Genomic DNA, 56,052 nt, shown 5'->3' with positions numbered 1-56,052 from the left:
CCGCGGACGAACTCGCTGCCCTTCCGGAGCGCCATCCGGGCCCCGATCAGCCCGCCCGCCAGGTTGAACACCGCCATCAGCGCGGCCAGCTGCCACATCACGTTGCCCTGGTGGGCGAACATCGCCAGCGCCCCGCCGTTGGTGCAGACGTTGACGATCTTGGCGGTGGCCGACGCCGTCACCAGGTCGAGATGGAGCACCGCGGTCAGCGCCAGCACCAGGAACGTTCCGGTCCCGGGGCCGAACAACCCGTCGTAGAAGCCGATGCCGCCGCCGACCAGCACGATCGCGGTGACGGTGCGGGCCCGGGTGACCTTCTGCCGCGTACCGTCGTCCACCGTCCTGCCGAACGAGGGCCGCAGCATCACGAACGCCGCGACCGCCAGCAGGACGATCATGATGACCGGGCGCAGCACCTCGCTGCTGATCCCGGCGGCGAAGAACGCCCCGGCCATCGATCCGGCCAGGGCCGCAAGACCGATCCGCAGGGCCGTCCCGACCTTCACCGGCGCCTTGCGTACATACGTCACGGCGGCACCCGACGTGCCGACGATCGCGACCGCCTTGTTCGTGCCGAGGATGTGCGCGGCGGGAACCTGCGGCAGTCCGAGCAGAAGGGCGGGCAGCAGGAGCAGTCCGCCGCCGCCGACCACCGCGTCGATCCAGCCGGCCGCGGCTGCGGCGAGGCAGAGGAGAACCAGGGTGGTGAGTGCTGTGTCGGGCATGGTCGCGACCCTAGGGAGCCGATACGTGCCCCGTCCAACCGCTTTGGCCGGATCGCGGGAAAGTTGAGCCACCCCTGAGGTTCCCGGCGCAGGGCGAAGCGAGGTTGCGGCCCCCGGCTTCGACCGGGGCGGGTAGCTCAGGTTGTTCGTGGGGCCCCGAAGCGCAGGCCGTCGAAGAGGATGGTGGTGATCTGTCGGGCTTCGGCCTGCCAGCCTTCCGTGGCGTGCAGTGCGCAGATGCCGCCCAGGGCGCGCAGCAGGGTGGGTCCGGTGACGCCGTCGCGGATGGTGCCGGCCGCGGTGCCCGCATCGAGCAGCCGGGTGAGGGCGTCGGCCATCTGGGTGCGGGCGTTGTCGAAGACGGGTGAGTCCGTTGCCATGATGCTCTCCAGGGCGGCGGCCATTCCCTTGCCCACGGCCGCGTGGTCCACGAGCAGCAGCAGGAAGCGTCGCAGGGCCTCGTGCGGGACGTGTCGGTCCAGGAGCTGGGCGGGAGCGGCGCACAGTTCGTCGACTTCCTTGCGGTAGACCTCCTCGACGAGAGCTTCGCGTGTCTCGAAGTGGCGGTAGAGCGTTCCGACGGCCACCCCGGCCCTGCGGGCGATCTCCTCGACGTGCGCGTCGGTGTCGCCGCCGAGGAACGCGTCCCGCGCTGCGGTAAGGAGTGCTTCGCGGTTGCGGCGCGCGTCGGCGCGCAGCGGACGTGATGACGGCAACAGAGCTCCATAAGGTGAGTCGGACTCCGGTTGTGTAGTGTTTTCCGGAGTCGGGTTCATGTTACCGAGGAGGGCTCGTACGACGGTCCCTGGAGAAGGGCTGGACGGACTACGTGTGCTGGTCACCGGTGGCAGCCGCAGCCTGGGCGAAGCGACTGCCCGCCGCTGCGGGCACGACCGTGCTGACCGCCTCGCGGAGGAAGCCGGCTCATGGGAGCGCAGTTCCGTGTCGACGGCGGCATCATCCCGACGGTCCGAGCGGCAACCAGCTGGAAGAACAGGAAGAAGAGGACACCACCGTGAACATCGCCCTGAGTTCCGTGATCATCGACACTGCCGACCTGGAGCCGGAGGGCGCGTTCTGGCACCGGCTGCTCGGCGGCTCGATCACCCGGACGCCGACCCACCACTTCGTCCAGGCCCCCGGCATGCCGGTGCTCGTGATCCAGTCGGCCCCAGGACATGTCGCCCCGGAGTGGCCGGACGGCATCTCCCAGCAGATGCACCTCGACTTCGCCGTAGACGATCTCCCGGTCGCCGACCGGACGGCGATGGAAGCAGGCGCCAGGCGGCTGCGGCCCACCGGCGACGTCCATCCGGATTCCCGGACGGGCAGCCGGGTCTACGCCAGCCCGGCCGGACACCCCTTCTGCCTGCGCTCGGCCTGAACGACCGACGCCGTGCCGGGCCAACGACCAACGCCGTGCCGGGCCATGGACCGACGCCGTGCCGGGCCATGGACCCGTGAGACGTCCGGACGCGTAGACAGCGGGACCGTGTGCGTGGCTGAACCGCGCGGCGCTGTCGGAACTGGCGGACGTTTGCTGCGCATCTCGGGTTCTGGCTCAACAACTGTGGCCAGAACCGCATTTCGCATCTCGCATCTCGCATCTCGTGAACAGGGCCAATGAACAGGGCCAAGCGGCCGGTCCGTGACGAGTGGGGTGGTCAGGCTGCGTCGTCGTGGGCGGTGGCGGTGGACTTCGCCTGCCATGCGGTGAGCTCGCCCTGGAGCTGGCTGATCTTGACCTGCCGGCGCTCGATGGCGTCACGGCCGAGCGCCAGGTGGGTGGGCAGCTTGTCCTGGCAGGTGACTTCGTAGATCAGCGCGGCCCCCTTGACGGGATCGCCGAGCTGGGCGTGGTTGGCCTGGCCGATCCATGCGAGGGTGTCGTGGGCCGGGGTTCCGTCGTAGGCGGGAATACGGTGGGCGGCAGTGGACAGCGAGCTGCCGTCGAGGAAGTCGGTGCGGAATACGCCGGGTTCGACGACCATGCTCTGGATGCCGAACGGCGCGAGTTCCACGGAGAGGGCTTCGCTGATCCCGGCGACGGCGAACTTCGAGGCGCTGTACATGCTGACGCCGGGCTCGCCCTCGAATCCGGACCGGGATCCGATGTGGACGATCTTGCCGTGGCCCGCCTCACGCATCACAGGAAGAACAGCGCGGGTGACATTGATGAGGCCGAAGACGTTGAGGTCGAACAGGGAGCGCGCTTCGGCGTCCGTGATCTCCTCCAGCGCGCCGAGCAGTCCGCGCCCGGCGTTGTTGACGAGCACGTCGATACCGCCGAACCGGCCGACGGCCGCTTCGACGGTCCGCGTGATGTCCTCGCTGCGGGTGACGTCCAGCGCGAGGCCGAGCACACGGTCGGACCGCTTCAGGTCATCCGGCAGGCCGTCCAGGTTACGGGCCGTGACCACGACCGCGTCACCGCCCGCCAGCGCGGCTCGGGCGATCTGCAGGCCGAACCCGCGGGATGCTCCGGTGATGAACCAAGTGGACATGAACGACTCCTTCTTTCGTCAGTGACGGGACGGAAACGGGGAACGGGACCGTGTCCCCGTCCTCTGCCCCGTTCCTCCACTGAACCAGCCCTGAGCAGGGAAAAGAGGGACGAAGAGGGCCCCGTCGGTCGGGGGACGAACTGGGCCACCCTCTCTTGCCTCATGCCGGGTGCGAACGCGCGAGACTGGGTGGCATGACCCGTGAGGAGACAAGCTCCCGACTGGCGGAGTTCCTGCGCTCGGCTCGCGCCCGCCTCAGCCCGCAGGAGGCCGGACTGAAGGAGGAAGGCGTCGGCCGCCGCCGTGTGCCTGGACTACGGCGGGAAGAGCTCGCCCGCCTGGCCGGCGTGAGCGTGGACTACTACACCCGCCTGGAACAAGGCCGCAGCCCCAGCGCCTCGGCAGAGGTCCTTGACGCGCTCGCCACGGCCCTGCGCCTCGACGACGCCGAACGCGCCCACCTGCACACCGTCGCCCGCCCCACCTCGGCCCAGCGCAGGCGTCGATCCCGGCCGCAGCGTGTCCATCCCGGCACCTGGGATCTGCTGGACACCCTGGAGGCCGCCTGCCGCCCGGGCTTCGTCCTCGGCAGGCGCCTCGACGTCCTTGCCCACAACCGCCTCGCGGGACGGCTCATCACCGACTTCCGTGCCCTGCCCGCCGCGCAGCGCAACCAGGCACGCTTCGTCTTTCTCGACCCCCATGCCCGCGAGCTGTACACCCACTGGGACACCGTCGCCGCCGACACGGCCGCCATGCTCCGCCTCGACGCCGGCCGTCACCCCGACGACCCCGCCCTCAGCGCTCTCGTCGGTGACCTGTCCATACACAGCCATGAATTCCGCCGCTACTGGTCCGACAACAAGGTCCACCGGCGCACCACCGGCACCAAGGACTACCACCACCCCCTCGTCGGTGACCTCACCATCTCCTACCAGGCCCTCACCCCCGGCGACGACCCCGACCAGACCCTGTTCATCTACCGCACCGAACACGACAGTCCCTCGGAAACTTCACTGCGGCTGCTGGCCTCCTGGAACGAGCCCACGGCACCGGAGACAGCGCCGGAGCACGACCCCACCGCCCTGCGTAGCACCGGGAACCGCAGGCGCTGACATGGAAGTGGGGTCGCAGGCACGGCCTCCTACGGAGCGGGCTTCACCCGCGCCGTGTCAGCCCTGCTGTGCCTCGACGGCGGAGGGGTCCATCCACACGACCTCCCAGATGTGGTGGTTCGGGTCCTGGAAGGAACGGTTGTACATGTGACCGAAGTCCATGGGCGGGTTGGCGGCCGATCCGCCGGAGGCGAGCGCGGCATCGACCAGCTCGTCCACCTTCTCCCGGCTGTCGGCGCTCAGAGCGAGGATCACCTCGGTGGACGTCGACGCATCGGCGATCCCCTTCTTCGTGAACTCTCTGAAACGGTCCTCGGTGAGGAGCATGACGAAGATGGTGTCGCTGACGACGAGACACGCGGTGTTCTCGTCGCTGAACTGCGGGTTGCACGAGAAGCCGAGCTTGCCGAAGAAGTCCTTGGTTGCTTCAAGGTCCTTGACCGGCAGGTTCACAAAGATCATCTGAGTCATGGCCGTTCCGCTTTCTCTGCTGTTGAGAGCCCTGGTGTCGAGAGCCCTGGTGTGGGGAGCTCTGCTGTTTCGAACTCTGCTGTTTCGAACTCTGGTGCTTCGAACTCCGGTAATCCGGTGTTCGAACGCGTGACGACAGGTAGACAGTCGGGCAGCACAGAACTCATCGGTACCGGTGAGGTGATTGTCCGCTTCCCCGCATCAGCGCACGGCGAGCGGCGCGCCGCCCCGGAGCAGCGATCCGCCCAGCGGGGTCAGCGTGTGGAGGACGGAGTTGCCGTGCCGCAGGGTGTGGATCAGGCCCGCCTCGCGCAGCACACCCGCGTGTTCGCTCGCCGAGGCGAGGGAGACGCCGGCCCGGAGGGCGAGCTCGCTGGTCGTGCAGCCGTTGCCGATGGCTCTCAGGATCGCCGATCGGGTGTTGCCGAGGAGCCGGCCGAGCCAGGGCCCCGGTTCGGCGAAGACCGGGGCGCGGGAGTGGGTGACCGGGTAGACGAGCACCGGCGGGAGCCGCGGATCGCGGTGGACGACCGGGGTGACACGGCAGAAGTAGGACGGTTGGAGCAGTAACCCCCGCCCGTTCAGCTGGAGTTCACGATCGACGGGGTAGTCCGCCTCCAGCACGGGGGGCCGCCAGCGGATCATGGGCGGGAGGGAGGCCAGCAGCTCGTCCGCTCCGCCGTCCAGGAGGGCTCGGCCGCGGAAGGCGCGGTCGGCTTCGACGCTGGCCCGGATGTGCGGCCAGTACGGTTCGATCGCGGCGCGGTGGTAGGCGCGCAGGGCGCCGTCGAGCCGGGTGAGCAGTTCGGCGGGGTCGTCCGGTATGCGGCCCGCCTCGCGGCGTTCGGCGCCCAGCAGGGCGAGTTCGGCGTCGACCCGCCGGAGCGGGGTGGCGCGCAGCGCTTCGATACCGGCGTCGATGCCATAGGGCTCACCGCCTTCCCGAGAAGGTGTCAGGAAGTCCGGGAAATAGCCGCGCGGCGGAATCAGGGCGGCCAGCAGACGCACTTCGCCGGGTAAGCGGAGCCGGGTTTCCGTCCGCCACTTCCCGAACACCGTGGAGCCGCGCCGGTCCCTCAGCCGATGGAAACTCAGAACGGTTTCCCACAGCGCGTCCGGCCGGGTGGCCATCCGCACCTTGGAGAGGTCCACTCCGGTCATATGGATACGCAGCACCGAGCCCCCACCTGTTGCACCTGCAATGACCCCCCGCCCGAGGGTAGGTGATCCGTAACAGCCCGTCACCACGGGGTTTCGGCCAGAGGTGAAACGTCTCGCCCTCGCATGCCGTCTCCCGAAAAGCTGTACGGCGTCGGGTGCGGGTCCGGAGCCACCGGAAGAGCGAGTGAAGGCCGTGGGGGGTTTTGCTCGTTCGGCGGCGGTCGGCGTCGGGTACTGCTCCGCATCCGACGGGGGTAAGCCGGGTGCGGTCCGTGGATGGGGATCCAAGGACCGCACCCCGGTCCGTTCACGGCCCATTTCTTTGCGCGTCGCGTTGAAGAAACTTTGCGTAGTGAACGAAGAAAAGGCACCACTCCGAACATCTCTTCCCACCAGAACAGAACAAGGCGGCGACACCCCCGCACAGGGTGCCGCCGCCTCTGGGGATTCCGGAGCTGCCGTCGGGCCGGTGAGGGTACGGGTGAACCGACAAAGGCTCCGGAGTCAGGGGTGGTACCGGGTCAGCGGCTGTCGCTGCCCCTCGATTCCGCCGCCGCGCGGCCCGCTTCCAGGCGGGCGACGGGGATGCGGAACGGCGAGCAGGACACGTAGTCCAGGCCCACGTCGTGGAAGAAGTGCACCGACTCCGGGTCGCCGCCGTGCTCGCCGCAGACACCGAGTTTCAGGTCCGGACGTGTGGCACGGCCCGCCGCGACGGCGCTGCGCACCAGCGAGCCGACCCCGTCCTGGTCGATCGTCTCGAACGGCGACACCCCGAAGATGCCCTTCTCCAGGTACGCGGTGAAGAACGAGGCCTCCACGTCGTCCCGGGAGAAGCCCCACACCGTCTGGGTCAGGTCGTTCGTGCCGAAGGAGAAGAACTGTGCGGCCTCGGCGATCTGGCCCGCGGTCAGCGCGGCGCGCGGCAGCTCGATCATCGTGCCGATGCTGAGCTTCAGGTGGGTACCGGTGGCGGCCTCGACCTCGGCGATGACCTGGTCGGCCTCGTCGCGGACGATCTCCAGCTCCTGGACCGTGCCGACGAGCGGGATCATGATCTCGGCACGCGGGTCGCCCTTGGCGTTCTTGCGCGCCGCCGCGGCCTCGGCGATCGCCCGTACCTGCATGGCGAACAGGCCGGGGATGACGAGACCGAGACGGACCCCGCGCAGACCCAGCATCGGGTTCTGCTCGTGCAGCTTGTGCACGGCCTGGAGCAGACGCAGGTCGTTCTCGTTGGCGTCCTTGCGGGACTCGGCGAGTGCGACCCGCACCGAGAGCTCGGTGATGTCGGGCAGGAACTCATGCAGCGGAGGGTCGAGCAGCCGTACGGTGACGGGCAGTCCGTCCATCGCCTCGAACAGCTCGACGAAGTCGGTCCGCTGGAGCGGAAGCAGCTCCTCCAGCGCGGTCTCGCGCTCGGCGTCGGTGTCCGCGAGGATCAGCTTCTCGACCATCTCGCGGCGCTCACCGAGGAACATGTGCTCGGTACGGCACAGGCCGATGCCCTGGGCGCCGAAGCGGCGGGCGCGCAGCGCGTCCTCGGCGTTGTCTGCGTTGGCCCGCACCCGCAGCCGGCGCACCCGGTCCGCGTACGCCATGATCCGGTGCACGGCGGCGACCAGCTCGTCGGCGTCGTCGGCGCCCGCGTGCATCCGGCCCTCGAAGTACTCGACGACCGGGGACGGCACGACGGGGACCTCACCGAGGTACACCTTGCCGGTGGAGCCGTCGATGGAGACGACGTCGCCCTCCTCGATGACCCGGCCGCCCACCGTCATCCGGCGGCGCTTGGTGTCGACTTCGAGGTCCTCGGCGCCGCAGACACAGGTCTTGCCCATGCCGCGTGCGACGACGGCGGCGTGCGAGGTCTTGCCGCCGCGCGAGGTCAGGATGCCCTCGGCCGCGATCATGCCGTTGAGGTCGTCGGGGTTGGTCTCGCGGCGGATGAGGATGACCTTCTCGCCGGACCGGGACCACTTCACCGCGGTGTACGAGTCGAAGACGGCCTTGCCGACCGCGGCACCCGGCGACGCGGCGATGCCGCGACCGAGCAGCTCCGGCCGCTTCCCGTCGGCGACTCCCGTGTCGTCGAAGCGCGGGAACATCAGCTGCGCGAGCTGTGCCCCGTTGACCCGCTGGAGCGCCTCGGCCTCGTCGATCAGACCCTGGTCGACGAGCTGTGTCGCGATCCGGAACGCGGCACCCGCGGTGCGCTTGCCGACCCGGGTCTGGAGCATCCACAACTGGCCGCGCTCGATGGTGAACTCGATGTCGCACAGGTCCTTGTAGTGCGTTTCGAGGGTTCCCATGATCTCCATCAGCTGGTCGTACGACGTCTTGTCGATCGACTCCAGCTCGGCGAGCGGCACCGTGTTGCGGATGCCGGCGACGACGTCCTCGCCCTGCGCGTTCTGCAGGTAGTCGCCGTACACGCCCTGGTGGCCGCTGGCCGGGTCGCGGGTGAACGCGACGCCCGTACCGGAGTCGGGGCCGAGATTGCCGAAGACCATCGAGCAGACGTTGACGGCCGTCCCGAGATCGCCGGGGATGCGCTCCTGGCGGCGGTAGAGCTTGGCCCGGTCGGTGTTCCACGAATCGAAGACGGCCTTTATGGCCAGGTCCATCTGCTCGCGCGGGTCCTGTGGGAAGTCACGCCCGGCATCCCGCGAGACGATCCCCTTGAACTGCTCGACCAGCTTCTTCAGATCGGCCGCGTCCAGGTCCACGTCGACCGTGACGCCCTTGGCCTGCTTCGCCGCTTCCAGCGCCTCCTCGAAAAGATCGCCGTCGACGCCGAGGACGGTCTTGCCGAACATCTGGATGAGTCGGCGGTAGGAGTCCCACGCGAACCGGTCGTCGCCGGCCTGGGTGGCGAGACCGACCACGGACTCGTCGGAGAGGCCGATGTTGAGGACCGTGTCCATCATGCCGGGCATCGAGAACTTCGCACCGGAGCGGACCGAGACGAGCAGCGGGTCGTCCGCCTGGCCGAGCTTCTTGCCCATCCGCGCCTCAAGGGCTTCGAGGTGTGCACTGACCTCGTCGCGCAGCTCCGCCGGCTCCTCGCCACTGCCGAGGTAGACCTTGCACGCCTCGGTGGTGATGGTGAAGCCCGGAGGGACGGGAAGCCCGAGATTGGTCATCTCGGCGAGATTGGCACCCTTCCCGCCGAGCAGATCCTTCAGATCCTTGTTGCCCTCGGTGAAGTCGTAGACGAACTTCTGGCCCTGCGTGTCCCGGGATTCCGGGCTGGATACGTGGGGATCTTTGATTTCCGACACGGGCCTCGACTCCTCGAAGACGCGGTGGCTGCCCTGACGGCGAGGAACATACCCAGATCGAAGGTGCCCGGGTACGTCCACTTGCGCGTCATGAGGCTTCAACCACCCGTCCGCCAGCAGATCGAAAGTGAGACGGCCTGCCCCTCGATCGAGGGGTGCGTTCACTTCTTGAACGAATAAACGCGCTGCGCCACCAAGTCGCCCCCGGTCGACCACGCAACGCAGCGGAAGCGTCGATCGATCAAAACGAAGGACCTTGGCACCCAGTGCCACCCTTTGAGAAGTGCAGCCCCTAATTTTGCGCTCATCTGAGCACGCAAACTCTCAAGGTGGCGAGAATCACTCTACGGTCGCCGCTCAGATGTCACCATCCGGACGGCCGAGAGGCGCTTCCTGGTCACCGACAGGTCGTCGCCCCCTAGCCAAGCGTGAGAAAAGGCGGGGCACGGCGCCCGGTGCGGGCACATCAGAACTCCTCGCTGGCCGAATTCAGCCAAATGTGTCGCGATCCGCTGCTCAGATGAGCGAGGCAAAGAATGAGGCACGCGGTGCCTGTGGTGCCGCGTGCCTCACTCATGCCTACTTGCCTACTCATGCCTCACTCATGCCTCACGAAGGGCCGAGCCCTCGGAGAGCCGCGGCAGCCGACGCTGCTGGTCGGCCTGCCATGGCGGCCGACGCCGCTGGTCGGTCACGAAAGCCGTGGCGGGTCGCGTCGGCCCCTGGGAGCGGGCGCGGGGCGTTCTCAGCCGCCCGAGGTGTCCAGCTCCGCGTCCGCGCTCACGCCCGCGCAGTCGTACGGGTCCTTCAGCCAGCCGTCCGGCAGCACCACCCGGTTGTTGCCCGAGGTGCGTCCGCGCGGCCCGTCCGCCCCGTCCGGCCACGGCTGGTCCAGGTCCAGCTCCTGCAACTGGCTGCCCAGCTCGTCCAGCGACGACGTGATCGCCAGCCTCTTGCGCATCTCGGATCCCACCGAGAAGCCCTTGAGGTACCAGGCGACGTGCTTGCGGAAGTCGATCACGCCACGGGTCTCGTCACCGATCCACTCCCCCAGCAGCGTCGCGTGCCGCAGCATGACGTCGGCGACCTCGCGCAGGCCGGGCGCCCGCCTCGTCTCCGTACCCTCGAACGCGCTGACCAGGTCACCGAAGAGCCAGGGGCGGCCGAGGCAGCCGCGGCCGACGACCACGCCGTCGCAGCCGGTCTCGCGCATCATCCGGCGGGCGTCGTCCGCGGACCAGATGTCGCCGTTGCCGAGGACCGGGATCTCCGGGACGTGCTCCTTGAGGCGGGCGATGGCGTCCCAGTCGGCGGTGCCGCCGTAGTGCTGGGCGGCCGTCCTGCCGTGCAGGGCGACAGCCGTGACGCCCTCCTCGACCGCGATGCGGCCCGCGTCGAGGTAGGTGGTGTGGTCGTCGTCGATGCCCTTGCGCATCTTGATGGTGACCGGCAGATCGCCCGCCTGGGAGACCGCCTGGTTGAGGATCGCGCGCAGCAGCGGGCGCTTGTACGGGAGCGCGGAACCGCCGCCCTTGCGGGTCACCTTGGGGACCGGGCAGCCGAAGTTCAGGTCGATGTGGTCGGCGAGGTTCTCGTCGACGATCATGCGGACGGCCTTGCCGACCGTGACCGGGTCCACTCCGTACAACTGGATCGAGCGCGGGGTCTCGCTCGCGTCGAAGTGGATGAGCTGCATCGTCTTCTCATTGCGCTCGACCAGCGCCCGCGTCGTGATCATCTCACTGACGAACAGCCCCTTACCGCCGGAGAACTCCCGGCACAGGGTGCGGAACGGGGCATTGGTGATGCCGGCCATGGGGGCGAGCACCACCGGCGGCTCCACCGTGTGGGGGCCGATCCGGAGCAGCGGGAGCGAGGGGGCGAGCGTGGTCATTGCTCCATTGTCGCGTACGGCTCGGTGCGGCTCGAAGGCGGAGTTCATTAGTTAGCCGTACTATCCATGTATGCCCGAGCTGAGCCCCCACCGACGGCACCTTGTCCTGGCGATCTGCTGCATGAGCCTGCTGATCGTCAGCCTCGACAACACCGTCCTCAATGTCGCGCTGCCCTCCATGCAGAAGGAACTGCACGCCACCGTCGCGGGCATGCAGTGGACCATCGACGCGTACACCCTCGTCCTCGCCTCACTGCTGATGCTCGCCGGCTCCACCGCCGACCGGATCGGGCGCCGGAAGATCTTCCAGACCGGACTCGTCCTCTTCACCCTCGGCTCGCTGCTCTGCTCCCTGGCGCCGAACCTGGAGTCGCTGGTGGCGTTCCGGATGGTGCAGGCGGTGGGCGGCTCGATGCTCAACCCCGTCGCGATGTCGATCATCACGAACACCTTCACCGATCCGCGTGAGCGGGCCCGCGCCATCGGGGTGTGGGGTGGTGTCGTCGGCATCTCCATGGCGGCGGGCCCCCTGGTCGGCGGGCTGTTGGTGGACTCGGTCGGCTGGCGGTCGATCTTCTGGATCAATCTGCCGGTCGGTCTCGCCGCGCTGCTGCTCACCTGGCGGTACGTCCCCGAGTCCCGCGCCCCGAGACCACGCCGCCCCGACCCCGTGGGCCAGCTGCTGGTGATCGGGCTGCTCGGTTCGCTGACGTACGCGATCATCGAGGCGCCCTCGTCGGGCTGGACCTCGCCGCGGATCCTGGTGTTCGCCGTGCTCGCCGCGTGCTCGCTCATCGGGCTGTTGCTGTACGAGCCGCGGCGCGCCGAACCCCTCATCGATCTGCGGTTCTTCCGCAGCGCCCCGTTCAGCGGCGCCACCGCCATCGCGGTCTGCGCGTTCGCCGCGCTGAGCGGTTTCCTCTTCCTCAACACGTTGTACCTGCAGAACGTGCGCGGTCTGAGCGCGCTGCACGCCGGGCTGTACATGCTGCCGATGGCGGCCCTGACCTTCGTCTGCGCACCGCTGTCGGGGCGGCTCGTCGGCAGCCGGGGGCCGCGGCTGCCGCTGCTGGTGGCGGGCGTGGCCATGACGGCATGCGGGGTGCTGTTCGCCGCGTACGACGCGGAGACGGACAACGTCCTGCTGTTCACCGGCTTCGTGCTGTTCGGCATCGGCTTCGGCATGGTGAACGCGCCGATCACCAACACGGCGGTCTCCGGGATGCCGCGCGCGCAGGCGGGTGTGGCGGCGGCGGTCGCCTCGACCAGTCGGCAGATCGGCGGAACGCTCGGCGTCGCCGTGATCGGTGCGGTGCTGGCGGCGGGCGTCGCCGGTACCGGGGCACCGCGCAGCGCCCCGTACGCGGCCGGGTTCGTGGACGCGACCACACCGGCCTGGTGGATCCTCGCCGGGTGCGGGCTCTGTGTCCTGCTGGTGGGGGCGCTGACCAGCGGGCCCTGGGCGCGCGAGACAGCGCGTCGGACCGCGGAGCGGCTGGAGGCGCCGACGGACGTCCCTGCGCAGGACCGGGCTTCGGCCTCCAGGGCCTGAAGCCGCCCGCCGCCTGAGGCCGCCCGCCGCCCGCCGCCGCGCAGGACTGTACTCATCGGTGCTCGCGAGGCGGCGGGCGAAGCCCCAGGTACTGGCGGCTCCGCCGTAGCGCGGACGCATCTGTTCGCCGTCGTTCCATCGCGGCGTTCTGACAGCGAACCCAGTCGTTCACGCTTCCCTGTCAGCGAACCTGGTCGCTCTTCGGCCCGATGCCTTTGATCCTGGCCGGAGTTCCGTCCGGGGCGAACGAGTGGTGGAAGGTGAAGGCGTGCGGCGCGGAGCCGTGGTCGTGGAGGTGTTCCAGCCTGGAAACCCCGTCCTGCCAGGTGGGTATCACGCCGTCGGAGACCCACCAGAAGACGTAATTCGGGTGTGCTGTCCTCTCGAACCAGTCGTAACGCCTGTTGAGTGCCTCGCGGTGCAGACCGGTGTAGATGGCGTCGAAGGCGGGGCGGAGGTCGGTCCAGAGGGAGAGGGTCGTGGCCAGGGCGATGGTTTCCACCGTATGGCCCTTGCCGTACCAGGTCGGTACGGCAAACTCGCCCCATGCACCCCAGTCCAAGTCGAAGAACGTGCCCCGGCCGCCGTCCGCCGCTTCAGCACGAGCGAGGTACCCGGGGTGCCGGCTGATCTTCCGGTAGACGGCCTCGCCGCTGTCCTGGAATGCGCGCGTGAGAGGTGCGGGATCGGCGAGAGGTGACTTCAGGACGCCGAATGTGTACAGAGCAAGATGGGGCATGCGTCTCTCCCTGGTCGGGGGTGCCTGGTGCGGACCCGCGGGTGGCTCAGCCTGGAGTAACTCCCGTGCGACCGTGGGCGATCGCCGAGGACCAGGTGAAGGTAGCTGCCTCTGCTGGCCATGTCGAAGTTGCGTTTTCCCTGCCCAAATGGCCTCTTGTACCGGTCATTTCGGGGGCTGGGGCGGTGACGGGCGGGGCAGGCTGCGGGGTACGTGCGCCGCTGGCGTGGCCGGTTCGCCCGGGCGGGCCCGCTCGGACTGAAGGCCCGTCAACTCTGCGGCCGTCCCGCCTCGTTCACACCACCGCAGGCCGCCGAGGTCAAGGCGCCGGCCTGCCTGCCGCCTGGCGCCTGGCGCCCGCCGCCCGCCGCCCGCCGCCCGCCGAGAGTGAAGTACCGCTCTCACGCTGGTCGTGCCCGGAACTGGCCCGCGAGGCCGCCCGGCAGGGCATCGCCCTGTTCATGTCGGCGTCGACCGTGCGTCGGCGGCCGTTCCAGTGGAGGTTCACCACCTCTGACCTGGACGATCTGCTGGCCAGGCTCGACCGGCACACCGCCGATCACCACGAAGGATCCTCTGTCGCACTGTGCTGCTACAAGCGACTCGTCCGACTCACCGCATAGGACACGGTCTTGGGCAGCGGTCGGCGACCTGAAGAAAATCACTGTCCGGCACCTGGGTGAAACTGCGCTCGACCCGCTCGCGCCGTGACCCGTCATCGATCGGCGGCATGCTGAGAACAGTGAAGGTCTCGGTCAGCGTCTTGTGTGTGTTCCGGTCACCGAGCGACGCGGTGATCCCACCCAGCATCCGGCGAAGTGCCGCTCGTTCCCGTCCCTGCTCATTCGCCGATAATCGCAGGCCATGAGCCATCCGTCACGGGCACGACGAGCGCACCGACTGCCTCAACCGCTCGTCCCGATCTCGGCGCCGGTTGTGGGGCGTGATGCGCTCGGCCGGCGAGTGCCTTGCGAGGGAGCACGCCATTTGCCTGACGGTCGCCGCCACGGTACTGCCGACGTCCCGAGGAAACGTTCGACGGCACTGCCTCCGGGTCAGCCGCTGACCGTGATCCGGATGTCGCCGATCCGCCCCATCCGGTCGAAGGAGACAACGGCGGCGTTCCCGGTCGGCAGGTCGGCGATCAGCCGGTCGCCTTCCACGCGCTGCGGCACCCCGTGGTGCTCGAAGTACCCCATGACGGCCTGCTGCGGCGAACGCCCGATGAGTGAGACCCCGGCCATGAGGACGCGCGGCAGGGCGACCGGATCGAGCTCGGCGCTCGGCACCTTCGGGTCGTCGGGCAGGAAGTAGACCCGGGTGCTGGGCCCGGCGGGCTGCCCGATGTACCCGGGAGTGCTGACTACCCCCATCCCCGCGAAGGCCAGCATCTCGGCGGCCCGCCGAGGATCGTCGAACCCGGACAGATCGAGTTCGTCAGTGGTGAACTCAGGAATCCCGTGCGCCTGCCCGTACCCTGCCACGGCAGCGGACAACGCCATGACCTCACTCCCGCCGAACCCCGGATTTGCCCAGCCCCACAGCCAGGACCCCCCCTCCATGTCGTACGTCCCAAGGACACCGACCCGTAGCTGCACCTCACCCTGCTGGTATGAGCACGTCGACAGGTCCGCGCTCCACGGCGCGTCGGGCAGGAACTCCACGAGCGCCTCAAGCTGAGCAGCGCCCCAGACTGAGTGCCGTTCCGCCTCAAGCACGAACTGGTCGCTGAATCCGTTTGTCATGATCAGGAGCATAGGGGGCGAGATCCAACGACGGGTAGCCCGGGCTCCGTCCCCCGCCACCTTTTTCGTGGCTCCGCAACGGGGCCTCCGGCCTTCGGGCCCGGCATGCCACAGGTCAGGGGATATCCGACTGAGATGGAGCAGGCGCCTTCTTGAGCGGCCTGCTTGGGAGCGGACGCCTCAGGCCCTGCGCGACTCGCTCATCACACGCATCCGCGCCAACCAGCACAACGACGGCGGTTGGAACTACAGCAAGGCCGAGGGCGATCCGGGGCAGCTCGGCACCGCCGGTGACATCGACATGAACGGCGCCGCGATGGCCGCACCGTGCGTCTCCGGCGTCCCGAACACCGACCCGGACATCGCCCGGGCCACGGCGTTCCTCAAGAGCAAGCCGGTGCCCGCCGGCGGCGCCTTCAACGCCCTGTTCGGCGTCAACACCGACTCCAACGGGTGGGCCGTCTCCGGACTCAACGCCTGCGGCATCAACGCGCAGACCGGCGACTTCCTCACCTCGGAGGGCACGACCCCGGTGGACTTCCTCATCGCCCAGCAGTTCAACCCCGGCGGCGGATTCAAGTACCTGCCCAGCGACACCTCTCCCTCGGCGTACGCGTCGATCGACGGGTTGCGTGCCGTAGCCGGCGGCGGCTTCACAGCCGCCCCGCCGGTACCGACGACCAGTGGTGCCGCCCAGGGGGTGGCGCAGGGGACATTTTCGGCCGGTACTGCCACCACGTTGGCCCTGACCGTGGACGACGGTGCGGGAAACCTGAAGGTCTGCTCCGTCGCCTTCACACCCACAAGCGCCACGTCCGCCCTCGGGACCGTCCTGGACGCGGCCACGACCGCGGCCACTCCGTCCGGCTGCGTGAGCAGCGTGACTCCGTCCTCGGGCACCGGCACGATCAGCGCCCTCAACGGCAAGGCCGACAGCGGGTCGAGCACCTGGAAGGTCAGCGTCGATGGATCAGCCTTCGACAGCGCCACTCGCGGAAAGGCGGAAGGGGATGCGCTCACCTCACGGCCCGGTCGGGAGGGACTGCCCACCGTACGGACGGACCCGCGTATTTCAACCGCCCCGGCCCGCAGGTCGTGTACAGCGCCGAGGTACTGGCACAGGTTTTGCACGCGTTCGCGCAGGGTCAACAGTGACGGCGGAAGAGGCGCGACCGCTCTAGGGCGCGTATCGAGTCGTGATCAATGGGTGGTCCGGGTGAGGTCTTTGATCCAGATCATCGAGGCGCGCAGGTGGAGGCCGGCGAGGTAGCTGTCCGGTGTCTTGTCGTAGCGGGTGGCGATGCCTCGCCAGGCCTTGAGCTTGTTGATCAGGCGTTCGACGGTGTTCCGCTCTTTGTAGAGGTCCGCGTCGTGACTGACGGGCCGGCCGCCCCTGCTGCCCTTCTTCGTCCGATTGGCGGCCTGGTCCTTCTTCTCCGGGATGACTGCCTTGATGTGGCGTTTCCGCAGGTGGGCCCGGATACCGCGGGACGAGTAGGCCTTGTCCCCGGCGACCGCGTCCGGCCGGGTGCAGGGGCGGCCGACGGGCCCGCGGACCCGTATCTTCCCCAGCACGGGGATGAACTGCGGGCTGTCGGCGGCCTGTCCCGCGGTCAGGACGAACGCCAACGGGCGGCACTTGCGGTCGGCGGCAAGGTGAACCTTGCTGGTCTGCCCACCTCTGGAGCGTCCGAGGAGGGCGGCCTTCAGTCGGAGTTTTCGGCGACGCCGGATGCGTCGTCGCTCTTCCCGCTCGGGATCGGTTTCTGTGTCCGGCCCGGTTTGTTCTTCGAGGATGCCCCCTTTGATCTGGCCTTCTCCTCCTCGGCGGCGGCCTTCTCCAGCGCGGCGACGACGTCCTGTTCCAGATGCATCCCGGCGGCGTCGTGGTGAGCCCGCGCGGTGGTGGAGTCGATGCTGACCAGGGACAGGTCTACTTCGCCCCGCTTCGCGGCTTCCGCGATCAGGCCCTCCAGCAGGGCCTCGAAGACGCCGGCGTCACGCCATTGCCGGAAGCGGTTGTGGACGGTCGACCAGGCACCGAACTCCTGCGGCATCTCCCGCCACTGCCCGCCCGTCTTGAACCGCCAGATCACGCCCTCGAACTGCTGCCGAAGCCGCTCGGGGTACGGGCCGTACTCGCCGATGGGCAGGTACGGCTCGATGAACTCCCAATCCGTGTCCGCCAGTTGCACTCGCGTCATGCAAGAACATCTACCGGTCCAGGCGCCGCCGCGAGGGCGAATCCCGCAGATTGATCACGACTCGATACGTGCCCTAGCGCCCGCCCGGCGGGTCGTCCCCGTACCGCTCCCGTCGCACGTCGTCCCGGACCTGTGCGTTCAGCAGGTCCCCGAGCGGGTCGGTCACCTCCCAGGAGTGCGCGCCGGGGTGCTGGACGAAGAGCATGCAGGCGTGCGCGTCGTGGACGGACCGGTTGTTGATCACGGCGGGGCAGGCGGACAGTTCGGCGAAGCGGTACGCACGGTTCTCCGTACCGGCGTCGGTCCAGAACAGCCAGAGGTCCTGCTCGGCAGGCGCCTCGGCCGACCAGAGTTGCCCGGCGTGCTCGGTCCCGTCGTCGTGCTCGCCGAGTTCGCACAGGACGAAGTCGTCCGGGTCGAGGGCTTCCGGCGGGTTCTCGGGACCGCCCGGCATGGTGGTGAGCGCAATGAGCGCGTCCATCTCGGGAACGCCGGTGTAGGCGGAGCATTGCAGCACTTGGGTTCTCTTCTGTGGTGTGTCGGGTCAGCGCGGAGCCCCACCCCATCGGGGACTGATTCCGCAGTTGCTCGTACGTGGGCCGGGGCCGTTCGGAGTGGCCCCAGGGACCGGATCGATCCGGCAGCAGGACGGGAGTCCGGGAAGGCGGGCTACGCGTGGATCAGCGCGCCCGCGCCCGCGCCCGGCATGAACTCCGGTATGAGCAAGGGGCGGGCGGTCAGCCCGTACCAGCACGTCTCGTCACGGGCGATGAACTCGAACTCGGCTCCTGCGACCAGCCGTTGCAGCGCTTCGTCCTGACGCCGGTCGTCAGCGGCCCAGGCACGTAGCTCGGTCGGTGCGTCGAGCACGTCGGGGGCGCCGGCCACGGACAGGGGCACGGCGCGTAGCACGGAGGGGGGAATCCAGGGGGCGGCGTCGGGGTCCGGGTCCGACCCGTTCGCGAGCCGTTCGGCCTGTCCCCGCAGCCACCGGAGGGCAAGCCGGGGGGTGGCAACGAGTGTTCCGCCGAGACAGACGGTCGCCCGTTCGTCGCCCGCGTACACCTCGGCAAGCAACTGCCCTTGCGGGAGTGGGGGATTCGCGCTCACAGTCCACCCCGACTGCTTCTGAGGTTCCGCAACGCGTTCTCGACGCTCAGCCGCTCGGCCTGGGTGAGCGAGCGAACCCACTCGGGTTCGGCTTCCCACTCGGCACCCCCACCGACCGGACGCAACGACCAGTAGGGGCCGGCGACCCCACGGAACTCACCCACGCGGTTGCGACGGACATCTGCCAGTAGCGTGCCGGGGGCCGGGGCATGCGGGGGTTCCTGCCCGTTCGGAAGAGCGTTCTTCGCAGACACTGGCGACTCCTCTCCGTAGTCATTCCACTACCAGGGCGGCCCAGCGTGACCTAGAGTCGGCATATCCTCAACTTGCGATGAATGAATAGAGAGTTGGAAGCCTGGATGGTGAATCGCAAAGAACTCGACCCCGAACAATCGCCCAGTGCACGGTTCGGGCAGCGGTTACGTGCGCTGCGAGATGAACGCGGCTGGACACAGGACGAGCTGGCGGAGCGCATGGGATGCTCCGGGACGCACATTTCAGCCGTCGAAACTGGGAGACGCTCCCCAACTCGTCAGTTCGCAAAAAGCGCTGACAGGGTGTTCGGTACTGGAGACCGGCTCGAACGTCAGAGCCTCGCCCTTCGGTATACGGCGTTACTGGAGGGCTTTCCGGAGTACGTCAGGCATGAGGCACGCGCGGCCGAGATTCGGCTGTATGAGGTCGGTGTCATGCCTGGCATAGTCCAGACCCCCGAGTACGCAACGGCGTTGACAACCCGCTCCGTTGAACGGGGCGCGATCACTCCCGAACAGGGTGACGAGCGAATCAGGCTCGTCGCAGAGCGCCAAGCAGCGCTCAAGCGAACACCGCCGCCCCTGGTGTTCGTCGTGCTGGACGAAAGTTGCCTCAAAAGGCCCGTCGGCAGCTCCGCCACCATGGACGGGCAGCTAGCGCGGCTGGTCGAGTTTGCCGGACTGCCGAACACTGTGCTCCAGGTCGCTCCGTTCGACATGGGCGACCGTCGCCCGCTCAGTTTGCCGCTGTACGTCCTGACCATGGAGAACCGCGCTCTCATCTCTTACGCGGAGTCCGCGCAACGTGGCCAGCTCGAACGGGAAAGCACTTCCGTAGTGCCCCTGTTGACCGCCTACCATCAGTTGCAGGCCGAAGCGCTCTCGCAGGCGGCATCCGTGGCCGTGATCGAGCAGTTACGAAAGGGCACCCCGTGACGACCGAATCCCCCCGCTGGTTCAAGTCCTCGTACAGTGAGAACGGCGGCGCATGCGTCGAGATTGCCGCCAACCTCGTCGACTCGCTCGGCATCGTCCCTCTCCGTGACTCCAAGAACCTGGCCGGCCCGGTCCTGAACCTCCCCACCGCCGCGTTCGCTTCCTTCGTGGCGGGCGTCAAGGCCGGAGAGTTCCGCGCCGTCTGACCCGTCGGTTCAGCGCCACCCGCTTCAAGGCAGCCCCATCGTGCGCCGCATGGTGGGGCTTCACGCTGTCCGCCGTAACGTCGAAAGCCCTGTCACCCCCTCTCGGTCGACCCCCTGGAACCGGGGCCGACGGCAGCGGGCCTCTCCCTGGTTCCGATGGCGCCGCCCGGACCTGAAGGCGCCCGGTCCCGCGCGTGGTCAGGCGTCGGCGGGCTCAAGGGCCTGGAGAAGCCGCAGGCGCCGCATGGTCTCGTCGTCGGCGGGGGCGTAGGTCACCAGGCGCGGACCGGCGGACGGGCCGAGCCACAGGTCGGTGTGTTCGAGGCGGAGCAGTCCGACGTGGGCGTTGCGGAAGATCTTGGTCCGGCCGCCGGGGCCCACCACCTCGTGCCGCGCCCAGATCTCCCGGAACTCCGGAGAGGCCGCCTCCAGCCGCCCCAGGAGCGCCTTCCACGCGGGCTCGGCCAGGTGCTTGGCCATCGCCGTGCGGAACTTGGCGGCCATCAGCCGGCTCACCTCGGGGAGGTCCACGACGGCGGCACGCCAGTCCGCGTTGGTGTAGGCGAGGATCATGCAGTTGCGGTCATCGGGGTCGACGGCGTCCAGGTCGCACAGCAGCCGTCCGTAGGTCCGGTTGTACGCGAGGATGTCGTACCGGCTGTTCTGGACACAGGCCGGGAGAGGGTCGAGCTGCCGCAGCATCTGGCGCAGCGCCGGGGTGACGCTCGGGCAGTCCGCTCCGGGCGCCGGGTCGACGGCACCGGCGAGCGAGAAGAGGTGGCTGCGCTCGCTGCGGTCGAGCAGCAGGGCGCGGGCGAGTGCGTCGAGCACCTGGGGCGAGACCTGGATGTCGCGGGCCTGTTCCAGCCAGGTGTACCAGGTGACGCCGACGGCGGAGAGCTGGGCGACCTCCTCGCGGCGCAGGCCGGGGGTGCGCCGGCGGCTGCCGCGCGGCAGACCGACCTGCTCGGGGGTGATCCGCTCGCGACGGCTGCGCAGGAAATCCGCGAGTTCGTGCCGCCGGACATCGGGTTCGGAGGGCTCGGGGACCGGCGGGGCGACCGGGGCCGCTGCAGCCACTGGGACCACCGGGGCCATCGGAACCGCCGGAGCCACCGTCCGCGGCGCCTCGCTCGTACCGGACACCTCACTCGCCATGGTCGTCATACCTCCAGCGTGCCGAACAGCCGGGCGCCCTGCCAGGTGCTGCTTATACCAGGATAAAGACACTCTGGTACCCGCCTGAGGTGGCGACGATCCTCGGTGGAGTGAGTGAATCAACCGTACGGACCCACACCTCCGCCACCGCCGCCCGAATGGCGCGGCACGACCACCCCGCTCCGGTGCTCGGCGCACTCGGACTGTTCACCGTGCTCCTCGGCGCGGCGCTGCCGCTCATCGACTTCTTCATCGTGAACGTCGCGCTGCCGACGATCGACCACGATCTGGACGCGGGGCCGGCCCTGCTCGAACTGGTCGTCGCGGGCTACGGCCTCGCCTATGCCGTCCTGCTCGTCCTCGGCGGCCGGCTCGGCGACATGGCCGGGCGGCGCCGGCTCTTCCTGCTGGGTGTCGCCGCCTTCGGGATCACCTCGCTCGCCTGCGGGCTCGCCCCGGACGCCTGGACGCTGGTCGGGGCGCGGGTTGCGCAGGGTGCCGCCGCGGCGCTGATGCTGCCGCAGGTGCTCGCGACCATTCAGGCGGCCACCTCCGGAGACCGGCGCGCGCGGGCGCTGAGCCTGTACGGAGCGACGGCCGGGCTCTCGATGGTCGCGGGCCAGATCCTCGGCGGAGTTCTCGTCGCCGCCGCACCGCTGTCGTCGGTGTTCGGCGAGAGCGCGGGCTGGCGTTCGGTGTTCCTCGTGAACGTTCCGGTGGCGGCGGTGGGACTGGTCCTGGCCGCCCGCTTCGTACCGGAGACCCGCTCCGACAGGCCCGCCCCGATCGACGTGCCCGGCACGCTGCTGCTGACCGCGGCGCTGGTGACGCTGCTCGCCCCGCTGACGGAGGGGCGCGCCGCGGGCTGGCCCGCGTGGACCTGGGTGTCACTGGCGCTCTCCCCGTTCGCCGCGTACGCCTTCTACCAGGTCGAGCGGCGGGCCGACCGGCTCGGGCGGACCCCGCTGGTGCCGCCGAGCCTGTTCCGGCTGGACTCGCTGCGGCGCGGGCTGGCGCTGGTGGTGCCGTTCTCAATCGGCTTCGGCGGCTTCATGTTCGTGATCGCGGTGGCGTTGCAGCAGGGCCTGGAACTGGGGCCGGCGGCAGCGGGCCTCTCCCTCGCTCCGATGGCTCTGGCCTTCTTCATCGCGTCACTGGCGGGTCCGCGGCTGGTCCTGCGGTACGGCAGCCGGGTCGTGACCGCGGGCGGGCTGATCCAGGCGGTGGGTGTGCTGGTGCTGGCGCTCACCGTGTGGCGCGGGTGGTCCGGCCTCGGGATGCTGGGGCTGATGCCCGGGGTCGCGATCGCGGGGTTCGGGCAGGGACTGCAACTGCCCGTCCTGTTCCGCATCGTGCTCTCCGACGTACCGGCCGCGCGTGCCGGTGTGGGGGGTGGGGTGATGACGACGACTCAGCAGGCCGCGCTGGCCCTGGGCGTGGCCACGCTCGGCACGCTGTTCCTCTCCCTGGTCCCCGGCTCGGGAATGCGGGACGCACTGACCGTGACGCTGTTGGTGCAGTTGGCCGCGGTGGTGCTGACGGTGCTGCTGAGTCTGCGGCTGCCGCGCAGGGTGGGGTGAGCGCGGGGCGGCGTCGGTGCGCGGACAAGGGCGTGGGCCCGGATCACACCAGGTGATCCGGGCCCACGGTCGTACGGGTGACGAGGAGGCATCAGCTCTGCGCGGGGCTGTCCTGCTCGGACGCACCCGGCTGCGCGGAGCCGTCCTCGGACGGCTCGGTCCGCGCGGCGGATCCGGTCTGCGCGGGGGCTGATCCCGACTGTGCGGAATCCGGCCCCGACAGCGCGCGGTCACGCATCTTGCGCAGGAGCTCCTGCTTCTGGTCGGCGGCGGCCTTGCGGTCGGCGTTGCGCGCGGGGCCCGCGCCCTGCTGATCGGCGCGGGACAGCTTCTTGCGCTGTCCGCCCACACCGAGGAGGTTGTTGCGGCTCTTGGCCACGGCGTTCTCCCATTCGTGGTGAGAAGTGAGGTCTGAGGTCTGATGACGACCTGGATGCGATCCGGTGGGCGGCGGGTGGTCTGGCCCGCCGCGCGCTCACTCGTAGATCTGGAAGAACGAAGACATGCGCGAACCGTACTCCGGACCAGGCGTCCACGCACCCGGTTTTCGCCCCGGTCGGGTGATGCGCCACGGCCAGGCGGGCGTGCCCAGACAGCCGGACTCAGGCGGGCGTACTCAGGCGTGCGTGCCCACACAGCCGAGCCCAGGCGGGCGTGCCCAGCCAGCCGTGCCCACACAGCCGAGCCCAGACAGGCGTGCCCACACAGCCGGGCTCAGGTCGTCGGGTCGACCGTCGCCTGGTGGGCCTCGGCGAGATGCTCCTCGGCCTTGAGCCAGGGCAGGAACTGCACGCCCTTCCCCCAGCCGCACGTGTCGCAGCTCAGCTTCCGCTGCACCCCCGACTTCGTCACGTGGACGACATGCTCACGGCCGTGCTGATCCCATCTGCTGACCTTGCTCGTGGTCATGGACGGCATCCGAGCCTCCTGTTGACGCCTTGACGCGTGGACGCGACTGCTCAGCGTGGACAGTGTGCAACGAAGCCCCCGGCTCCGTACGGGGAACCGGAGGCTTCGTCGTGAAACCGTGGTGCCGTCAGCAGCCCAGCAGGCGGGCGGCGAGGTAGCCCTGGATCTGGTCCAGGGAGACGCGCTCCTGCTTCATGCTGTCGCGCTCACGCACGGTCACCGCGTTGTCGTCGAGGGTGTCGAAGTCGACGGTGACGCAGAACGGCGTACCGATCTCGTCCTGGCGGCGGTAGCGGCGGCCGATGGCGCCCGCGTCGTCGAACTCGATGTTCCAGTTCTGCCGCAGGTCGGCCGCGAGGCCCTTGGCCTTCGGCGACAGCTGCGGGTTGCGGGACAGCGGCAGGACGGCGACCTTGACCGGCGCGAGGCGCGGGTCCAGACGCATCACGGTGCGCTTCTCCATGACGCCCTTGGCGTTGGGCGCCTCGTCCTCGATGTAGGCGTCGAGGAGGAAGGCGAGCATCGCGCGGCCGACACCGGCCGCCGGCTCGATGACGTACGGGGTCCAGCGCTCGCCGGCCTCCTGGTCGAAGAAGAAGAGGTCCGTGCCCGAGGCCGCGGAGTGCGCCTTGAGGTCGTAGTCCGTGCGGTTGGCGACGCCCTCCAGCTCACCCCACTCGCTGCCGCCGAAGCGGAAGCGGTACTCGATGTCGGCGGTGCGCTTGGAGTAGTGCGAGAGCTTCTCCTTCGGGTGGTCGTACCAGCGCATGTTCTCCTCGCGCAGGCCCAGGCCGGTGTACCAGTTCCAGCGCTGCTCCATCCAGTACTCCTGCCACTGCTCGTCCTCGCCCGGCTTGACGAAGAACTCCATCTCCATCTGCTCGAACTCGCGCGTACGGAAGATGAAGTTGCCCGGAGTGATCTCGTTCCGGAAGGACTTGCCCATCTGGGCGATGCCGAACGGCGGCTTCTTGCGCGAAGTCTGCTGCACCTGGGCGAAGTTGGTGAAGATGCCCTGGGCCGTCTCGGGACGCAGGTAGGCGACCGAGCCGGAGTCCTGGGTCGGGCCGAGGTGGGTGGAGAGCAGACCCGAGAACTGCTTGGGCTCGGTGAAGGTGCCCTTGTTGCCGCAGTTGGGGCAGTTGAGCTCCGTCAGGCCGTTCGCGGGCGCGTGGCCGTGCTTCTCCTCGTACGCCTCCTCCAGGTGGTCGGCGCGGAAGCGCTTGTGGCAGGAGGTGCACTCGGTCAGCGGGTCGGTGAACGTGGCGACGTGGCCGGAGGCGACCCACACCTCGGGGGCCAGGATGACCGACGAGTCGAGTCCGACCACGTCCTCGCGCGAGGTGACCATGTAGCGCCACCACTGGCGCTTGAGGTTCTCCTTCAGCTCGACGCCCAGCGGCCCGTAGTCCCAGGCGGCCCGCTGGCCACCGTAGATCTCACTGCAGGGATAGACGAAGCCACGGCGCTTGCTCAGGCTGACGATGGAGTCGATCTTGTCGGCGGCCACGGTGCTCTCTTCATTACGACGACGAAATTGGACAGGGGGGTGGCGCGAAGCGCCTCGGTGGGGGGTGGTGGTCGGGAGACGGGCGGGCGAATGCTTCAGATTACCGGCGGGCACGCCCCTTGGATCAAATCGGTATCGGCGCAGGCGACCGACGGGTCAGCTCATCATCCTTGTTGACAATCGTTTCCAGTTTTGTTGAAAATGACTGTCATGAACGTAAGCCGCCTCATACCCGCCGCCGCCGTCGCCGGAGCAGTCGTGCTCGGCCTCACCGCCTGCTCCGCCTCGGACGCCGCCGACGACAAGAACACGGACAAGCTGAAAGTGGTGGCCTCGTTCTATCCGATGGAGTTCCTGGCCGAGCAGATCGGCGGGGAGCACGTCTCCGTCACCACGCTGACCAAGCCGGGCGTCGAGCCGCACGACCTGGAGCTCACCCCGCGGCAGATCGGCGGGCTCGGCGACGCCGACTACATCCTGTACCTCAAGGGCATCCAGCCCGCGGTCGACGACGCCATCAAGCAGTCCGGTTCGAAGGACGTCGTCGACGCCTCGAAGCTCACCGTGCTGGAGGACCACGGCACCGAGACCGGCGCCGACGACCACGGTCATGAGCACCACGGCGACGAGGCCGGGGCCGACCCCCACATCTGGCTGGACCCGGTGAAGTACGCCGAGGTCGCCAAGGGCGTGGGCGCGTCCCTGGAGAAGACCGACCCGGACCACGCCGCGGACTACCGCAAGAACACGAAGGCACTGGTCACCAAGCTCGACGGCCTGAACACCGCGTACCGGAACGGTCTGAAGGACACCTCGACCAAGACCTTCATCACCACGCACTCCGCCTTCGGATACCTCGCCGAGCGCTACGGCCTGACCCAGGAGGGCATCGCCGGCATCGACCCGGAGGCCGAGCCCAGCCCCGCCCGGATCAGCGAGATCCACACCATCGCGGAGAAGAACAGGGCCACCACCGTATTCTTCGAGACGCTCGCCAGTGACAAGACCGCGAAGACCCTCGCCAAGGACACCGGCCTGAAGACCGACGTCCTGGACCCGCTGGAGGGAATCACGGACCGGTCCAAGGGCGCTGACTACTTCGAAGTCATGCAGTCCAATCTCGCCGCCCTGCAGAAGGCGCTCGGCGCGAAGTGACCCACGTAACACCCGCCACAGCAGCATCGGAGGCGCTCATGCCCGAGTCCGGAAGCACCACGACGGAACCCGTCATAGCCCTGCGCGGCGCCACGGCCACGCTCGGCGCGCGTCCGGTGCTGCGTGGCATCGACCTGACCGTCCAGCGCGGCGAGGTCGTCTCCCTGCTCGGCGCCAACGGCTCGGGCAAGTCGACCGCCGTACGGTCCGTCATCGGCCAGGTCCCCCTCACCGGCGGCTCCGTCGAGCTGTTCGGCACCCCGCTGCGCCGCTTCCGCGCCTGGGCACGCATCGGCTACGTACCCCAGCGCACCACGGCGGCCGGCGGCGTGCCGGCCACCATCCACGAGGTCGTCTCCTCCGGGCGTCTGTCCCGTACGAAGCTGGGCCTGCTCCGCAAGGCCGACCGGGCCGCCGTCGACCGGGCCATCGACCTCGTGGGCCTCACCGACCGGGCCAAGGACTCGGTGAGCGCGCTCTCCGGCGGGCAGCACCAGCGGGTCCTGATCGCCCGTGCGCTGGCCGCCGAGCCGGAGCTGCTGATCATGGACGAGCCGATGGCCGGTGTCGACCTGGCCAGCCAGGAGATCCTCGCCGCGACGCTCCGCGAACAGGTCGCGGCCGGCACCACGGTGCTGCTCGTCCTGCACGAGCTCGGCCCGCTGGAGCCGCTGATCGACCGCGCGGTCGTGCTGCGCGACGGCTGTGTGATGCACGACGGGCCGCCCCCGAAGGCGCTGGGCCAGCACGCCCTGCCCGGACACGACCATGTACACCCCCACGCGGCTTCCGAGCCCGTCCGGACCGGACTGCTGAGCTGATCATGGAATTTCTCGATCCTCCCTTCATGCAGCGGGCCCTGCTCGCCGCCGTACTGGTCGGCGTCATCGCCCCCGCTGTCGGCATCTACCTGGTCCAGCGCCGCCAGGCCCTGATGGGTGACGGCATCGGCCACATCGCGATGACCGGTGTCGGCCTCGGCTTCCTGCTCTCCACCAGCCCGGTGTGGATGGCCACGGCCGTCGCCGTGGTCGGCTCCGTCGCCATGGAACTGATCCGCTGGTACGGACGCACCCGCGGCGACATCGCGCTGGCCATGCTGTTCTACGGCGGCATGGCGGGCGGCGTCCTGCTGATCAACCTCTCCGACACCGGCTCCAACGCCAACCTCACCTCGTACCTCTTCGGCTCCCTCTCCACGGTCTCCACCGAGGACATCACCGCGATCTGCCTGCTGGCCGCCTTCGTGCTGCTGGTGACGCTGGGGCTGCGCCGGCAACTGTTCGCGGTCAGCCAGGACGAGGAGTTCGCCCGGGTCACCGGGCTCCCGGTGCGCGCGCTGAACCTGCTGATCGCGGTGACGGCCGCGGTGACCGTCACCGTCGCGATGCGGGTCGTCGGACTGCTGCTGGTCAGCGCGCTCATGGTGGTCCCGGTCGCGGCAGCGCAGCAGATCTCCCGGTCCTTCAAGCTGACGTTCGTGCTGTCGGTCGTCATCGGCACGGCGGTGACCCTCGCCGGCACCGTGACCTCGTACTACCAGGACGTCCCGCCCGGCGCGACGATCGTGCTGCTGGCCATCGTGGTCTTCGTCGCCCTGACACTGCTCGCCACGCCGCTGGCCAGACGGCGCGCCCGCCGGAGCGAAACGGCGTCCGGGGAGTGCACCCTTGAGGTACCGGCCGCCCGCCCGGCCACGGACGAACTCCGGGTCTGACCGTGATGCCCGGACGGGCTGGCACAATGGCCCGACACAAGTACGGGCGACACGAGGAGGCCGCTGTGGCGACAGCGCCGATCAGTGGAACGAACGCGGCCCCGGTGCGCGGCCGGTCGACCCGGCAGCGCGCGGCGGTGGCGGCGGCGCTCGACGAGGTGGACGAGTTCCGCAGCGCCCAGGACCTGCACGACGTGCTCAAGCACCGCGGCGACTCGGTCGGTCTGACCACCGTCTACCGCACGCTCCAGTCCCTCGCCGACGCGGGCGAGGTCGATGTGCTGCGCACCACGGACGGCGAGTCCGTGTACCGGCGCTGCTCGACCGGCGACCATCACCACCACCTGGTGTGCCGGATGTGCGGCAAGGCCGTGGAGGTCGAGGGGCCCGCGGTCGAGCAGTGGGCGGAGACGATCGCCGCGCAGCACGGCTACGTGAACGTCGCCCACACGGTGGAGATCTTCGGAACGTGCGCGGAGTGCGCGAGCACGAAGGAGTGACGGACGGCCCGGGGGCGCTGCCCCCGGGCCCGCGCCGTTCAGCCCGTCGGCTCCTGGGCCACTTCCTCCGCACCGCCGAAACGCCGGTCCCGCTGCGCGTACTCCAGGCAGGCACGCCACAGGTCGCGGCGGTCGAAGTCCGGCCAGAGGACGTCCTGGAAGACCATCTCCGCGTAGGCGCTCTGCCAGATCAGGTAGTTGGACGTGCGCTGCTCGCCGCTGGGACGGACGAAGAGATCGACGTCCGGCATGTCCGGGTAGTAGATGTACTTCGCGAACGTCTTCTCATTGACCTTGGACGGGTCCAGCCGCCCGGCCGCGACGTCCTGCGCGATGCGCTGCGCGGCGTCGGCGATCTCGGCCCGGCCGCCGTAGTTGACGCAGAAGTACAGCGTCATCCTGTCGTTGTCCTTCGTCTGCTCCTGGGCGACCTGGAGCTCCTGGACGACGGACTTCCACAGCTTCGGCATGCGCCCCACCCAGCGGATACGGATGCCCAGCTCGTCCATCTCGTCACGGCGGCGGCGGATGACGTCCCGGTTGAAGTTCATCAGGAACTTCACCTCCTCCGGGGACCTCTTCCAGTTCTCCGTGGAGAACGCGTACAGCGAGAGGTTCTTGACGCCCATCTCGATGCAGCCCTTGAGGACGTCCATCACGACAGCCTCGCCGACCCGGTGGCCCTCGGTGCGCGGGAGACCGCGTTCCTTGGCCCAGCGGCCGTTGCCGTCCATCACGACGGCCACGTGCTTGGGCACCAGCTCGCCGGGAATCTTCGGGGGCGTGGCGCCGGAGGGGTGCGGCTCCGGAGTCTTGTAGTCGCGCCGGTTACGGCCGCCGAGCATCCCGCGTACTGCCATGAACTGTCTCGCTCCCTGTGCCTGATCTGCCCGTGTCACTTCTCTACGTACCGCAGTGAGCGCAGCCCGCGCTCCAGATGCCAGTGCAGATAGGCGGACACCAGTCCGCTGCCCTCCCTGACATGACGCGCCTCGCACGCGTCCGCCGTCTCCCAGTCGCCGGTGAGCAGCGCGCTCAGCAGGGTGACGGCCTCAGCCGAGGGTACGACGCTGCCGGGAACGCGGCAGTCACCGCATATGACGCCGCCTGCCGCGACGGAGAAGAACCGGTTCGGTCCGGGCATGCCGCACTTCGCGCAGTCCTCGAAGCTGGGTGCGTAGCCGTTGACGGCGAGCGAGCGCAGCAGGAAGGCGTCGAGGACGAGGTGCGGCGCGTGTTCGCCGCGGGCGAGGGTGCGCAGCCCCCCGACGAGCAGCAGGTACTGCTGGACCGCGGGCTCACCCTCGTGGTCGGTGAACCGCTCGGCGGTCTCCAGCATGGCGGTGCCCGCGGTGTAGCGGGCGTAGTCGGTGACGATGCCGCCGCCGTACGGGGCGATCGTCTCGCTCTGGGTGCAGAGCGGCAGACCGCGACCGATCAGTTCGCTGCCCCGGGCGAAGAACTGCACATCGACGTGGGAGAAGGGTTCCAGCCGTGCCCCGAACTTGGACTTCGTGCGCCGCACACCGCGCGCGACGGCCCGGACCCGGCCGTGGCCGCGGGTCAGGATCGTGATGATCCGGTCGGCCTCGCCCAGCTTCTGCGTGCGCAGCACCACGCCGTCGTCCCGGAACAAGCTCATGCGTCCATTGTCCTGTACGGGGACGCCTCATCGGGCCCGCCCCCGCGACCCGGGGCCGCTCACGTCCCGTCCGCGCCGCCCGCGGCCGGTACGACCAGCCCGGATTCGTACGCGACGATCACCAGCTGGGCCCGGTCGCGGGCGCCGACCTTGCCCATGATCCGGCTGACATGGGTCTTCGCGGTGAGCGGGCTGAGACCCAGCGTCCCGGCGATCTCGGTGTTGTTCAGCCCGCGCCCGACGAGGCGGAGCACCTGACGCTCCCGTTCGGAGAGGTGGTCCGGACCGCCCGGAACCGGGGCATGCGGGGCCCGGGGTCCACTCAGCACCTGGGCGATGAGCCGGGCGGTCGGCCCGGGCGAGAGGAGTGCCTCGCCCGCGGCCACGGTCCTGACGGCGGCCAGGAGTTCGGCGGGCCTGGTGTCCTTGACCAGGAAGCCGGAGGCACCCGCGCGCAGTGCCTCGACGAAGCGAACGGCGCCGCGCGGGCACGCTGCCGTACGCGGGAACGACCGGCCAGAAGACCCGGCGGCCGAGCAGCACCAGCAGCGCCGGCAGCAGCGTCGTCATGGCGAGCAGTGCGCAGAGCACCCCGACGGCGGCGATCGGGCCCATGCCCCGGCTGCTGGTGAGGTCGGCGGCGAGCAGGCACAGCATGCCGGCGGCGACGGTTCCGGAGGAGGCGACGACCGCGGGGCCGCAGCCGCGCAGGGCGGCCGACATGGCGTCGTACGGCCCCTCGAAGCGGCTCAGCTCCTCCCGGTAGCGGGAGACGAGCAGCAGCGCGTAGTCGGTGCCCGCGCCGAAGACGAGGATGGTCATCACGGCGGAGCTCTGACCGGTGACGGTGAGATCGAAGCCCTGGTGGAGTCCGTACACGACGGCCGTGGACAGCGCGTCGGCGACACCTGCGACGACGAGCGGCACCAGCCACAGCAGCGGGCTGCGGTAGATGAGGATGAGCAGGATCGCGACCACGGCGACGGTCGTGTAGAGCAGCGGGCCGCCGAGGGACGCGTAGACCGTCTTCGCGTCGGTGGTGAGCGCCCCCGGACCGCCGACGTCCACGCTCAGTCCGTCGCCGCCCTCGGCGACCGCGCGCACCTCGTCGACGAAGGCGGTCCTGGCCTCGTCGTCCTGCCCGGGTTCGGTGGAGGAGACCGGGTACATCAGGGTGGTGCCGTCCTCGGAGGGGACGGGCCGGGGTGCCCCGGTGAGCGTGTGGCCGCGAGCGATTTCGGCGGTCTGTCCGGCGGCCAGGGTCCGGTCCGCGGCACTCAGCCCGCCGTCGCGGTGGTAGACGAGGACGAGATCGGTGGACTCGCCCCCGGGCAGCGCTTCCTGGATCTTCGCCACCTGCGTGGAGTCGGCGCTCGCCGGGAGGTAGTCGACGGTGCGGTTGACCTGGACGTCGCCGAGCTTGCCCGCGAGCGGGCCGGCGAGCGCGATCACGGCGGCCCGGAGGGCGACGACCGCCCAGGGCAGCACGCGCCGCAGGTTGCGTGGCCGCGACCGTGTCCCACCTGATTCGACTGCGGCCCTCATGACGGGCCCCCCTTTCGCCAGTTGTCTGGTTCCTGTCCAGACTCCCGGCGGAAAGCGGCCGGCGCGTCGCGCGCGAGGAGGGGTTCGCGGCTACTGCCGCGGTGGGCGCACGGGCCCGATTACTCCCGCGGGAGTACGCGTCCTGTGCGGGCGGGGCCGTCAGGAGGGGGTGCGCGCCGCCGCGGCGAGCAGGCGGGCGGTGTCCTCGGCACAGAGCCGCAGCGCGCCGCCGACCGTGGTCAGCACCTCGCGCTCCGAGGGCCCGTAGGGACCGTCGGCGAGCGCGATCCTGGCGCCCTGCAGCAGGATCGATTCGCGCCCGGCGGGGGCCAGGTGCGGGGCGAGGGGTTCCAGTGCCTCGTGCAGTTCGATGGCGAGCGCCGCGCCGCAGGCCTCGGCCGCCGGGTCGAAGCCGGAACCATGGCCGATGTCGGCGGAGAGGACCTCGACGACGATGGAGAGCTGTTCCTCCGTGCAGTCGTCGATCCCGGCGCCGCGCACGGTGGCGGCCGCGGTCTCCAGGACCGTGCGGGAGGCGGTGCCGCCGGCGGCGAGGACGCCGAGCGCGACCGTGTGGACGGCGTCCCGGAGCATGGCGGAGAACCGGGTGGTGGTGGGGTGGTCGAGGACATCGGTGTCGAAGTGCGCCTGGCAGGCGGCACATTCGACGACGGGGCCCGCGGTGCCGCGCCTCAGCGTCGGCACACCGAGCACGGTCAGGCGCCGACGGCCGGTGAGCCTGCGGTAGTTGCGGTCGCCGCCGCAGCCGGGGCAGAAGAACTCGCCGTCACCCACGGTTTCCCAGGTGGTGCGGATGCCGCAGATACGCAGCTTCATGGCGCGTTGTCCCAGGGCTGACCGCACGTCGCACACCTCCGTAACGCTCCGGCAACATTGCCGTGTGGACGTGATGTTAACCACAGTCACGATGTGACGTCAGCACCTCGATCGTCACAACTACTGGATATGGCCGAACCCCGCCCCCCGGATACCGGTGGACGGGGTCCTGGACCGTGCGATTTCACGCCCTTTCGGGCACGGTTCAGCGGGTGGCGCGGTTGACCGCGGAAACGACCGCCTTCAGCGAGGCGCGCGTGGTGTTGGCGTCGATGCCGATGCCCCACAGGACCTTTCCGTCGATCGCGCACTCGATGTACGAGGCGGCCTGGGCGCTGGCACCCTCGCTCATGGTGTGCTCGGTGTAGTCGAGCAGACGGGCATCGATGCCGATGGCCTGCAGCGCCTCGAAGAACGCGGAGATCGGGCCGTTGCCCGCGCCGGTGAGCACGGTGTCCGTGCCGTCCACGGTCGCCTCGACGGTGATGGCGTCCTGCCCGTCGGAGCCGGTCGTGGTCTGGCCGGAGCGGATCTGTACGCGTCCCCAGGCGTTGGCCGGGTTCGGCAGGTACTCGTCCTGGAACGTGGACCAGATCTGCGTCGGCGTGACCTCGCCGCCCTCGGCGTCGGTCTTGGCCTGAATGATCCGCGAGAACTCGATCTGCATCCGGCGCGGCAGGTCCAGCTTGTGGTCGTTCTTCAAGACGTAGGCGATTCCGCCCTTGCCCGACTGCGAGTTGACCCGGATGACGGCCTCGTAGCTGCGGCCGACGTCCTTCGGGTCGATCGGCAGGTACGGCACCGCCCACTCGATCTCGTCGACTGTCCTGCCCTGGGCGGCCGCGTCGGCCTCCATGGCGTCGAAGCCCTTCTTGATGGCGTCCTGGTGGGAGCCGGAGAAGGCGGTGTAGACCAGGTCGCCCGCGTAGGGGTGGCGCGGGTGGACCTCCATCTGGTTGCAGTACTCGCTGGTGCGGCGGATCTCGTCGATCTGCGAGAAGTCGATCTGCGGGTCGACACCCTGCGAGAAGAGGTTCATGCCCAGGGTGACCAGGTCGACGTTGCCGGTGCGCTCGCCCTGGCCGAACAGGCAGCCCTCGATCCGGTCCGCACCGGCCATGATGGCGAGTTCGGCGGCGGCGACGGCGGTGCCGCGGTCGTTGTGCGGGTGGACCGACAGACAGACGAACTCGCGGCGCGACAGGTTGCGCGACATCCACTCGAACCGGTCCGCGTGCGTGGACGGGGTCGAACGCTCCACGGTGGCGGGCAGGTTGAGGATGATCTCACGGCCCTCCTCCGGCTGCCAGACGTCGCAGACCGCCTCGCAGACCTCCAGGGCGAAGTCCAGCTCGGTGTCGGTGAAGATCTCGGGGCTGTACTGGTAGCCGAAGATCGTCTCCGGGCCCAGCAGCTTCTCCGCGTACTCCACGACCAGCCGCGTGCCGTCCACGGCAATCTGCTTGATGTCGTCCTTCGAGCCGCGGAAGACGACCCGGCGGAAGGTCGGCGCCGTCGCGTTGTACAGGTGCACGGTCGCGCGGTGAGCCCCGACGATCGACTCGATGGTGCGCTCGATCAGGTCCTCGCGGGCCTGCGTCAGGACGGAGATCGTCACGTCCTCGGGGATCGCGCCCTCTTCGATGATGGAACGGACGAACGCGAAGTCGGTCTCGCCGGAGGACGGGAAGCCGACCTCGATCTCCTTGTAGCCCATGCGTACGAGCAGGTCGAACATCTCACGCTTGCGGGCCGGCGACATCGGGTCGATCAGAGCCTGGTTGCCGTCCCGCAGATCGGTGGACAGCCAGCGGGGCGCCACGGTGATCCGGTTGTCCGGCCAGGTGCGGTCGGGGATGTCGACGGCCTCGTAGCGGCCGTACTTGTGGATCGGCATCCCGGACGGCTTCTGCTGCTGGGTCGCGTTGGTGATCGGCGTCGGCCGTCCGACAGGGGCGTCAACAGCGGTCCGAGCGGAATGTGCGGCAGTCATGACGTAGGGCTCCTCGGGGGTCCAACCAATGGGACGGCCGACTGTGTCGCTGCAACACCAGACTCCGCGGGGAGGGGGTCGGCCTACGACTACAGGCCCTCGCCGCGGCAGCTAAGAAGAAGCAGCCCGAAACGCATGATGCGACGAGACTAGCCGAGAGGCGTCTGATGCGTCCGTCCCGTATCAGTATGCGGGATCAGGCGCCGGAAACACCCAACAGTGACTTATCACTCCATTTCATCAATCCTGATCGCAACCAGTGACAGCACGATTACCCGGTGCCACAGTCGGTTGTATGCAGCCTCAGTCTCAGCACGGGTTCCACCCCGTCTTCTGCACCATCGTGCCGCCCCATGTCCTCGACAAGCTGTCGCAGTCCGACAACGCCGACCTCGCAGGTCCCGCCCGCCGCACCCTGGAGAACGACGCCGCCCGCCGCACCCGCCGCCAGATGGCGACGGTCGTCACCGTGCCCGTCGCCGCCGCGACCGGGAAAGAGGCGTCCGACAAACCCGACCGCACGCTGTACGACTGCCGTCACGACACCCAGCTGCCCGGCACCGAGGTCCGCGCCGAGGGGCAGGAGCCGACGAAGGACGCGAGCGTCAACCGCGCGTACGCGGGACTCGGCGCCACCTTCGAGCTGCTGCTCAAGGCCTACGGCCGACGTTCGATCGACGGCAACGGGCTGCCGCTGATCGGCTCCGTGCACTACGACGAGAAGTACAACAACGCCTTCTTCGACGGCGAGCAGATGGTCTTCGGCGACGGGGACGGCGAGATCTTCCTGGACTTCACCGTCGCGGTCGACGTCATCGCCCATGAACTGGCGCACGGCCTGACCCAGTACACCGCGAACCTGAGCTACTACGGCCAGTCCGGCGCGCTCAACGAATCGGTGTCCGACGTCTTCGGCTCCCTGGTCAAGCAGTACACGCTGGGCCAGAGTGCCGAGCAGGCCGACTGGCTGATCGGCGCCGGGCTGCTGGCTCCCCGGGTCCAGGGCGTGGCACTGCGCTCGATGAAGGCGCCGGGAACGGCGTACGACGACGACGTACTCGGCAAGGACCCGCAGCCCGCCTCGATGGAGGACTACGTCCACACCAGCGAGGACAACGGCGGGGTGCACCTCAATTCCGGCATCCCGAACCGCGCGTTCTATCTGCTGGCGACGGCACTCGGCGGGAATTCCTGGGAACGGGCCGGGCAGCTCTGGTTCGATGTCCTCACCGGTGGTCAACTGGCCGTGGACGCGGACTTCGCCTCCTTCGCCCGACTGACGGTGGCCGCGGCCCGCAGCCGCTTCGGGGAGGGCGACGAGACGGAGGCGGTCCTGAAGGCGTGGTCGGAGGTGGGCGTCCCGACGGCGTAGACACGGTCCCGGGCCCGTCCGGCGATGGAGGACACCACATGCGGATCCAGGTCAGCAGGACCGGCGGCTTCGCCGGCATCGCACGCCACCGCGAGGTCGACACCAGCGGACGGGCCGACGCCGCGGAGTGGGAGACCCTGGCCGCGTCGGCACTCGCCACGGGCCACGACACCCCGCCCACGGGCGTACCGGACGGCTTCCGGTACCGGATCACCGTCGGCGACCGCACGGTCCACTGCGCGGACCCGAAGCTGACCGAGGACCAGCGCGCGCTGATCTCACGCGTCCTCAAGGAGGGCGCGTGAGAGCCGCGCACGCGCGCATCCGGGCCGCGCGCACCCGGGCCGTGCGCATCCGGGCCGCGCGCCGCTGACTCGGGTCAGAACCCCAGCTTCCGCAGCTGCTTCGGGTCGCGCTGCCAGTCCTTGGCCACCTTCACGTGCAGGTCCAGGAAGACCGGCGTGCCGAGCAGCGCCTCGATGTGCTTGCGCGACTTCGTGCCGACGTCCTTCAGCCGCCTGCCCTTCGGGCCGATGATGATGCCCTTCTGGCTGGGGCGCTCGATGTAGACGTTGGCGTGGATGTCGAGCAGCGGCTTGTCCGCCGGACGGTCCTCGCGCGGCAGCATCTCCTCGACGACGACCGCGATGGAGTGCGGCAGCTCGTCCCGTACGCCTTCGAGCGCGGCCTCGCGGATCAGCTCCGCGACCATGACCATCTCGGGCTCGTCGGTCAGATCGCCCTCCGGGTAGAGCGGCGGGCCCTCCGGCAGCAGCGGGGCGATGAGATCGGCCAGCAGGCCGATCTGGCCGGCCCCGCCCCCGTCACCGCCCTGGTCCGAGGAACCGCTTCCCGCCTTCCGCTCCGCCTCCACGGCGGACACCGGGATGATCTCGGCCCACTCGAAGCCGAGCTCCTCGCCGAGGCGGGAGACGGCGAGCAGCTGTTCGGCGAGCTGCTTGGAGTCGACCAGGTCGGACTTGGTGACGATGGCGATCTTCGGGGTCTTCTTGATGCCCGCGAGTTCCTTGGCGATGTACGTGTCGCCGGGGCCCAGCTTCTGGTCGGCGGGCAGGCAGAACCCGATGACGTCGACCTCGGCCCAGGTGGTCCGCACGACGTCGTTGAGACGCTCTCCCAGCAGCGTGCGCGGCTTGTGGAGGCCGGGGGTGTCGACCAGGATCAGCTGCGCGTCCGCACGGTGCACGATGCCGCGCACGGTGTGCCGGGTGGTCTGGGGCCGGTTGGAGGTGATCGCCACCTTCTGGCCGACCAGAGCGTTCGTGAGGGTGGACTTGCCCGCGTTGGGGCGGCCCACGAAGCAGGCGAAGCCGGCCCGGTGCGGGGCGCTGCTCGCAGCCTGCTGTGCGGCGGCTTGGGTGTCAGGTCGAACGCTCATGGCGCCCATTGTCCCCGATCCCGGCGGCCCCGCCGCACCAAGGGCCTCCCCGGGCCTGTCCCGCGCCGCCTCAGGCCCCGCGGGCACGTCTGCGCCGGGCGGTCCGTATCCACATCCCCGTCCCGCCGCCGATGACGACCAGGAGGATCCCGGCCGGCAGCCAGGGCAGTGCGAAGTAGGAGACCGTGGCGGACTCACGGGTGTCGCGGGCGCTCGCCGTCAGTCTGATCTCGCCCCATTCGAGCTGGGGTGCGCCGGCCCACTGCTCGGTCAGCCGGACCCGCTGGCGGGGCAGCAGTTCGGAGGGGATCTTCTTCAGGTCGCGGGCGAGCAGGGTACGGCCGAAGAGACCCTCCGCCTTGAGCGCGACCCTGGGGTCGAGGGTGACATTGCCCCGGTTGTGGAGCGTGTACGAGATGACGGCCCGGCTCCGGCCGGTGCCCGGGACCAGCGGCTGGGTGTGCTCGACCTCGACGTCCTCCACGGAGAGCGCGGGCACGGTCGGTCCGTTCACCCGCAGATAGATCCGCGCGCCGACCGCCTTGCGGATGCCGACGGCGACGGCTCCCGCGTCGGCGGGGTCGACGCGTTCGTCGAGCGCGACGAGTGCGCCGGGGTGGTCGCCCGGCTCGGCGTCCCGCGGGACGGTGATGGTGACCGGGACGGAGACGGAACCGTGCGCCCGGACGGTGACCCGCGCACGGCCGGTTTTCGCCCAGGCGCCGACCGAGCGCTGTTTCTCGTCCTGGCCGCGGACCGCGAACCCGCCGTCGCGTGCGGTGTTGTAGGCATCGGCCGCGTACAGCAGGAAGGTCTGCGGCCGGTCCGTCTTGTTGGTGACGGTCACCTGGTCCCGGAGCGTGGCGCCGGGGTCGGCGGAGAGGTAGAAGTACGGGCGCTGACCGGTCTGCGTGGTGGCCGGGAAGACCGACCAGCTTCCGTTGTCCGCGGCGTGGGCCCCCGGTGCGGAGACCAGCAGGAGGACTCCGGCCAGGAGGAGTGCGTAGAGCGTGCGCACGGGGCAGAACCCCCAGGTGGTCTCGGGACGGGGCGGTCCGGGCGGGTGCGCGCCCGGACCGCCGGTTGCTCGGAGCTGCTCGGTCACGTGAGGGTGAGGGTGAGCACGCCGGAGTACGTACCGGGGGTGGCGTACGCCGGTACGGTCAGCGCGAGGCGGGCGTCGACGGTGAACTCACCGCCGGTGAACGTGCCGTTCGGCGTGGACGCCAGTGTGGCGCCCGCGCCGCCGACCGGTCCCGGCGAACCGGCCGCACAGGTGCTGGGACTGCCGGCCCTCGTCGCGCAGACCGGGGTCCAGCCGAGTGCGGACGCGCCGATCGCCGCGCCGCCGGGGCCCTTGAAGTCGGTGACCTTCCCGGTCAGGGACCATCCCGCGGGCCCACCGCGGTAGTCCTCGACCGTCACCGTCTGCAGGGAGCCGCGGGAGGCTCCGCCCCTGCCGAAGTCGACCGCCGACATCTCGACGGTGTCCCCGGCCTGGACCATGGAGAGCGTGCCCGCCTCGACGGACGAGGTGAGGCGCTGGCTGCCGTCCGGGGTCTCGCCGCCGCCACCGGTGACGGTGTAGCTCTGCGGGCCCGCCCCCTTGGCCGGATCCCAGCCGGCGCCCTCGTAGGCGACGATGCCGGTGGTCGCCGGGTCGTCGACGGTGAGCCGCCCGGTGAAGCCGCCGGAGCCGTCCGCCGTGACGGTGGCCGTGTCGGCGGTCTGGCGGTCACCGGCCCGGCCCGCGAGCGTGATGTCCGCGCCCGGGGTGAACTTCGACCCGGTCACGGTGACCGGATCCCCCGCCTTGCCGGAGGCGGTCCCGAGCTGGATGGCACGCTCGTTGACCTGGCCCCCGCCGTCCGTCGCGATGATCGTCTCGGAGACGGGGGCGGGCGGGTCCGTCACCGTGCAGGGGGTGTCCAGCTCCAGGAGGTAGCTGGTGTGGATGTTGTAGTCGCCGGGCGACAGGGTGATCTGACCGGGGGCGGTGACCGTGAACGTACCCGTCATCGAGAACGACGGGAAGACACCCTTTCCGGGCACGGGGTCGTTCTTCTTCGGGCCCGCGACGGTGACGCTCGCGCTCTGCGCGCCGCCGACGGTGACCGTGCCGGTCGGCGTCATGATGTCGGCGGGCAGCGCCAGATCGACGGGGTTGCTCGCGGCGGCTTCGACGACGGTGTACGTGACCGTGACCGTGTCGCCCACCTCCGGGGCGGCGTTGTCGACGGTGATCTCGGCCGTCGTCGTCCCGTCGATCGGCGGGATGCCCGCGATGGCCGGCGGAATGCAGTGGGTGGGGAAGTCCACCGGTACGGAGGCCGTCACCATGGCCTGCGCGGGGCCGACGAGTCCCCCTCCGCCGGCGACGACGAGCGCCCCCACGCCCAGCGCGGCGGCCCAGCGGCGACCGCGCGCGGGGCGTCCTCGGGCGTCGGATCTTCGCGTGCCGGCTCTTCGAACGGTCGGACGCATGGAGCCCCCTCCTGCCGGATGCGGCGCAGCGGCTCTTCTGCGCCGACAGGGGGCCCATTGGCGGCTCCGGCCGAGAAGAAGTCAAGGGAGTCGGAAAACGCCGACTGATGGGCCATCAGGTGCTGTCAAGATCCCCACTCCCCTCACCCGGTGTGCGAACGCCCCGCGCCGGTGGGGCACGGGGCGTTCGCACACGGTGGGGAGATTCCGTCGCCGTCAGCCGGCCGTCGCGGCGACCCGCAGTGTGCCGTCGGGGCCGGCGAGCAGCACCGGTGTGTCCGGGCCGCCCAGGTCCCGCACCGCGGCCCGGTCCGCGTCCGCGAGGGTCTGCGCCTCGGAGACGACCGCGGCCGCCTCCAGCGACGTGGCGCCGCTGGCCACGGCCATCGCCACGGCGGTCTGCAGCGCGCTGAGCCTCAGCGACTCCAGCGACACGGTGCCCGCGACGTACGTACGTCCGGTCTCGTCCCGTACGGCCGCGCCTTCCGGCACACCGTTGCGGGCGCGGGCGCTGCGCGCCAGCGTGACGATCTTGCGGTCCTCGGGGCCGAGGTCGGTGCTCTCAGTCATGTGCCGAGCATACGAAGCGCAGGGCCCGTTCCCGGCCCCGCCCCCGCGGCTACGCCCGGTCCAGCCGCAGCCGCTCCGCCTTCGGCAGCCCGGCCACCACCAGGTCGTAGGAGTCCTCGACGAGCTCCCGGAGCACCCGGTCCGGCATCCCGGACACCGTCACCGTGTTCCAGTGCCGCTTGTTCATGTGCCAGCCCGGCACCACCGCGTCGTACTCCTGCCGCAGCCGCACCGCCTCGTCCGGATCGCACTTGAGGTTCACCGTCAGGGGACGCGCGTCCAGCGCGCTGAGCGCGAACATCTTGCCGACCACCTTGAAGACGGACGTCTCCGGCCCGAACGGGAACTCCTCGGCGGTCGCGTCGAACTCCAGGCAGAACGCCCTCAACTGCTGCGGCGTCACCCCGCGTTCACCCCCTCCTGCGCCGCCACGGGCTCCACCAGCACCGTGACGATCTTGTTCCTGCGGCCCGCCGGGGACTCCGCGGTGAGCCGGAGCCGGCGTCCGTCCGGAAGGTCGACGACCGCCGACGCCCCGGCGATCGGCACCCGGCCCAGCGCCTTCGCGAGCAGTCCGCCGACCGTCTCCACGTCCTCGTCGTCGTACTCGTCGAAGCCGAACAGCTCACCGAGATCGCCGATGTCGAGGCGCGCGGTCACCCGGAAGCAGTCGTTCTCCAGCTCCTGGACGGGCGGGAGTTCGCGGTCGTACTCGTCGGTGATCTCGCCGACGATCTCTTCGAGGATGTCCTCGATGGTGACGATGCCCGCCGTGCCGCCGTACTCGTCGATCACGACGGCGACATGGCTGCGCTCCTGCTGCATCTCGCGCAGCAGATCACCGGCGTTCTTCGTGTCGGGCACGAACGCCGCGGGACGCATCGCCGTGGAGACCAGGTCGGCCTCCGACTCCCGGTTGATGTGCGTCTTGCGGACCAGGTCCTTGAGGTACACGATGCCGACGATGTCGTCCTCGTTCTCCCCCGTGACGGGAATCCGCGAGAAACCGGAGCGCAGCGCCAGGGTCAGCGCCTGCCTGATCGTCTTGTAGCGCTCGATGCAGATCAGGTCGGTCCGCGGCACCATGACCTCGCGTACGAGCGTGTCACCGAGCTCGAAGACGGAGTGCACCATGCGGCGCTCCTCGTCCTCGATCAGCGACTCCGCCTCGGCGAGGTCGACCATCGCCCGCAGCTCGGCCTCGCTGGCGAACGGCCCCTTGCGGAACCCCTTGCCCGGCGTCAGCGCGTTGCCGATGAGGATCAGCAGTTGCGGGACGGGGCCCATGACCCGGGCCAGCGGCAGCAGGACGTACGCCGCCGCCGTGGCCGTGTTCAGCGGGTGCTGGCGGCCGATGGTGCGCGGCGACACACCGATGGCGACGTAGGAGACGAGGACCATCACGGCCATGGCGACGGCCAGCGCCTCCCAGGTCTGCGGGAGCTCCTTCAGGCAGGCGTACGTGACGAGCACTCCGGCCGACATCTCGCAGGCGACCCGCACCAGCAGGGCGACGTTGAGATAGCGGGTCGGGTCCGCCGCGACCTGTTCCAGCTTGCGGGCACCGCGCCGGCCGGACCGGACCGCCTCGGCGGCCCGGAAGCTGGACGTGCGGGCGATGCCCGCCTCCGCGCAGGCCGCCAGCCAGCCGACGACGACCAGCAGGACGGCGCCCAGGACGAGGGGGACGCTCACGAGACGGTGGGGGCGGGAGAGGGGCCGGTCAGGCCGTGCTCGGCGCGCCAGCCGTCGACGATCGCGGCCTGGAGGCCGAACATCTCGGCCTTCTCGTCCGGCTCCTCGTGGTCGTACCCGAGGAGATGCAGCACGCCGTGGACGGTGAGGAGTTGGAGCTCCTCGTCCATGGAGTGCCGGGTCTCCGCCTCGTCTCCCTGCTTCTTGGCGACCTCCGGGCAGAGCACGATGTCACCGAGGAGCCCCTGCGGGGGCTCCTCGTCGTCCTTGGACGGCGGACGGAGTTCGTCCATCGGGAAGGACATGACATCCGTGGGCCCCGGCAGGTCCATCCACTGGATGTGGAGCTGCTCCATGGCGTCGGTGTCCACCACGATCACCGAGAGTTCGGAGAGCGGGTGGATCCGCATCCGCGCGAGCGCGTAGCGGGCGATGTCGAGGATCGCCTGCTCGTCGACCTCGGTTCCGGACTCGTTGTTGACGTCGATCGACATGGCGCGCTGCGACTACTTCCCGTTGTGGCTGTCTCGGCTGTCGTACTTCTCGTACGCGTCGACGATACGGCCGACCAGCTTGTGCCGTACGACATCCTGGGAGGTGAGCCGGGAGAAGTGCACGTCCTCGACGCCGTCCAGGATCTCCTGGACCTGGCGCAGACCGCTCTTGGTCCCGTTCGGCAGGTCGACCTGGGTGACGTCACCGGTGATGACGATCTTCGAGTCGAAGCCGAGCCGGGTCAGGAACATCTTCATCTGCTCGGCGCTGGTGTTCTGCGCCTCGTCGAGGATGATGAACGCGTCGTTCAGGGTGTTGTGCGTCAACAGGTAGTCCTGGGTGACGTACAACGAGTCCTCCGCCGCCACCTGGATGCACACGGTCTCCTCACGACCGGCAGGCTCGATGCTGTCGATGAAGCGCGTCGGACGGCCGCCGCCGCCTGCCGCACGGTACTTCTCCGCCTTGTGGGAGAGACGGAAGGGCTCGATGTCCTCGGGGAGGCGGATGTCGACGATGTGCGAGTCGTGGCGGTGACGGACCTCGCGGCCGTTCGCCAGACCCGGCGCACGTCCTTCGGCGGCCCTGCGCCGGGTGTACGCGACACCGCCCAGCGACTGGACGAGTGCGATGACGTCGTCGCGCAGCGCGATCGATGTCGTGGAGTACTGGACGCGACACGTGCGGTCCGCCTGGGCGACCGGGCCTCCGTCCGCATCGAGCAGTCCTTGAAGAACGGCGATCCGGATGTCGGCGGAGTTGTAGAGGTATACGTCCGGTACGAACGTGGAGTGCGAGCGCGTGCCCATCAGGTCGAGCTCACGCAGGGAACGGGTGACCGGGTTCTCCAGCGTGACCACGTCGCCCGGCGCCTGCACCCTGTTCGGCGCATGGTCGGGCCCGCCCCTGTGCCGTACGGAAACGCCCGGGAGAGAGCCTTCCAGTGCCTCGGCCGGCTCGGGATCCTCGGTGGCGAACGAGGGGGTGGTTGTCCCGGTCAGGCAGCCGTCGCCGAGCAACAGCCCCAGCGCATAGGCGTCCATCGGAACCTCCCGCTCGGGGAAGCTGACCGGCGCGGTGAGCATCGGCAGCTCGTAGCGGTGTGCGTGCGCCGCGCGGAGATTGCCGATCATCTCCTCGGTCTCCAGGACCCGCCACGGCTCGTCCCGGCGCTTGTCCGACGCCGTACGGACCGTCCACAGGTGCTCGCCACAGCACAGCGTCCAGGAGCCGTCCTGGGCGGAGACTCGGTAGATGTCCCTTTCGCCCTGCGGGTAAACACCGAGCACGGGCGTGGGCTCACCGTGGGAACCGATGACGAGGTCGCCGACCTGGAGGTCTCCGATGGGGCGCCAGCCGTCCGGCGTGAGCACATTCGTGAAGAGCGGTTGGCTACGGCCGCGCATGTAGGCCAGGGGCGCGACCTCGATCGTGCCCGCCGCCATCAGGCGCGGGATGGAGTCGGGGTCGAGCATGTCGTGGAGCGCGTCGTAGAGGGGGCGCAGATACGGGTCGATCTTCTCGTAGAGCGTGCCGGGCAGGAAGCCCAGCCGCTCGCCGGCCTCGACGGCGGGACGGGTCAGGATGATCCGGTTGACCTGCTTGGACTGGAGGGCCTGGACGGCCTTCGCCATGGCGAGATAGGTCTTGCCGGTGCCCGCGGGGCCGATGCCGAAGACGACGGTGTGCTTGTCGATGGCGTCGACGTACCGCTTCTGGTTGAGCGTCTTGGGGCGGATCGTGCGCCCGCGGCTGGAGAGGATGTTCTGGGTGAGCACCTCGGCCGGTGTCTCCGGGCCGTCCCCCTCGCCGCTCTCCGTCGCCCTGAGCATGGCGATCGAGCGTTCCACTGCGTCCTCCGTCATCGGCTGACCGGTGCGGAGCACCAGCATCATCTCGTCGAACAGGCGCTGGATCAGGGCGACTTCCGTCGCTTCACCGGCGGCGCTGACCTGGTTTCCCCGGACATGGATGTCGGCCGCCGGGAAGGCCTTCTCGATCACGCGCAGGAGGGCGTCACCTGAGCCCAGGACGGTCACCATCGGATGCTTGGCCGGAACGGTGAACTGGGCTCGCGCCTGCTCCGGCGCGGGGGTCTGGGCTGTGGGTGTCTGAGTCATGGGCCGGCTCTGTGGCCTGCACATACCTCCCGCTGCAGGGTTCTCGCCGATCGACAACCTCTGGAGTACCAAGCCTACGACTCCGCGCCGACAACGCCGAGGGCTTTTGCGTGCGCACCACGAACACCTGTGCCCCGGGGTTACGCCGGACGGCGGAAGCCGATCGTCGGGACGGCGCGGCGCAGCGGCCACGGCCGGGCGGCGGCGGGCAGCAGTTCGTCGAGGAACGCGTACCGCTGGAGCGCCGCCGGATCCTGGCCGGCGCAGGTGCGGACCTGCTGCCACCAGGCGGCGATCTCCTCCCAGCCCGGAGCCGACAGCGATCCGCCGAACTCCTGCACCGAGAGCGCCGCGGTGAGTCCGGCGAAGGCCAGCCGGTCGGCCAGCGGCCAGTCCGCCAGGGTGCCGGTGACGAATCCGGCGACGAAGACGTCGCCCGCCCCCGTCGGGTCCAGGGCCTCGACCTCGATCGCGGGTACCACCCCGCTCGCCCCGGTCGCCGCGTCCACCGCGTACGCGCCCTCGGAGCCCAGGGTGACCACGGCGAGCGGCACCCGCTCGGCCAGGGCGTGGGCGGCGGCGCGCGGGCAGTCGGTGCGGGTGTAGCGCATCGCCTCCTCGGCGTTGGGGAGGAAGGCCTCGCAGTGCTCCAGGTCGGTGAGGGCGTCCAGGTCCCAGCGGCCGGTCTCGTCCCAGCCGACGTCGGCGAAGATCCGGGCGCCGTTCCTGGCCGCCTTGGCGACCCAGGGCTCGCTGCGGCCGGGGGCGAGCGAGGCCACGGCGGCGCGGGCGCGGGGCGGGCAGCTCGGGAACGCGGCCTCCCCGACGGGGGCCGGGGCGTCGGAGGTGCCCGCGGGGCCGGGTGCCTCGTGGCCGTGCGAGACCATCGTCCGCTCGCCCTCGTACGCCATCGAGACGGTCACCGGCGAGTGCCAGCCGGGGACGGTGTGCGACATGGACAGGTCGATCCCCTCGCCCTGTTCCAGGGCGTCCCAGCAGTACTCGCCGTAGTGGTCGTCGCCGAATGCCGCGGCCAGTGAGGTGTGCAGTCCGAGCCGGGCCAGCGCGGTGGCCATGTTGGCGACCCCGCCGGGGCTGGAGCCCATGCCGCGCGCCCAGGACTCGGTGCCGCGCACCGGGGCGCTGTCCAGGCCGGTGAAGATGATGTCGAGGAAGACCGTGCCGGTGAGGAAGACGTCGCAGTCCGGGTCCTGCGGGGCGCGCAGCCCGTCCAGTGGGTCGACACCTGGATTGTCTGTGCTCACCTTGCGCTCCCCGGTCGTGGCAGATCTGGCCAGTGTGCCCGATCGAGCCGCGTAACCGGAGGGTCCGCGCCGCCGCTTCGACGGGCCGGTCAGGACCCGGCACGTGAAGGCGACGCTTGCGGGGACGGCTGCTGCTACCCGAACCCCAGAAGAGTAAACGCATATGTGACCCAGAACACACATGGGCGCCTTTCGGCCGACCGGGCGCAGTTGATACAAATTGGCCCGCGAGTCCCGTCGGCACGAGTTGCCGTGGTGTGCCCCGCCTCTCCCTGTGTGTCCCGCATTGCCCTCCCCTGCCTTCTCTGCCTCCTTCGGCATGTCTTCAGGAACGCCCATGTCCTCGCGCCCGCGCGCCGCGTGGCCTCTGGTAGCCGTCTTCACCGCCGGTTACCTCGCCGCCTACCTGCTCCCCACCATCGTCGGGCGGCTCTCCGTCCATCTGGGCCTCAGTACGGCCCAGGCCGGGCTGGTGGGCAGCGCCCTGCTGCTGAGCTCGGCGACCGCCGGCTTCACGCTGGCGGGCCGGGTCGAGAGATGCGGGCCGCGCAGGCCGGCGCGGATCGGACTGGTGCTGGCCGCGGTGGGGTACGGCTGCGCGGCGCTGGCGGGGTCCGTGCCGCTGGTGGTCGCGGGCGTGGTGATCGGCGGCCTCGGTTCCGGTACGGCGACCGCGGTGGCCGCGTCGGGCATCGCCGCCCAGCGGGATCCGCACCGGACCTCGTCGCTCGGCCTGCTCAGCGTCTCCGCGACGGCGGGCGCCCTCTATCTGACGATCCCGCACCTCGGCGGCGGCCACCGGCTGCCGTTCGCCTCGATCGCCCTGGCCGCGCTGCTCGTCTGGCCCGCCACCGCACGACTCGGCGGCAGCACGCCCGGGGGCCCGGCTGCGCCCGCCACCGGCCGGCTGCCGCACCGCCGTTCCGGCCTCGTGCTGGCGGGCGGCATGCTCGTCTGGTCCATGGCCCAGAACGCGCTGTGGGGCGTCAGCGGCCGGATCGGTACGGCTCAGGCCGGGCTCTCCGAGGTCACGGTCGGGGCGGTGTTCGCCGCCGCGCTCGGTGCGGGCCTGCTCGGGGTGATGGGCGCCGGAATGCTGGGCGCCAGGCTCGGCCGGGCGGTACCGATCGGTCTGGGCACCGTCATCATCGCGGCGAGCATCGTGCTCAGCTCGTCGGCCGGGGACCTCGGTTCGTTCGCCACCGGCGAGATCCTGTGGAACACCGTCTACCCGGTGGTCCTGTCGTACCTGATCGGCCTGGCCGCCTCCCTGGACGTGCGCGGGCGCTGGGCGGTACTCGCGGGCTCCGCATCGTCCGTGGGCGTGGCCTGCGGACCGGTCCTCGGCAGTGTGCTGTCCGAGCAGGCCGGCTACCCGGTCATGGGCATGGTCCTGGGCGCCGTCACACTCCTGGTCGCGGCCCCGGTCACGGCCGTCGCCCTGCACACCGGCGGCCGTCCGCTGGTGCCGGGATCGGTGCGCCGCAGGGGTGGCGCGCCCGCCGCGCTGCTGGCCGTCACCACCGGGGCGGTGCCCGGGGCCGTGCCCCAGCTGGGCGCGCCCGAGCAGGCCGTCACGGAGATCAGCCTGCCCGCGCTGCGCCGCAGGCGGCCGGTCAGGAACGCGTTCCGGACGGCCGGCCCGTCGGGCGGCGCCGGTCAGTCGAACTCGTACGCCTCGACCTCGGCCAGATAGCGCGCCCTGCGCTCCTCGTCGTGGTCGAGGAAGGCCGCCTCGAAGGAGTTGCGGGCCAGTGTGCGCAGTTGCTCGCGGTCGAGGCCGAGCGCCTCGTGGACGGCATGGAAGGTGTCCCCGACGTATCCGCCGAAGTAGGCGGGGTCGTCGGAGTTCACCGTGCAGAGCAGCCCGGCGGCCATCATGGCGCGCAGGGGGTGCTCCTCCAGCGTGTCGATGGCGCGCAGCCGCACGTTGGACAGCGGGCAGAGGGTGAGCGGCACCCGGTCGGCGGCCAGCCGCTTCACCAGGTCCGGGTCCTCCATGCAGCGCAGCCCGTGGTCGATGCGCTCGACCCCGAGCACGTCCAGCGCCTCCCTGATGTACGCGGGCGGGCCCTCCTCGCCTGCGTGGGCGACCTTGCGCAGTCCGAGCGCCGCAGCCGCCTCGTACACCTCGCGGAACTTGACGGGCGGGTGTCCGACCTCCGCCGAGTCGAGGCCGACCGCGCTGATCCGGTGCAGGTGCGGCTTCGCGGACCGGAGGGTCTCCAGCGCCGACTCGGCGGACCGGTCGCGCAGGAAGCACATGATCAGCTGGGTGGAGATGCCGTGCTTCTCCTCGCTGCGGTCCAGCGCCCGGCCGAGCCCTTCGACGACGGTGCCGATCGGGACGCCGCGGGCGGTGTGCGCCTGCGGGTCGAAGAAGATCTCGGCGTGCCGGACGCCCTGGGCGGCGGCGCGGGTCAGATACGCGTCGGCGAGCTCTTCGAAGTCCTGCTCGGTCCGCAGGACCGCCATCAGGGCGTAGTACAGGTCGAGGAAGGTCTGCAGGTCGTCGAAGAGGTAGGCGGTGCGGAGCTCGTCGGTGGTCTCGTACGGCAGCCGCACGCCGTTGCGTTCGGCGAGTGCGAAGGCCAGCTCGGGTTCGAGCGTTCCTTCGATGTGGAGGTGGAGTTCGGCTTTGGGGAGGTGCACGGGTATTTCACGCTCACAAGGTGGTGCTGATGTGTTCAGGGACGCCGGCTGGGCACGGAGACCCGGCTGAGGTCCTGGGCGACGGTCAGTTCGCCCTCGAACCCCGCGGCGCGGGCCTGGGTCTCGAAGGCGGCCGGGTCGTCGTACCGCTGCGAGAAGTGCGTCAGCACGAGGTGCCGTACGCCCGCCTCGCGGGCGACCCGGGCCGCCTGTCCGGCGGTCAGGTGGCCGTGGTCGGTGGCGAGCCGTTCGTCCTCGTCGAGGAAGGTCGACTCGATGACCAGCAGGTCGCATCCCTCGGCGAGCACGTGCACGCCGTCGCAGAGTCTCGTGTCCATGATGAACGCGAACCGCTGACCGCGCCTGCGCTCGGAGACGTCGTCGAGGGTGACGCCGCCGAGGGCGCCCTCGCGCTGGATCCGGCCGACGTCGGGCCCCTTGATTCCGTGCTCGGCGAGGAGCGCGGGCAGCATGCGGCGCCCGTCGGGCTCGACGAGCCGGTAGCCGTACGACTCGACGGGGTGCGAGAGCCGGTGGCTGCTGAGCGTGTACGCGTCCGTGGTGGCGAGCACCCCGTCGGCGCTGACCGGGGCCTCGGTCAGCTCGACGGACTCGCGGTAGGCGGTCGCGTACCGCAGCCGCTCGAAGTACTGCTGTCCGCTCGCCGGGTAGTGCGCGGTCACGGGGTGCGGGACCTGGTCGAGGTTGATCCGCTGGATCACCCCGGCCAGTCCCAGCGAGTGGTCGCCGTGGAAGTGCGTGACACAGATCCGGTCGATGTCGTGCGCGGCGACGCCGGCCCGCAGCATCTGCCGCTGGGTGCCCTCACCCGGGTCGAAGAGGATGCCCTCGCCGTCCCAGCGGAGCAGGTAGCCGTTGTGGTTGCGGTGCCGGGTCGGGACCTGGCTGGCGGTGCCGAGGACCACGAGTTCGCGTACGGACATGGTGGGTGACCGGCCCTAGCCGGGGGGCCACTGGAGTCCGCGGCCGCCCAGGACGTGGGCGTGCGCGTGGAAGACGGTCTGGCCGGCCCCCGAGCCGGTGTTGAAGACGACCCGGTAGCCGCTGTCCACGATCTTCTCGTCGGCGGCGATGTGCCCGGCCTCGCGCAGTATGTCGGCGGCGATCGCCGGCTCGGCGGCGGCGAGGGCGGCGGCGTCGGCGTGGTGGACGCGGGGGATGACGAGTACGTGCGTGGGGGCCTGGGGGTTGATGTCCCGGAAGGCGACGGTGGTCTCGGTCTCCCGGACGATGGTTGCCGGGATCTCACCGGAGACGATCTTGCAGAACAGGCAGTCGGGCTGCGGTTCTCCCGCCATGGGGCCGGCTCCTCGGTCGGTGGTGATCGGTGCACAGGCATGCTATCGGGGCGGTCGGGGTGCGGGGCGCCCGCTGGGGTACGCCCGCGGCCGGCCCGTTCCGCCACCCGTCCTCCCGGACGGGCGGGGGGTGCGGGGCCGGGCCCCGCACCCCTGTGGGCCGGCTACGCCCCCGGCCGCTGCGGCGCCCGCTTCGCGGGCGTCTCCGCCAGCGAGGCGAGAGCGATCCGGACCGCCTCGTCGAGCTGCGGATCCCGCCCCGCCGCGTGGTCCTGCGGCGCCATCACGACCTCGACGTCGGGATCGACGCCGTGGTTCTCCACGCCCCAGCCGTAACCCTCCAGCCAGAACGCGTACTTGGGCTGGGTGATCGCCGTCCCGTCCACGAGCTTGTACCGGTTGTCGATGCCGACCACTCCGCCCCAGGTGCGCGTACCGACCACCGGTCCGATGCGCAGCGCCTTGATCGCGGCGTTCACGATGTCACCGTCCGAGCCGGAGAACTCGTTGGCGACGGCGACCACGGGACCGCGCGGCGCGTCGTCCGGGTAGCTGTACGGCTGCATCCCGCGCGGCAGGTCCCAGCCGACGATGCGCCGGGCGAGCTTCTCCACGATCAGCTGCGAGGTGTGGCCGCCCCGGTTCTCCCGGACGTCCACGATCAGCCCCTCACGGGCCACTTCGACCCGCAGGTCGCGGTGGATCTGCGCCCAGCCCGAGCCGACCATGTCGGGGACGTGGAGGTAGCCGAGCCGTCCGCCGGAGTGCTCGTGGACGTACGCCCGCCGGTCGGCGACCCACGCGTGGTAGCGCAGCGGCTCCTCGTCGGCGACCGGTACGACGACGACATGGCGCGGATCGCCGCCGTCCACCGGTGAGACGGTCAGCTCGACCGGCTTGCCGGCCGAGCCGGTGAGCAGCGGTCCGGGCCCGGCGACCGGGTCGACCGGGTGGCCGTCGACGGCGAGGATCGCGTCGCCGACGCGCACCGCCACCCCGGGGGCGGCGAGCGGCGAGCGGGCCTCCGGGTCGGAGGTCTCGGACGGCAGGATCCGGTCGATGCACCAACTTCCCTCGTCCGTACGGGAGATGTCGGCGCCGAGCAGCCCCTGCCGGGTCGATTCGTCGCGCCATCCGCCGGGCGGCGTCACATAGGCGTGCGAGGTGCCGAGCTCGCCGTGCACCTCGTACAGCAGGTCCACCAGGTCGTCGTGGGTGGCGACGCGGTCCAGCACCGGGCGGTAGCGGTCCAGGACCCCGTCCCAGTCGACGCCGCCCATGTCGGGGCGCCAGAAGTTGTCCCGCATGATGCGTCCGGTCTCGTCGTACATCTGACGCCACTCGGCGGCCGGGTCGAGGGTCCGGCGGATCCGGGAGAGGTCGACGGTGACGCCGTCGCCGTCGTGGTCGTCGTCGGCCGGGACGCGGCTGTCGGACGGTACGACGCGCAGCTTGCCCCGGGTGCGCATCACGATCCGCTTGCCGTCGCCGCTGACCGCGAACCCGCTGACGTCCGAGGCGAGTTCCTCGCTGCGCAGCTTCTCCAGGTCGTACCGTTCGAGGACGGTCTCGGGCCGCCGGGAGTCCGGCGTGGCACCGCTCGTGCCGAGCACTCCGGCCACCGGGTGGCTCAGCCACAGCAGCCCGTCCTTCGCGGCGCGCAGTCCGGAGTAGCTGGCGGCCTCGACGGGCATCGGCACGATCCGGTCGGCGAGTCCGTCGAGGTCGATCCGGGTGACGGGGAGTGCGGTCGGGTTGTCCTCGCCCTCGCCGCGGTTCTCCTTCTCGGTCGGGCGGCCGTGCCGCTGCGGCCCGAACGGGGAGGGCGTGGTGGCGGCGAGCGTCAGCAGATGCGGCCGGCAGGCGCCGATGAACGCCAGGTCGAAGACATGGGCGTCGTAGACCGGGTCGAAGGACCGCTCGGAGAGGAACGCGAGGTGCTTGCCGTCGGTGGTGAACGCGGGGGCGAAGTCCCGGAAACGCAGCGGGGTCGCCTCGGTGACCGACAGATCGGCGAGGTGCGCGATCTTGAGCTGCCGGAGCGGCTCGTGTCCGGGGTGCGACCAGGCGAGCCAGGAGGAGTCGGGGGAGAAGACGAGGCCGGAGGCGTCGCCGTGTTCGCTGCGGTCCACCTCGTGGACCTCGCCGCTCTCCCGCTCGACGATCAGTACCCGTCCGTCGTGCGCGGCGACGGCGAACCGGCTGCCGTCCGGGGCCGCTTCCAGGTCGAGCACCCTGCCGATACGGCCCGCGGCGAGGCGACGCGGTGCGGCGCCCGGCGCGGTGCCGGTGGCGGGAGCGCACTCCAGGGCGTCGTCGCCCTCGGCATCGGTGACCCAGACGACGTGCTGGTCGCCGTCGGCCTGGAAGGCGCGGGGCATTCTGGCCCGTACGCCGGGTTCGACCGCGAGTGCCCGGGCCGGTCCCTCGCGGTGGGTGACCCAGTGGACGGCGCCCCGCGTCCCGACGGCGCTGCCGCGGCCCGTACGGTCCGGGGACGCGGAGTCGAAGTTGCTGTCGGCGTGCACGGAGTGGGGCTGGAGGTCGGCCCGCTGGCCGCCCAGCCGGATGTCGACGCGGCGGGGCTCGGCGCCTTCGAGGTCGTCCAGCAGCCACAGTTCACCGGCCGAGGCGTAGCAGACGCGGGTGCCGTCGGTGGTCGCGTGGCGGGCGTAGAACCCCTCGACGCCGGTGTGCCTGCGCAGGTCCGAGCCGTCGGGCCGTGAGGAGTGGACCGCTCCCACGCCGTCGTGGTCCGAGAGGAAGGCGACACGGTCGCCCACCCACATCGGGCATTCGATGTTCCCGTCGAGGTCCTCGTGGAGCCGTACGAACGGTACCGGGCCGTCGGTCACGCCTTCTTCCGCGATCCACAGCTTGCCCGCGGTACCGCCGCGGTATCGCTTCCACGTGGCGGCCTCGCGCCCCATGGTGGCCGAGAGCAGCAGCGCCCGCCCGCCGGGCCCGTACGCGAGGGAGCCGACCGGCCCGTACGGCAGGGTCCGCGCGGGCCCGCCGTCGACCGGGACGGCCCTGGCCCAGCTGCGCCGCAGCGACGCCTGGCCCTGGGTGCTGATGGCCAGTACGTCGCCCTCGGGTGTCCAGCCGCGTACGGAGGTCCGGGCATCGCCCCAGTACGTGAGCCGCTCGGCGGGGCCGCCGTCGACCGGTGCGACATGCACCTCGGGCGCCCCGTCCCGGGTGGACGTCCAGGCGACGCGGGTTCCGTCGGGCGATATCCGCGGATGGGAAACGGGCCGGTTGTCGGCGCTGACGCGCCAGGCTCGGCCGCCGTCCAACGGCGCCAACCAGACGTCGTCCTCGGCGGTGAAGGCGATCACATCGCCCTGGACATGGGGGTATCGGAGGTAGGCAGGCTGCGTCACGGAGATCACCCTAGGCCGCCCGCCTGCTCCGCGTAACCGGGTGGCCGGAGTACGCCGGGCGGCCGGGCACCGGACATCGTCACTTGCCCCAGCGCGATTCGGTCACCGTGACCGTCACGGTGACGGTCGGCCGGGCGGCACCGGCGGCGCCCCTCGGAGGCTGTGCGCGGCCGGCCGGCAAAGCGGCGGTGCAATTGCCGAGCGCATCCGCCCGGAAGACGACCTTCCCGCCGGTCCTGGCGGTCAGGTCGCCGCGCACACAGCGCCCGTCGAGTTCCTGGGTCACCTTGCCGGTGATCGAGATGTCCTGGCCGTTCGCGGTCCTTCCGGCGCAGTCGACGGCCGCGGTCCGGTGCACGGAGGGGGCCGGCGGCGACGCGCCCACGACCCGGTCCCCGTCCATGTCGGCGGTGCAGTTCAGCCACCGCACGTCCACCCCGTTGCGCTCCAGGGCGCTGGTGCCGGTCAGGCCGGTGGTCACGGCGATGGACGCGGAGTTGAGACTGCCCGTCGGCTCACAGGCCACGACCCCTGCGACGGCCGCGCCCGCGAGTGCGGACGCGGCCAGAAAACGACGCGTTCTTCCCTGAGCCCATGCCCTTGATGTCCCCATACGGGCAGCTTCCCACCGTTCCCCCACGGGACGGTAGACGGCTTGCGGTCACCACGGGGCGGCGCAGGCGCACCGGAGGGGGCTCACGCCCAGCGGCCGGTGCGCCCCAGCAGCAGCGCCGTCGCCGCGGTGCCCGCCGTCGAGGTGCGCAGGACGGACGCGCCGAGCCGGCAGACCCGTCCGCCCGCCGCGACGAAGGCCGCCAGTTCGTCCGGAGACACCCCGCCCTCGGGGCCGACGACCAGCACGATCTCGCCCTGGGTGGGGAGTTGGACGGTGGCCAGCGGCTCGCTGTCGTGGCCCCGGTCCTCGTGCAGGACGGCGGCGAAGTCCGCCGTGGCCAGAAGCGCGGCGACCTGTGTGGTCGTCAGCGCGTCCGCCACTTCGGGGAAGCGCACCCGGCGCGACTGCTTGCCCGCCTCCCGGGCGGCGTTGCGCCATTTCGCGAGTGACTTGAGGCCGCGCTCGCCCTTCCACTGCGTGATGCAGCGCGAGGCCTGCCAGGGCACGATCGCGTCGACGCCGGTCTCCGTCATCGTCTCGACGGCGACCTCACCGCGGTCACCCTTGGGCAGGGCCTGGACGACGGTGATGCGGGGTGCGGGCCACGGCTCCTCATGGGCCGTCACCAGACCGGTGACGACGAGGCGGTCCTTGCCCTCGGTGGTCCTGACCACGCCTTCCGTCCAACGGCCGTGGCCGTCCGTCAGCACGACCTCCTCACCGGCGTGCAGCCGCTTCACCGATACGGCGTGCCGTCCCTCGGATCCTTCCAGGACGAACTCGGGCCCTTCGGGGACCTGTTCGACGACGAAGACCGGTGCGGTCACTGCGTACTCCCTGTGCTCACTGCCGTCCGTGCGGCGTCCAGTTCTTCGGCGAGCAGTTCGATCAGCCGGCCGGCCGGCAGCTCGCGTGCCATCCGGTGCCCCTGCCCCGCCCACAGTGCCATGCCCTGGGCGTCACCTGCCGCAGCCGCCGCCTTGCGCAGCCCGGCGGTCAGGTAGTGGACCTGCGGGTAGGCGGCGGGGGCGTAGGGGCCGTGCTCGCGCATGAAGCGGTTGACGAGGCCGCGGGCCGGGCGTCCGGAGAACGCCCGGGTCAGGGCCGTCCGTACGAACAGCGGGTTGGTCAGTGCCCGTTTGTGCAGCGGATGCGCGCCGGACTCGGGGCAGGCGAGGAACGCCGTCCCGAGCTGTGCCGCCTCCGCGCCCGCGGCGAGCACCGCGGCGATCTGGGATCCGCGCATCAGCCCGCCCGCCGCGATGACCGGCACCTGTACGGTCTCGCGGACCTGGGCCACCAGGGAGAGCAGCCCGATCCCGGTGCCGTCGGCCTGCGGGTCGTCGTGGTGGGTGGACTGGTGGCCGCCCGCCTCCACGCCCTGCACGCAGACCGCGTCGGCCCCCGACCACTGGGCGGTCTGGGCCTCCTCGGGCGTGGTGACCGTCACGACGGTGTACGTGCCGGCAGCGGCGAGCGCGTCGAGGGTGTCGCGGGTCGGGCAGCCGAAGGTGAACGAGACGGCCGGGACCGGGTCCTCCAGCAGGATGGCGAGCTTGGCCTCGTAGCCGTCGTCGGCGCCGACGTCCGGGTCGGCGAGCGGGGTCTCGTACCAGGCGGCCTCACCGGCGAGCTGGTGCCGGTACACCTCGACGGCGCTCGGGTCGGCGAGACCGGGCTGCGGCATGAAGAGGTTGACACCGAAGGGCTGACCGGTCAGCCCGCGCAGTTGGGTGATCTCGTGGTACATGCCGTCCGCCGTCTTGTACCCGGCGGCGAGGAAACCCAGTCCGCCCGCCTCGGCGACGGCCGCGACGAGCCCCGGACCGGACACACCTCCCGCCATGGGGGCCTGCACGATCGGATACCGGCAGAGATCGGTCAACAGGGATGACATGACCGCATCGTGTCACGTCCCGTGCATCACGGCGTGCGGGGCCTGCGGTCCGATTTGCCCTCAAACGCGGGACGGGCTCGGCAGGCGAGCCCGTCCCGCGTCGGACGAGGGTGTACGGATGCCGTCAGCGACCGTTGAAGGCGTCCTTCAGCCGGGAGAACAGCCCCTGCTGCCCGGGCTGGAACTGGCCGGTGGGCCGTTCCTCGCCGCGCAGCTTCGCCAGCTCCCGCAGCAGTCGTTCCTGCTCCGGTTCCAGCTTCGTCGGGGTGATCACCTCGACGTGCACGATCAGATCACCGCGCCCACCGCCCCGCAGATGCGTGATGCCGCGCCCGT

The 56,052-nt window shown here is 70.4% G+C and carries 51 protein-coding genes and 4 pseudogenes (2 of these 55 running past the window's edge); 15 read left to right on the top strand and 40 right to left on the bottom strand.

The features are described from left to right. Both ACFVUT_RS11780 and ACFVUT_RS11775 read right to left on the bottom strand, forming a co-directional pair. Nucleotides 1-725 carry the 5' portion of a sulfite exporter TauE/SafE family protein gene (locus ACFVUT_RS11780; RefSeq protein WP_389645678.1) on the bottom strand. It extends 64 nt beyond the left edge of the window, so only the first 725 of its 789 coding nucleotides appear in the window; its start codon is at nt 723-725; its stop codon lies beyond the left edge, outside the window. Between the two features lie 137 nt (nt 726-862). Beyond that, nucleotides 863-1,441: a TetR/AcrR family transcriptional regulator gene (locus ACFVUT_RS11775; RefSeq protein ID WP_389645675.1), complete on the bottom strand. Its 579-nt coding sequence runs from the start codon at nt 1,439-1,441 to the stop codon at nt 863-865. A gap of 299 nt (nt 1,442-1,740) precedes the next feature. Here ACFVUT_RS11775 and ACFVUT_RS11770 point away from each other — a divergent pair, with 299 nt between their 5' ends. Beyond that, a complete protein-coding gene (locus ACFVUT_RS11770) occupies nt 1,741-2,109 on the top strand; it encodes a VOC family protein (RefSeq protein WP_389645673.1) in 369 nt (122 codons plus the stop codon). Nucleotides 2,110-2,389: 280 nt separating this feature from the next. Here ACFVUT_RS11770 and ACFVUT_RS11765 read toward each other — a convergent pair whose 3' ends face one another. Further along, nucleotides 2,390-3,229, bottom strand: a complete 840-nt coding sequence (locus tag ACFVUT_RS11765) for an SDR family NAD(P)-dependent oxidoreductase (RefSeq protein ID WP_389645670.1) — start codon at nt 3,227-3,229, stop codon at nt 2,390-2,392. A gap of 194 nt (nt 3,230-3,423) precedes the next feature. On the opposite strand from ACFVUT_RS11765, the gene ACFVUT_RS11760 reads away from it, so the two are divergent. Continuing rightward, nucleotides 3,424-4,344 carry a helix-turn-helix transcriptional regulator gene (locus tag ACFVUT_RS11760; protein ID WP_389645667.1) on the top strand — a complete coding sequence of 307 codons (921 nt, stop codon included), beginning with the start codon at nt 3,424-3,426 and terminating at the stop codon, nt 4,342-4,344. A 57-nt stretch (nt 4,345-4,401) separates the two neighbouring features. Here the strand turns inward: ACFVUT_RS11760 and ACFVUT_RS11755 are convergent, their stop codons facing one another. The 4 genes from ACFVUT_RS11755 to dusB all read right to left on the bottom strand — a co-directional run bounded on the left by ACFVUT_RS11755 (nt 4,402) and on the right by dusB (nt 11,154). Then, nucleotides 4,402-4,815 (bottom strand): VOC family protein, encoded by a 414-nt coding sequence (locus ACFVUT_RS11755; RefSeq protein ID WP_389645664.1) that lies wholly within the window; start codon nt 4,813-4,815, stop codon nt 4,402-4,404. A gap of 201 nt (nt 4,816-5,016) precedes the next feature. Beyond that, nucleotides 5,017-5,991, bottom strand: coding sequence for a helix-turn-helix domain-containing protein (locus ACFVUT_RS11750; protein WP_389645661.1), 975 nt, complete (start codon nt 5,989-5,991; stop codon nt 5,017-5,019). A 506-nt stretch (nt 5,992-6,497) separates the two neighbouring features. Next, nucleotides 6,498-9,260 carry a pyruvate, phosphate dikinase gene (gene ppdK, locus ACFVUT_RS11745; RefSeq protein WP_389645658.1) on the bottom strand — a complete coding sequence of 921 codons (2,763 nt, stop codon included), beginning with the start codon at nt 9,258-9,260 and terminating at the stop codon, nt 6,498-6,500. 745 nt (nt 9,261-10,005) lie between these two features. After that, entirely contained in the window at nt 10,006-11,154 is a 1,149-nt protein-coding gene (dusB, locus tag ACFVUT_RS11740; RefSeq protein ID WP_389645655.1) for a tRNA dihydrouridine synthase DusB, read from the bottom strand. 70 nt (nt 11,155-11,224) lie between these two features. Between dusB and ACFVUT_RS11735 the strand changes: the two genes are divergently transcribed. After that, complete coding sequence (locus ACFVUT_RS11735) at nt 11,225-12,706, top strand: MFS transporter (protein ID WP_389645652.1); 1,482 nt, start codon at nt 11,225-11,227, stop codon at nt 12,704-12,706. 181 nt (nt 12,707-12,887) lie between these two features. Here ACFVUT_RS11735 and ACFVUT_RS11730 read toward each other — a convergent pair whose 3' ends face one another. Beyond that, nucleotides 12,888-13,445: a DUF3291 domain-containing protein gene (locus tag ACFVUT_RS11730; protein ID WP_389645650.1), complete on the bottom strand. Its 558-nt coding sequence runs from the start codon at nt 13,443-13,445 to the stop codon at nt 12,888-12,890. Between the two features lie 461 nt (nt 13,446-13,906). On the opposite strand from ACFVUT_RS11730, the gene ACFVUT_RS11725 reads away from it, so the two are divergent. After that, entirely contained in the window at nt 13,907-14,068 is a 162-nt protein-coding gene (locus tag ACFVUT_RS11725; protein ID WP_389645647.1) for a hypothetical protein, read from the top strand. A gap of 432 nt (nt 14,069-14,500) precedes the next feature. Here ACFVUT_RS11725 and ACFVUT_RS11720 read toward each other — a convergent pair whose 3' ends face one another. Beyond that, nucleotides 14,501-15,190, bottom strand: coding sequence for a DUF6882 domain-containing protein (locus ACFVUT_RS11720; RefSeq protein ID WP_389645645.1), 690 nt, complete (start codon nt 15,188-15,190; stop codon nt 14,501-14,503). A 169-nt stretch (nt 15,191-15,359) separates the two neighbouring features. Between ACFVUT_RS11720 and ACFVUT_RS11715 the strand changes: the two are divergent. Further along, nucleotides 15,360-16,223: pseudogene (locus ACFVUT_RS11715) on the top strand (hypothetical protein); the annotation flags it as partial. Nucleotides 16,224-16,390: 167 nt separating this feature from the next. Here the strand turns inward: ACFVUT_RS11715 and ACFVUT_RS11710 are convergent. From ACFVUT_RS11710 to ACFVUT_RS11695, 4 genes and pseudogenes are all read right to left on the bottom strand, one after another. Then, nucleotides 16,391-17,394, bottom strand: a pseudogene (locus ACFVUT_RS11710) (IS5 family transposase). A 73-nt stretch (nt 17,395-17,467) separates the two neighbouring features. Next, a complete protein-coding gene (locus ACFVUT_RS11705; protein ID WP_389645643.1) occupies nt 17,468-17,911 on the bottom strand; it encodes a hypothetical protein in 444 nt (147 codons plus the stop codon). 152 nt (nt 17,912-18,063) lie between these two features. Then, entirely contained in the window at nt 18,064-18,504 is a 441-nt protein-coding gene (locus ACFVUT_RS11700) for a hypothetical protein (protein ID WP_389645640.1), read from the bottom strand. Continuing rightward, nucleotides 18,501-18,758 carry a hypothetical protein gene (locus ACFVUT_RS11695; RefSeq protein ID WP_389645638.1) on the bottom strand — a complete coding sequence of 86 codons (258 nt, stop codon included), beginning with the start codon at nt 18,756-18,758 and terminating at the stop codon, nt 18,501-18,503. Before ACFVUT_RS11695 ends, ACFVUT_RS11700 begins: the two co-directional genes overlap by 4 nt. A 105-nt stretch (nt 18,759-18,863) precedes the next feature. Between ACFVUT_RS11695 and ACFVUT_RS11690 the strand changes: the two genes are divergently transcribed. Beyond that, nucleotides 18,864-19,694 carry a Scr1 family TA system antitoxin-like transcriptional regulator gene (locus tag ACFVUT_RS11690; RefSeq protein WP_389645793.1) on the top strand — a complete coding sequence of 277 codons (831 nt, stop codon included), beginning with the start codon at nt 18,864-18,866 and terminating at the stop codon, nt 19,692-19,694. Then, on the top strand, nt 19,691-19,900 hold the full coding sequence (locus ACFVUT_RS11685; RefSeq protein WP_389645635.1) for a DUF397 domain-containing protein: 210 nt from the start codon (nt 19,691-19,693) through the stop codon (nt 19,898-19,900). The genes ACFVUT_RS11690 and ACFVUT_RS11685 overlap by 4 nt, the downstream gene beginning before the upstream one ends. Before the next feature lie 198 nt (nt 19,901-20,098). Here the strand turns inward: ACFVUT_RS11685 and ACFVUT_RS11680 are convergent, their stop codons facing one another. Next, nucleotides 20,099-20,998, bottom strand: coding sequence for a helix-turn-helix transcriptional regulator (locus ACFVUT_RS11680; protein ID WP_389645790.1), 900 nt, complete (start codon nt 20,996-20,998; stop codon nt 20,099-20,101). Between the two features lie 218 nt (nt 20,999-21,216). Between ACFVUT_RS11680 and ACFVUT_RS11675 the strand changes: the two genes are divergently transcribed. After that, nucleotides 21,217-22,638 carry an MFS transporter gene (locus ACFVUT_RS11675; RefSeq protein WP_389645787.1) on the top strand — a complete coding sequence of 474 codons (1,422 nt, stop codon included), beginning with the start codon at nt 21,217-21,219 and terminating at the stop codon, nt 22,636-22,638. A 91-nt stretch (nt 22,639-22,729) separates the two neighbouring features. On the opposite strand, the gene ACFVUT_RS11670 is transcribed toward ACFVUT_RS11675, so the two are convergent. The 3 genes from ACFVUT_RS11670 to ACFVUT_RS11660 form a co-directional block, all read right to left on the bottom strand. Next, entirely contained in the window at nt 22,730-23,017 is a 288-nt protein-coding gene (locus tag ACFVUT_RS11670) for a DUF6243 family protein (RefSeq protein ID WP_389645632.1), read from the bottom strand. A 335-nt stretch (nt 23,018-23,352) separates the two neighbouring features. Continuing rightward, a complete protein-coding gene (locus ACFVUT_RS11665; protein ID WP_389645629.1) occupies nt 23,353-23,556 on the bottom strand; it encodes a hypothetical protein in 204 nt (67 codons plus the stop codon). A 118-nt stretch (nt 23,557-23,674) separates the two neighbouring features. Beyond that, entirely contained in the window at nt 23,675-25,057 is a 1,383-nt protein-coding gene (locus ACFVUT_RS11660; RefSeq protein WP_389645626.1) for a glycine--tRNA ligase, read from the bottom strand. Between the two features lie 210 nt (nt 25,058-25,267). On the opposite strand from ACFVUT_RS11660, the gene ACFVUT_RS11655 reads away from it, so the two are divergent. The 4 genes from ACFVUT_RS11655 to ACFVUT_RS11640 all read left to right on the top strand — a co-directional run bounded on the left by ACFVUT_RS11655 (nt 25,268) and on the right by ACFVUT_RS11640 (nt 28,429). Continuing rightward, nucleotides 25,268-26,212 (top strand): metal ABC transporter substrate-binding protein, encoded by a 945-nt coding sequence (locus tag ACFVUT_RS11655; RefSeq protein WP_389645623.1) that lies wholly within the window; start codon nt 25,268-25,270, stop codon nt 26,210-26,212. Nucleotides 26,213-26,250: 38 nt separating this feature from the next. Next, a complete protein-coding gene (locus ACFVUT_RS11650) occupies nt 26,251-27,033 on the top strand; it encodes a metal ABC transporter ATP-binding protein (protein ID WP_389645620.1) in 783 nt (260 codons plus the stop codon). A 2-nt stretch (nt 27,034-27,035) separates the two neighbouring features. Further along, nucleotides 27,036-27,929, top strand: a complete 894-nt coding sequence (locus ACFVUT_RS11645) for a metal ABC transporter permease (RefSeq protein WP_389645618.1) — start codon at nt 27,036-27,038, stop codon at nt 27,927-27,929. 65 nt (nt 27,930-27,994) lie between these two features. Then, on the top strand, nt 27,995-28,429 hold the full coding sequence (locus ACFVUT_RS11640; protein ID WP_389645616.1) for a Fur family transcriptional regulator: 435 nt from the start codon (nt 27,995-27,997) through the stop codon (nt 28,427-28,429). Nucleotides 28,430-28,467: 38 nt separating this feature from the next. On the opposite strand, the gene ACFVUT_RS11635 is transcribed toward ACFVUT_RS11640, so the two are convergent. The 6 genes and pseudogenes from ACFVUT_RS11635 to leuA form a co-directional block, all read right to left on the bottom strand. Next, nucleotides 28,468-29,289, bottom strand: a complete 822-nt coding sequence (locus ACFVUT_RS11635; RefSeq protein WP_389645613.1) for an isoprenyl transferase — start codon at nt 29,287-29,289, stop codon at nt 28,468-28,470. A gap of 35 nt (nt 29,290-29,324) precedes the next feature. After that, nucleotides 29,325-30,071: a DNA repair protein RecO gene (gene recO, locus ACFVUT_RS11630; RefSeq protein WP_389645610.1), complete on the bottom strand. Its 747-nt coding sequence runs from the start codon at nt 30,069-30,071 to the stop codon at nt 29,325-29,327. A gap of 59 nt (nt 30,072-30,130) precedes the next feature. Beyond that, nucleotides 30,131-30,538, bottom strand: a pseudogene (locus tag ACFVUT_RS11625) (DNA-binding response regulator); the annotation flags it as partial. Nucleotide 30,539: 1 nt separating this feature from the next. Next, nucleotides 30,540-31,616: pseudogene (locus ACFVUT_RS11620) on the bottom strand (MMPL family transporter); the annotation flags it as partial. Nucleotides 31,617-31,775: 159 nt separating this feature from the next. After that, on the bottom strand, nt 31,776-32,453 hold the full coding sequence (locus tag ACFVUT_RS11615; protein ID WP_389645784.1) for a TerB family tellurite resistance protein: 678 nt from the start codon (nt 32,451-32,453) through the stop codon (nt 31,776-31,778). 205 nt (nt 32,454-32,658) lie between these two features. After that, nucleotides 32,659-34,446 (bottom strand): 2-isopropylmalate synthase, encoded by a 1,788-nt coding sequence (gene leuA, locus ACFVUT_RS11610; protein WP_389645608.1) that lies wholly within the window; start codon nt 34,444-34,446, stop codon nt 32,659-32,661. Nucleotides 34,447-34,741: 295 nt separating this feature from the next. Here leuA and ACFVUT_RS11605 point away from each other — a divergent pair, with 295 nt between their 5' ends. Both ACFVUT_RS11605 and ACFVUT_RS11600 read left to right on the top strand, forming a co-directional pair. Further along, nucleotides 34,742-35,818 (top strand): M4 family metallopeptidase, encoded by a 1,077-nt coding sequence (locus ACFVUT_RS11605; RefSeq protein WP_389645605.1) that lies wholly within the window; start codon nt 34,742-34,744, stop codon nt 35,816-35,818. 38 nt (nt 35,819-35,856) lie between these two features. Continuing rightward, nucleotides 35,857-36,123: a protealysin inhibitor emfourin gene (locus tag ACFVUT_RS11600; RefSeq protein WP_389645602.1), complete on the top strand. Its 267-nt coding sequence runs from the start codon at nt 35,857-35,859 to the stop codon at nt 36,121-36,123. Between the two features lie 74 nt (nt 36,124-36,197). On the opposite strand, the gene ACFVUT_RS11595 is transcribed toward ACFVUT_RS11600, so the two are convergent. The 9 genes from ACFVUT_RS11595 to ACFVUT_RS11555 all read right to left on the bottom strand — a co-directional run bounded on the left by ACFVUT_RS11595 (nt 36,198) and on the right by ACFVUT_RS11555 (nt 45,846). Beyond that, a complete protein-coding gene (locus ACFVUT_RS11595; RefSeq protein WP_389645599.1) occupies nt 36,198-37,226 on the bottom strand; it encodes a GTPase Era in 1,029 nt (342 codons plus the stop codon). A 61-nt stretch (nt 37,227-37,287) separates the two neighbouring features. Then, entirely contained in the window at nt 37,288-38,235 is a 948-nt protein-coding gene (locus ACFVUT_RS11590; protein WP_389645781.1) for a WxL protein peptidoglycan domain-containing protein, read from the bottom strand. Nucleotides 38,236-38,318: 83 nt separating this feature from the next. Next, complete coding sequence (locus ACFVUT_RS11585; RefSeq protein WP_389645596.1) at nt 38,319-39,701, bottom strand: beta-xylosidase; 1,383 nt, start codon at nt 39,699-39,701, stop codon at nt 38,319-38,321. A gap of 216 nt (nt 39,702-39,917) precedes the next feature. Beyond that, nucleotides 39,918-40,271, bottom strand: a complete 354-nt coding sequence (locus tag ACFVUT_RS11580; protein WP_389645594.1) for a cytidine deaminase — start codon at nt 40,269-40,271, stop codon at nt 39,918-39,920. Nucleotides 40,272-40,320: 49 nt separating this feature from the next. After that, nucleotides 40,321-40,674, bottom strand: a complete 354-nt coding sequence (locus tag ACFVUT_RS11575) for an MmcQ/YjbR family DNA-binding protein (protein WP_389645591.1) — start codon at nt 40,672-40,674, stop codon at nt 40,321-40,323. Further along, complete coding sequence (locus ACFVUT_RS11570; protein WP_389645588.1) at nt 40,671-41,966, bottom strand: hemolysin family protein; 1,296 nt, start codon at nt 41,964-41,966, stop codon at nt 40,671-40,673. Before ACFVUT_RS11570 ends, ACFVUT_RS11575 begins: the two co-directional genes overlap by 4 nt. Beyond that, the gene (ybeY, locus tag ACFVUT_RS11565) at nt 41,963-42,460 is read right to left on the bottom strand and encodes an rRNA maturation RNase YbeY (protein ID WP_389645585.1); all 498 of its coding nucleotides are present in this window, start codon (nt 42,458-42,460) and stop codon (nt 41,963-41,965) included. Before ybeY ends, ACFVUT_RS11570 begins: the two co-directional genes overlap by 4 nt. Nucleotides 42,461-42,472: 12 nt before the next feature. Continuing rightward, entirely contained in the window at nt 42,473-44,581 is a 2,109-nt protein-coding gene (locus tag ACFVUT_RS11560) for a PhoH family protein (protein ID WP_389645582.1), read from the bottom strand. A 140-nt stretch (nt 44,582-44,721) separates the two neighbouring features. Next, nucleotides 44,722-45,846 (bottom strand): carbohydrate kinase family protein, encoded by a 1,125-nt coding sequence (locus ACFVUT_RS11555; RefSeq protein ID WP_389645579.1) that lies wholly within the window; start codon nt 45,844-45,846, stop codon nt 44,722-44,724. A 337-nt stretch (nt 45,847-46,183) separates the two neighbouring features. Here ACFVUT_RS11555 and ACFVUT_RS11550 point away from each other — a divergent pair, with 337 nt between their 5' ends. Beyond that, entirely contained in the window at nt 46,184-47,542 is a 1,359-nt protein-coding gene (locus tag ACFVUT_RS11550) for an MFS transporter (RefSeq protein ID WP_389645576.1), read from the top strand. Here the strand turns inward: ACFVUT_RS11550 and ACFVUT_RS11545 are convergent. From ACFVUT_RS11545 to dnaJ, 8 genes are all read right to left on the bottom strand, one after another. Next, the gene (locus ACFVUT_RS11545; protein ID WP_389645573.1) at nt 47,506-48,498 is read right to left on the bottom strand and encodes an adenosine deaminase; all 993 of its coding nucleotides are present in this window, start codon (nt 48,496-48,498) and stop codon (nt 47,506-47,508) included. The two genes, ACFVUT_RS11550 and ACFVUT_RS11545, sit on opposite strands and share 37 nt — an antisense overlap. 35 nt (nt 48,499-48,533) lie before the next feature. Beyond that, nucleotides 48,534-49,442: a ribonuclease Z gene (locus tag ACFVUT_RS11540; RefSeq protein WP_389645571.1), complete on the bottom strand. Its 909-nt coding sequence runs from the start codon at nt 49,440-49,442 to the stop codon at nt 48,534-48,536. A gap of 15 nt (nt 49,443-49,457) precedes the next feature. Beyond that, nucleotides 49,458-49,817 carry a histidine triad nucleotide-binding protein gene (locus ACFVUT_RS11535; protein ID WP_389645568.1) on the bottom strand — a complete coding sequence of 120 codons (360 nt, stop codon included), beginning with the start codon at nt 49,815-49,817 and terminating at the stop codon, nt 49,458-49,460. A 164-nt stretch (nt 49,818-49,981) separates the two neighbouring features. Then, nucleotides 49,982-53,203 carry a S41 family peptidase gene (locus tag ACFVUT_RS11530; protein ID WP_389645565.1) on the bottom strand — a complete coding sequence of 1,074 codons (3,222 nt, stop codon included), beginning with the start codon at nt 53,201-53,203 and terminating at the stop codon, nt 49,982-49,984. A 79-nt stretch (nt 53,204-53,282) separates the two neighbouring features. After that, nucleotides 53,283-53,816: a hypothetical protein gene (locus ACFVUT_RS11525; RefSeq protein WP_389645562.1), complete on the bottom strand. Its 534-nt coding sequence runs from the start codon at nt 53,814-53,816 to the stop codon at nt 53,283-53,285. An 83-nt stretch (nt 53,817-53,899) separates the two neighbouring features. Continuing rightward, entirely contained in the window at nt 53,900-54,646 is a 747-nt protein-coding gene (locus ACFVUT_RS11520; RefSeq protein ID WP_389645560.1) for a 16S rRNA (uracil(1498)-N(3))-methyltransferase, read from the bottom strand. Beyond that, a complete protein-coding gene (locus ACFVUT_RS11515; RefSeq protein WP_389645558.1) occupies nt 54,643-55,716 on the bottom strand; it encodes a nitronate monooxygenase in 1,074 nt (357 codons plus the stop codon). The genes ACFVUT_RS11520 and ACFVUT_RS11515 overlap by 4 nt, the downstream gene beginning before the upstream one ends. Before the next feature lie 124 nt (nt 55,717-55,840). Then, nucleotides 55,841-56,052 carry the end of a molecular chaperone DnaJ gene (dnaJ, locus tag ACFVUT_RS11510; protein WP_389645555.1) on the bottom strand. The gene runs 925 nt beyond the window's last position, so 212 of the gene's 1,137 nt are visible here — the last part of the coding sequence; its start codon lies off the right edge, out of view; the stop codon is at nt 55,841-55,843.

It is taken from the genome of Streptomyces sp. NPDC058051 (genome assembly GCF_042885475.1).
Taxonomy (GTDB): Bacteria; Actinomycetota; Actinomycetes; order Streptomycetales; family Streptomycetaceae; genus Streptomyces.
Note: the sequence above shows the minus strand (reverse complement) of the source record. Positions and strands in the feature narration are given on the sequence as shown.

Coding starts and splice junctions, on each gene's coding strand:
- ACFVUT_RS11765 (WP_389645670.1), bottom strand. CDS start 3,229: ATGTCCACTTGGTTCATCACCGGAGCATCCCGCGGGTTCGGCCTGCAG.
- ACFVUT_RS11760 (WP_389645667.1), top strand. CDS start 3,424: ATGACCCGTGAGGAGACAAGCTCCCGACTGGCGGAGTTCCTGCGCTCG.
- ACFVUT_RS11755 (WP_389645664.1), bottom strand. CDS start 4,815: ATGACTCAGATGATCTTTGTGAACCTGCCGGTCAAGGACCTTGAAGCA.
- dusB (WP_389645655.1), bottom strand. CDS start 11,154: ATGACCACGCTCGCCCCCTCGCTCCCGCTGCTCCGGATCGGCCCCCAC.
- ACFVUT_RS11735 (WP_389645652.1), top strand. CDS start 11,225: ATGCCCGAGCTGAGCCCCCACCGACGGCACCTTGTCCTGGCGATCTGC.
- ACFVUT_RS11730 (WP_389645650.1), bottom strand. CDS start 13,445: ATGCCCCATCTTGCTCTGTACACATTCGGCGTCCTGAAGTCACCTCTC.
- ACFVUT_RS11725 (WP_389645647.1), top strand. CDS start 13,907: ATGTCGGCGTCGACCGTGCGTCGGCGGCCGTTCCAGTGGAGGTTCACC.
- ACFVUT_RS11720 (WP_389645645.1), bottom strand. CDS start 15,190: ATGACAAACGGATTCAGCGACCAGTTCGTGCTTGAGGCGGAACGGCAC.
- ACFVUT_RS11690 (WP_389645793.1), top strand. CDS start 18,864: ATGGTGAATCGCAAAGAACTCGACCCCGAACAATCGCCCAGTGCACGG.
- ACFVUT_RS11680 (WP_389645790.1), bottom strand. CDS start 20,998: ATGGCCCCGGTGGTCCCAGTGGCTGCAGCGGCCCCGGTCGCCCCGCCG.
- ACFVUT_RS11675 (WP_389645787.1), top strand. CDS start 21,217: ATGGCGCGGCACGACCACCCCGCTCCGGTGCTCGGCGCACTCGGACTG.
- ACFVUT_RS11665 (WP_389645629.1), bottom strand. CDS start 23,556: ATGCCGTCCATGACCACGAGCAAGGTCAGCAGATGGGATCAGCACGGC.
- ACFVUT_RS11655 (WP_389645623.1), top strand. CDS start 25,268: ATGAACGTAAGCCGCCTCATACCCGCCGCCGCCGTCGCCGGAGCAGTC.
- ACFVUT_RS11650 (WP_389645620.1), top strand. CDS start 26,251: ATGCCCGAGTCCGGAAGCACCACGACGGAACCCGTCATAGCCCTGCGC.
- ACFVUT_RS11645 (WP_389645618.1), top strand. CDS start 27,036: ATGGAATTTCTCGATCCTCCCTTCATGCAGCGGGCCCTGCTCGCCGCC.
- ACFVUT_RS11635 (WP_389645613.1), bottom strand. CDS start 29,289: ATGGCAGTACGCGGGATGCTCGGCGGCCGTAACCGGCGCGACTACAAG.
- recO (WP_389645610.1), bottom strand. CDS start 30,071: ATGAGCTTGTTCCGGGACGACGGCGTGGTGCTGCGCACGCAGAAGCTG.
- ACFVUT_RS11615 (WP_389645784.1), bottom strand. CDS start 32,453: ATGAAGCTGCGTATCTGCGGCATCCGCACCACCTGGGAAACCGTGGGT.
- leuA (WP_389645608.1), bottom strand. CDS start 34,446: ATGACTGCCGCACATTCCGCTCGGACCGCTGTTGACGCCCCTGTCGGA.
- ACFVUT_RS11605 (WP_389645605.1), top strand. CDS start 34,742: ATGCAGCCTCAGTCTCAGCACGGGTTCCACCCCGTCTTCTGCACCATC.
- ACFVUT_RS11600 (WP_389645602.1), top strand. CDS start 35,857: ATGCGGATCCAGGTCAGCAGGACCGGCGGCTTCGCCGGCATCGCACGC.
- ACFVUT_RS11595 (WP_389645599.1), bottom strand. CDS start 37,226: ATGGGCGCCATGAGCGTTCGACCTGACACCCAAGCCGCCGCACAGCAG.
- ACFVUT_RS11585 (WP_389645596.1), bottom strand. CDS start 39,701: ATGCGTCCGACCGTTCGAAGAGCCGGCACGCGAAGATCCGACGCCCGA.
- ACFVUT_RS11580 (WP_389645594.1), bottom strand. CDS start 40,271: ATGACTGAGAGCACCGACCTCGGCCCCGAGGACCGCAAGATCGTCACG.
- ybeY (WP_389645585.1), bottom strand. CDS start 42,460: ATGTCGATCGACGTCAACAACGAGTCCGGAACCGAGGTCGACGAGCAG.
- ACFVUT_RS11560 (WP_389645582.1), bottom strand. CDS start 44,581: ATGACTCAGACACCCACAGCCCAGACCCCCGCGCCGGAGCAGGCGCGA.
- ACFVUT_RS11550 (WP_389645576.1), top strand. CDS start 46,184: ATGTCCTCGCGCCCGCGCGCCGCGTGGCCTCTGGTAGCCGTCTTCACC.
- ACFVUT_RS11540 (WP_389645571.1), bottom strand. CDS start 49,442: ATGTCCGTACGCGAACTCGTGGTCCTCGGCACCGCCAGCCAGGTCCCG.
- ACFVUT_RS11535 (WP_389645568.1), bottom strand. CDS start 49,817: ATGGCGGGAGAACCGCAGCCCGACTGCCTGTTCTGCAAGATCGTCTCC.
- ACFVUT_RS11525 (WP_389645562.1), bottom strand. CDS start 53,816: ATGGGGACATCAAGGGCATGGGCTCAGGGAAGAACGCGTCGTTTTCTG.
- ACFVUT_RS11515 (WP_389645558.1), bottom strand. CDS start 55,716: ATGTCATCCCTGTTGACCGATCTCTGCCGGTATCCGATCGTGCAGGCC.